This window comes from Rhizobium sp. Leaf341 (assembly GCF_001424325.1).
GTDB lineage: Bacteria > Pseudomonadota > Alphaproteobacteria > Rhizobiales > Rhizobiaceae > Ferranicluibacter.
On sequence record NZ_LMPE01000005.1, the window covers coordinates 207132 to 262046 of the forward strand.

Below are 54915 nucleotides of genomic sequence, written 5' to 3' on the forward strand. Positions count from 1 at the left end.
ACATCGCCACACCGCCGGCCTTACAAGCTCAAACGGCGGACGGCCTTTTCGCGAGCCCGGCGGCAGGGATATGCGTCATCCCCCCATCGCCGGCACCGGCCCCGCTTCGCCGGAACGCCTTCCGGTGCATCCGATAACGGGACGCGGCCAGTATGAAGGCGGAAAAACCGGCGTGGAAAAGAAAGGGCGAAAAAAGTCGAAATAAAAAAACCCTCCGGCCGGAAGCCGAAGGGTTCGATGTCGCACAAGACCGTGCAGATTATTGCGGCTGGGGCTCCAGGCCGCCTTCGGCCTCGCCCTTCGGCGTGGTGCCGTCCTTCTTGGCGCCCGCCGAGGGTACGGCCGAACCGCGATGCGGCGGCGAATCGTCGCCGAGGTCCCGGGCAGGCTTGTCGCCGCGGATCAGCGCCTTGATCTCGTCGCCGGTCAGGGTTTCATACTCGAGCAAGCCTTCGGCCACCGCGACGAACTGCGAATTCATATCGGTGATGATCCGGCGAGCCTCGTCATAGGCTTCGTCGATCAGGCGGCGAACCTCGTTGTCGATCTTCTGCGCGGTGGCTTCCGACACGTTCTTGGACTGCGAGACGGAATGGCCGAGGAAGACCTCCTGCTGGTTCTCGCCGTAGGAAACCTGACCGAGCTGATCGGAAAAGCCCCATTGCGTCACCATGGCGCGGGCCAGCTTGGTCGCCTGCTCGATGTCCGAAGACGCGCCGGAGGTGATGTTCTCCTTGCCGAAGGTGATTTCCTCGGCGACACGACCGCCCATCATGATGGCGAGCCGCGAAACCATCCACTTGTAGCTCATCGAATAGCGATCGCCCTCGGGCAGCTGCATGACCATGCCGAGCGCACGACCACGCGGAATGATGGTCGCCTTGTGCAGCGGATCGGCCGCGGGCACCTTTAGCGCGACGATGGCATGTCCGGCTTCGTGATAGGCCGTCAGCTTCTTTTCGGACTCGGTCATGGCGGAGTTGCGGCGCTCCGCACCCATCATGATCTTGTCCTTCGCATCCTCGAACTCGGCCATGGTGACGACGCGCTTGTTGCGGCGCGCAGCCATGAGGGCGGACTCGTTGACGAGGTTCATCAGGTCGGCACCGGAGAAGCCGGGCGTTCCGCGGGCGAGAACCTTGAGATCGACATTCGGAGCCAGCGGCACGTTGCGGACATGCACTTTGAGGATACGCTCGCGGCCGTTGATGTCGGGATTGGGCACGACGACCTGACGGTCGAAGCGGCCCGGACGCAGAAGCGCGGGATCGAGCACGTCGGGACGGTTGGTCGCGGCGATGAGGATGATGCCCTCGTTCGCCTCGAAGCCGTCCATCTCGACCAGCAGCTGGTTCAGGGTCTGCTCGCGTTCGTCGTTGCCGCCGCCGAGGCCGGCGCCGCGATGACGACCGACCGCATCGATTTCGTCGATGAAGATGATGCAGGGCGCATTCTTCTTAGCCTGCTCGAACATGTCGCGGACGCGGCTGGCGCCGACACCGACGAACATTTCGACGAAGTCCGAACCGGAGATGGTGAAGAAGGGCACATTGGCCTCGCCGGCCACCGAGCGGGCGAGCAGCGTCTTGCCGGTGCCGGGCGGTCCGACGAGCAGGACGCCGCGGGGAATGCGGCCGCCGAGGCGCTGGAACTTCTGCGGATCGCGCAGGAATTCGACGATTTCCTCGAGATCCTGCTTGGCTTCGTCCACACCGGCGACGTCATCGAACGTGATGCGGCCATGCGCCTCGGTGAGAAGCTTCGCCTTGGACTTGCCGAAGCCCATCGCGCCCCGCGATCCGCCCTGCATCTGCCGCATGAAGAACAGCCAGACGCCGAGGATCAGCAGCATGGGCAGCAGCGTGCCGATGAAGCTCAGGAAGCCGTTGGACCCGTCCGTTTCCGGACGCACGGTTACGGTCACGTTTTTGGCCTCGAGGCGTTCGGTCAGAGCCGTGTCGACGGAGGGCGCATAGGTCTGGAAGGTCGCGCCGCTCTCGTTGTAGGTGCCGAGCACCTTGTTGCCGGTGATGACCACGTCCTTGACGCGGCTGCCATCGACATCCTTCAGGAATTGCGAGAACGGTACTTCCCTCGAGCCGCTTCGCTCGGACGGCTGCTGAAACATGCTGAACAGCGCAATCAGCAACAGAGCGATAATGGCCCAGAGGGCAAGATTACGAAAATTAGGGTTCATCGAACTCCCCGGAACCGGTGCAGGCCCCGAAACAGGGCTCATATTTCTTCGCTAACATAGGGTTCGCGACAGGCCTTGCCAAGGCAAACCGCCTTCTGCACGATCATTTCATCGCGATATCGTCAACCGGGCATTCAGGATACGGGGCGCGGCCGAGCTTTGCAGCAATGCTTTGCCCGATCATCAGGTCGAAACGCGGCAAAAAGGTGTCGTAGGGCGCGATCCGCGGATGCCGGGAAAACGCGCCGTCCGGGACCAGGCCACCGTCGGGGCCGAGGATCGCGGGCGCGGCCTGCGCGATGCGCCCGGCGACACCGGCGGGAAGGCCTTGCGCCGCAAGCCGTGCGGCCAGCGCGCGATCCCCGCCCGCCAGGATCGTAATGGGAAGCAGGCCGGTGTTATCGATCGTGAAGCGCCCGTCCCACAGGAGGGATTGCCCGGGCGCGACCGTCGTCGGAACCGGGAGGTTGCGACGCTCCCGATAGACGAACAGGCGCCCGGCCCGACGCTCGAACACGCAGCCGCCGGCTGTTGTGGCGGTGGCGGCGGGATCGCCGAGCGCCGAGACGAGACGGGCGGCGCTGTCCCGACCGATTCCGTGCGGCTTTCCGGCAAGCGTCGCAGCAAGAAGCACGAGCAATCGCCGCCACGCGTCGTCGGCGACATCGAGATCCGCAAGCGCGATCTCGGCGGCCACGCCTTCGGCGATGCGCACGTGGCGGGCAAGGAGGCCGGACAGCAAGGCGCCAGACCGGATGCGACCCGCCGCGGCATCCCCGCACGCAAGGCCGTCGTCCGGATCGCAGGACGACGGCCCTGGTGACGCAGGCGAGGCAGACCCCCGGCGGATGCGGACGCGCTCGAAGCGGGGATCGTCATTGCTCGGATCGTCGATCCACCCTTCGCCGCGCGCGGTCAGAGCATCCCGCACGGCCTGTCGGCCGACACCGAGAAACGGGCGGCAGATCCAGAGCCGGCCGTCGAAAAGAACCGCGTCCGCCATGCCCGCCAGACCGATCGGAGCCCCCCGGCCGGCCGCACGGTCCTCGCGATGGCGCGCGGCCCGCATGGCGATGGTCTCGGCCTGATCGTCGGCCGTATGTGCGGTGACAACGAGATCGGCCCCGAACAGGTGGGCTGCCTCGGACAGCAGCCGGTATCGGGCAAGGCGCGCCTGCGCCTGGAGGCCGGACGTGATGTCCGCATGCGACCAGCGGGCGACATGATGCGGAACGCCGAGCGCCCGGCAGCGCTGCGACACCGCTGCCGCTTCTGCCGCGGACGCGGCGCGCAGGGCATGGTCGACGGTGCAGGCGACGAGCCGATGGGGCGCGCCGCTCAGCGTCAGCGCCTGATGGAGGGAAAAGAGGAGGCCGATGGAATCGCTGCCGCCGGAGACGGCGACGAGAACGGTGGACGGGCGGCGCAGGCGCGACAGGAAATTCGCTGCCGCGGCGATCGGCGCAGCGGCCCCGCCATCGGCGCCCGGCCGGGCCGGCAGGGACGGCCGCATCAGCAGGACAGGCGGCTCTGCTCGCTCGTGACCTTGGCCTTTACCGCGGGCGAGGCCTTGGGATAGCGCTTGCCGACTTCGCGAAGCGTCGCGCAGGCGGTTTCCTTGTTGTCGAGCGCGGCCAGCGACATGCCGAGCTTCAAAAGCATTTCCGGCGCCTTGGGCGACTTCGAAAAGGCCTGGTGCGCATTCAGGAACGTCTTCGCGCTGTCGTTGAACTTGCCTTGGGAATACTGGGCTTCGCCCATCCAGAAGCTGGCATCCGCTGCCTTTTCACCGCTGGGGAAGGCATCGAGATAGCTGCGGAACTCGTTTTCCGCCTGGCTGTAGTCGCCGGAAAGGACATGGCCATAGGCTGACTGGTAGAGATCGCCGGGATTGTCGAGGCTGGCGGTCTGCTGCTCGGTCTCCGGCGTGGCGTTGAGGCCGGGCGCGGCGCGTGTGTTGGGCGAAGTGGAGGCGACGGAGCCGATGTCGGTGCCGGAAGCGCCGCCGGGAACCGCTCCGGGCTCGGGCAGGTTTTCGGCATTGGCGCCGATCGGATTGCCGGCATCGTCGAGGATGATCTGGCCGAGCGTCGTCGGCAGGCTGCCTTGCGCGCCGTTCCCGCCGGTGGACGCGCCCGGAGCGACGCCCGGAAGGGTCCGCGCGGCCGTCTCCGATCCCGTGCTTGCGCCGGGATCGGGAACGGTTGCGGACGGTGCGACACGACCCGTGGTCGCCAGAGCCTCGTTGGAGGTGCGCGGCGTTTCGAGCGCCCCGCTCTTGCGCGGCGCGGCCGCCTTGCCGCCCTCGAGATCCTGGAACCGCAGCTCGTTGTCTTCCTGGAACTTCCGGATCTGCTCCTGCATCTGCAGCAGCTGGAAGCTCATTTCCTCGATACGCCCGTTAAGGGAGCGGATCGTTTCCTCGAGCTGCCCGATGCGCCCGGCCTCGCTGGCCTGCACTTTGAGCAGCGGCGCTTGTTCGCCAAGCTTCGTCTCGTTGCGGTGGAACGCCTTGTCCAACCAGCCGGAAAGCGGCATGGCAGTCACGGGCTGGCTTAGCGACCCGAAGGCGCCAAGACCGATCATGGCTGCCACGACAATGTTCTTCATGTCATGTGTCCCGTTCGATACCGATCATGTCGCAGGCCGGGGCGAAAGAAGCCCGCCCCTACCGCACTGCAACCGCCGCACAGTTTTCCAATTGCCTGCAAAAAGCAACGGAGTTCGGTCAAAGTGTGACGAAAAAGGAAGGCGGCCCTTGCGGACCGCCTTCCTCGACAAAGCAGATCGTCGATGTGTCGGACCGGCAGGCCGTGCGCCCGCCGATCCGACCGTCCAACTTACATGTTGCCGCCGCCGCCGAGCACGGTGACCGCGCGACGGTTCTGCGACCAGCAGGAAATGTCGTCGCAAACGGCGACCGGCTTTTCCTTGCCATAGGAGATGGTGCGCATGCGGCCGGCCGGAACGCCCTGGCTCGCCAGGAATTCCTTGGCGGCGGCGGCGCGACGTGCGCCGAGCGCGAGGTTGTATTCGCGCGTGCCGCGTTCGTCGGCATGGCCTTCGACCGTGATCTGGTAGGTCGGGTACTTGGCCAGCCACTGTGCCTGGCGCGACAGGGTCGCCTGGGCATCGGCGCGGATGGACGAGCTGTCGGTGTCGAAGAAGATGCGGTCGCCGACATTGACCGTGAAGTCCTGCGCCGAGCCGGGCGTTGCCGAGCCGCCGGCGCCGAGGCCGAGGCCGGCAGCGTCGTTCGGCATGCTGTTCTTCTTGGAGGCGCAGCCTGTGATGGCCAGCGACAGGAACAGGGCGATCGCGACAGGGTTGCGTGCGAGGGACTGAAGACGGCCTGTGGCCGGGACGTGAATGCGGCTCATGAGCCGGTCTCCTTGGTAAGCGAAGGTCGGAAAGAAGTGAATATGAGGGTTGCCGAACTGTAACCGGATGCGGTTAACCTTCATGCAACGGAGATGGTTAAAACTCTCTCAACACGCGACCATCGCGCGGTCGTAATCAGTCTTTTGCGGCGAGAAAGCGGCATTTGGCCACATTTCCCGCCGCAATCGCGAGATCTGCCTATTCCAGAAGCGGCGACCAGGCTGGATCCGATGCAAAGCCCTGGGTGGCGACGCGCTGCTCGTTATAGCCCGTGAGGTCGATGGAATAGAGCTGCGGACCGCCGGCACCGGCATCCTGGCGGAAGAACATGAGCACGCGGCCATTGGGCGCCCAGGTCGGACCTTCGTTGTGGAAGCCCGAGGTGAGGATACGCTCGCCCGAGCCGTCCGGCTTCATCACGCCGATCGAGAACTTGCCGCCCGACTGCTTGGTGAAGGCGATGAGATCGCCGCGCGGCGACCAGACGGGGGTCGAGTAGGAGCCGTCGCCGAACGAGATGCGCGTCTGGCCCGAGCCGTCCGCACCCATGACGTAGAGCTGCTGGCGGCCGCCGCGGTCGCTTTCGAACACGATGCGCGCGCCGTCCGGCGAATAGGACGGCGAGGTATCGATGGCCGCGGTCGAGGTCAGGCGCGTCGTGGTGCGCGAGCGCAGATCCATGGTGTAGATATTGGCATTGCCTTCCTGCTGGAGGCTCATGATGACGCGCTGGCCATCCGGCGAGAAGCGCGGCGCAAAGGTCATGCCGGGGAAGTTGCCGACCACCTCGCGCTGTCCGGTTTCCAGCTGCAGCAGGTAGACCCGCGGCTCCTGGCCCTCGAACGACATGTAGGTGATTTCCTGGCGGCTCGGCGAGAAGCGCGGCGTCAGCACGATGTCGTTGGAATTGGTGATGGCGCGCGCATTGGCACCGTCCTGGTCCATGATGGCCAGCTGACGCTTGCGGGCCGTCTTCGGGCCGCTTTCGGCGACATAGACGACGCGCGTGTCGAAATAGCCCTCTTCGCCGGTGATCTCCTTGTAGATCGCATCGGCGATGATGTGGGCGAGACGGCGCCAGTTTTCCGGCTGCGTGAAATACTGCTGGCCGGTGATCTGGTTCTGCGCGGTGGCATCCCACAGGCGGAACTGCGCCTTCAGGCGGCCATCGCCTTCCTGCGTCACGCGGCCGGTGACGAGCGCCTGCACGTTGAGCACGCGCCAGTCTTCAAAGCGCGGCGGCGCATCCGGATTGGTGATCTTCTCGATGAAGGCCTTGCGATCGACGGGCGCAAACAGCCCGGACCGCTTCAGGTCGGCCGCCACCACGTCCGAGATCTTCTGCCCCATCTCCCCTTGCAGGAAGTCGGTGATGGCGATCGGCAGCGGCTCGACATTGCCCCGGTTGATGTTGATCTCGACGCGCGCATACGCCGGGGCGGTCGCAACAGCGACCAGACCCGTCAGTGCGACGAAGAGCCGGAAAAAGGTGCGTCTAAGCATGATTACGGAGCCTCTCAGCAGTCCATTCGGTATGATGACGGCCACCGCGTGAAGCGATGGCCGGTGTGATGTCGTTCGTGATCGCGAAGCCGGCGGTCACAGCAGCATGTCCGACGGGTCGAAATGGATGACGACCTCCTGCCAGGAGTCGTACTTGTCGGCCGGCAGCTTGAACGGTGCGGAGCGGCGCACGGCGCGCGTCGCGCTGCCGATCATCGCCCGCTGCGAGGTAGGCGTGCCGCCCGTCGCCTCGACCTCGGGCTGGCCGACGATCTCGCCCTGGGGATCGAGCTGGATCGTGACCGTGATCACCATGCCCTCGAGATCCGCCATGCCGGGGATGATCGACCAGTTCTTCTGGATCGCGCCCTTCAGCGCGTCCATCTCGCTCAAGGACAGCGTATTGCCGGTCGTCGCCTTCTTGCCGCCGAGTGCGGCCTTGTCCTGCGAGCGCTTGGCGCCGCCGCCGGACGATTCGGTCTTGTTGAGAAGGGCCGCCACCTCGTCGGCGTTGAAGTCGCTTTCCTTCTGCGACGACGTCTTCTTCTGCTCCTTGGGCGCGGCGTCCGTCTTGCGGTCGGGCGTCTTGGCGGTCTGGGCCGCGGCGGTCTGCTCGACCTTCGGGCGCGCGGTCGGGGCCGGCACGTTCTGCGGCAGGGCAGCCGCATCCGGGCTTTCGGCCGGGGTCTGCTCGGCCGGCGTCGGCGTCGGCTCGGGCGTCGGCTCGGCCTTGGCTTCGGGCTGCGGCTTCGGATCGGGCTTGGGGTCCGGCTTGACCTCTTCCTTGGGCTCGGGAAGGGCTGCGACCTCGGTCGCCGGTTCCGCCGGCGGCTTTTCGGACGGCTTGACCTCCTCCTTCACCGGATCGGGCGACGGCGGTGCGTCGTCCGACTTCGGCGGGGCTGCGGAGGCCTGGTTCTCGACGGGCTTGGAAACCGGCTTCGGCGGCGTCTTCATGTCGACGTCGTTGTCGCCGACGTTTTCGGCCTCGGGCTTCGTCTGCGGCTTTTCGGACGGCTTGGGCGCAGATTTCTCGGCCATGGGCGCCTTGAGGTCTCCCTGCTGGATCTGGCTCATTTCGCTGATGATTTCGACGGGCACGGACTCGACGGCCGCAACCTCGAGAGGCTTCGGACTGCCGAGCGAGACCAGCGCCCAGGTGAGCACCAGTCCGTGAAGCACAGCGGAGGTTGCAATGCTGCCCTTCATGTCAAAGGCTCACTTGTCCGTTTCCTGAAGGGTCACGAGACCCAGGTTCTTGAAGCCGGCCGAGGAAATGCGCGCCATGACCTTCATGACCGTTCCATAGTCCGCATTGGTGTCGCCGCGCACATAGATGCGCTCCTCGTAGCCGGTCTTGGCGATGGCCTCGAGCTTCGGCACGACCTCTTCGATGGTGATGGGGCTTTCCTGCAGGAAGATCTCGCCGGCCGGATTGACCGAGATCGTGATCGGCTGCGTATCGGAATTCAGCGCCTTGGCCTGGGTTTCCGGAAGATCGATCGGCACGCCGACGGTCATCATCGGCGCGGCCACCATGAAGATGATGAGCAAGACGAGCATGACGTCCACGAACGGCGTCACGTTGATTTCGCTCATGACGGCCTTGCCGCCGCGTCCACGCCCGCGGCGTCTGCCGCCCGAGCCCTTGGATCCGCCCACTGCCATACCCATCGTCGCGGCCTCCGTCGGTGATTATTGAGCCGCCTGGCGCGGCTGCAGCTTTTCGTCGATCTGGCGCGACAGGATGGCGGAGAATTCGTCGGCAAAACCTTCCATGCGGGAATTGATCTTGCCGGCATCCGCCGTGAACTTGTTGTAGGCGATAACGGCCGGGATGGCGGCGAGCAGGCCGATGGCGGTGGCGAGCAGCGCCTCGGCGATACCCGGCGCCACGACGGCGAGGTTGGTGGACTTCGAGCCGGCGATCGCCTGGAACGAGGTCATGATGCCGATGACGGTGCCGAAGAGACCGACGAACGGGCCGGCCGAGCCGATGGTGGCAAGCGAGCCGAGCCGCGCTTCCAGCGCTTCGGATTCACGCGACAGCGTCACGTCCATGGCCCGGTCGATGCGCATCTGCAGGCCGATCGGGGATCGCGCGCCGCGCTCGAAACTCTTCTTCCACTCGCGCATGGCCGACACAAAGATCGCCCCCATGCCGGAGGTCTGGCGATCGGACAGCGTCCGGTAGAGCTCTTCCAGCGACTGGCCCGACCAGAACACCTGCTCGAAACTGTCGAGCTGGCGGCGGACGCGGGCATAGCGGATGGTCTTGTCGACCACGATGGCCCAGGTCCAGACCGAAGCGGCCATGAGCCCGAGCATGACCAGCTTCACGACGAAGCCGGCTTCCATGAAAAGAGACCACAACGTCACGTCCGTGGTCACCGCGGCCAATCCAGCCTGTTCCATGCTTTCAAATCCCCGAATCCGGACGCCCGGCAAGAGCCATCACATGCTCGACGCCAGGTCGCTCAAACGTCATTGTTTTCAAGTTCGCCCCGGCAGCCCGCCGCCGATCGCACACGTGCAATCCAAGCTTCGGGCAAACCTTTCCCGCGTAATCTTGGTCAAAGGATGACGTGCAGTGCACAAAATCCCGTGGATCGATAAGACATCATTATGGTTAAGGGAGTGTTACCGAAGGCTCGCAGGCGGGCGGGATCGGACGTCGGCGGTCAGAGATCCGCACCGAGCGCGCGAAAGAGCGTGCGATATTGCTCGGCGGCGCCATCCCAGGAGAAATGCCGGGCGCGGACCAGGCCTTCCGCGGCAAGCCGGGTGCGCAAGCCCTCGTCCCGCATGAGCGCGACGATGCCGTCCGCGATCGCAGCGTCCGACGCAGGATCCACGAGCAGTGCCGCACCGCCGGCGATCTCCTCGGTCGCGGTCGCCGCAGCGGTGAGCACCGGCGTGCTGCAGGCCATCGCCTCCACGATCGGCAGGCCGAAGCCTTCGTAGAGCGAGGGAAACAGGAAGGCGTCCGCACCCGCCATCAGCGGCCCCATATGCGCTTCCTCGACATAGCCGACGAAACGCGTGCGCGGCACGTCGGGAAGGGCCGTGACCGCGCCGAAGACATGCGCCCGCCCGAGATTTCCCGAGACGACGAGCAGGATGTCGTCCGGCAGCGCCCGCTGCGCGATGGCCCAGGCCCGCAGCGTTGCGGCCAGGTTCTTGCGCCGGTCGGAGGTCGCCTGCAGCAGCAGATAGCGCGCCGGCAGGTCGAGCGCGGCGCGCGTGACGGCGACATCCTGCGGTGCGTAGGGCCGGAAATGGCCGCTGACGCCGTTTGCAATGACGTCGATCCGGCTTTCGTCGATGTGAAGCGTGGCGGCGATCCGCTTCCGGGAGAAGTCCGACACCGTGACGACGCGGTCGACGCGCTTCACCAGCACCGGCAGCAGCGCCTTGTAGAAGGCGGTGAACGACCGGGAGAAATATTCCGGCACATCCAGGAACGCGACGTCATGAAGGGTAACGACCTGGCGCGCCTTTAACACCGGCCCCGTGGCCGAGGGCGACCAGAGAAGATGGCCGCGCGCACGCACCGGCAGGACGATCTGCTCCCAGGCATGCGCCTTCATGCCGCCGAGCGGACGGTCCGGCACGAGCTCGGTCAGCGATCCCAGACGCGTTGCGATCTCGGCGGCGACGCGTTGCTGGCCGCCCATGGCGAACTGCGTAACCCTGGCATTGACGGCAATCTTCATGGACGTCCCCTCATGGCCCTGCTCTACCACCGTCCCATGAAGCTTGCGTTAGCGTCGCTCGACGCCTGGAGGGCGCGCGCGAAGGTCGAAACGAGGCCGCGGATCATCGAGATCGCCTTACGCCAGGAACCTCTGGGCCAGCGCCTCCGGCAGGCGTCGCGGCCGGCCCGCAGCGTTGATGACAGCGATGATGACCCTGGCGGCGATCAGCAGACGGCCCTCGCAGAGGATCTGCTGGACAAGCACCATCTTCGCGCCGCCTGCTTTTTCCGTCGCGGTCCGGATCTCCAGAATGTCGTCCATGCGGGCCGGCAGGCGGAAGTCGATCTCCATGCGGTGGACGACGAAGACCAGGCCTTCGGCATCGGCCGTCAGAAGCGCCCGCTGCTCGACGCCGAGGCAGCGCAGATAGTCGGTGCGGCCGCGCTCGAGGAAATGCAGATAGCGGGCGTGGTAGACCAGACCGGAAAAATCCGTGTCTTCGTAATAGACCCGCTGCTGGAGAACATGCCCGTTCTCCGTCAGCCTTCCCGCAATCGAAAAATCCACGTGGCGTCGCCTCTTGCTGCCGTCCTCATCTGCGTTTGGCCGTTGTGGCGCAAAGACGGCATTGCGACAAGCATTGAACAACTGTCATAATTTCTAATTACAGCCGGAGAGGCGCAAAATCCGTTCGACCGGCGGGTGGCGACGACCGGGCGATCCGGGACACATTTTCTCCGGCACCGATCTTTCGAGGAGGCGACGTCATGAAGATTGCAGTGATGGGCGGCGACGGTTTCATCGGCTGGCCTACGGCCCTGCACCTGTCCCAGGCGGGCCACGACATCCATATCCTCGACAATCTCTCGCGCCGCTGGATCGACACCGAGCTCGGCGTCCAGTCCCTCACGCCGATGGACTCGATCCAGGAGCGCACGCGCATCTGGCATGCCGAAACCGGGCGACGCATTCATTTCAACCTGATCGACCTTGGCCGCGACTACGAGCTCCTGAAGAACTGGCTCGGCGAGCACCGCCCCGATGCGGTCATCCATTTTGCCGAACAGCGTGCGGCGCCCTATTCGATGAAGAGTGACCGGCACAAGAACTATACGGTCAACAACAACGTCTCGGCGACGCACAATCTCCTGAACGCGCTGGTGGACCTGAACCTGGACGCGCATCTGGTGCATCTCGGCACGATGGGCGTCTACGGCTATTCCACCGTGGGGGCCGCGATCCCGGAAGGCTACCTGCCGGTCGGCATCACCACGCAGAGCGGCGAGACGGTTGCCCAGGAGATCCTCTACCCGGCCAATCCCGGCTCGATCTACCACATGACCAAATGCCTCGATCAGCTGCTCTTCCAGTTCTATGCCAAGAACGACGCGCTGCGGATCACCGACCTGCACCAGGGCATCGTCTGGGGCACGCACACGCAGGAAACCCGCCGGCACGAGCAGCTGGTCAACCGCTTCGACTATGACGGCGATTACGGCACGGTGCTGAACCGCTTCCTCATCCAGGCGGCCATCGGCTATCCCCTGACCGTGCACGGCACCGGCGGGCAGACCCGCGCCTTCATCCACATCCAGGATTCGGTTCGCTGCATCGAGCTGGCGCTGAAGAACCCGCCGGCCCGGGGGTCGCGCGTCGAGATCTTCAACCAGATGACCGAGACGCACCGGGTGCGCGACCTCGCCCGGATGATCTGCGACATGACCGGCGCCGAGATCGCCTGGCTGCCGAACCCGCGCAAGGAAGCGCCAGAGAACGACCTGGTCGTGACGAACGACAAGTTCCTCGATCTCGGCCTCGACCCCACGCGCCTGAAGGACGGGCTCCTGTCGGAGATCGTCGATGTCGCCCGGAAATACGCCTATCGCGTCGATCGCAGCCGCGTGCCCGCGGTTTCCGCCTGGACGAAGGACATCGCCTCCAAGATCGTTCACGATCCGGAAGGCCGGAAGCTGAAATCGGTCTCATGACGGGAAGCACCGTCCACGCTTATGTGACGCTGGTGACCAATGCGGATTACGCGATGGGGGCAAAGGCGCTCTGCCGCTCGATCCGCCGGACGGGAAGCCGCGCGGACATCGTGGTCCTCCACACCCAGGCGGTGACCGCGCCGATGCTGGCGCCGCTCGCGGCGTTCGACGTCCGGCTGGTCCAGACCGACCTTTTGCCGCTGTCGGATGCCTTCAACGCGCGGCATGCCAGGCGCAGCGTCCATGCCGCCGCCCCCTTCACCAAGGGGCGCAAGCCGGCCTTCCATTCGCCGCTCGACAATTTCTGCAAGCTGCGGCTCTGGCAGCTGACGGACTACGAGCGCTGCATCTTCATCGATGCCGACGCGCTCGTGCTGAGAAACATCGACCGGCTCTTCGACTATCCCGAATTCTGCGCCGCACCGAACGTCTACGAAAGCCTGGCCGATTTCCACCGGATGAACTCCGGCGTCTTCGTCGCCCGGCCTGCCGACGAGACCTTCCGGGCCATGCTGGAACGGCTCGACGTTGCCGACGCCTTCTGGCCTCGCACCGACCAGAGCTTTCTGCAGGCCTTCTTCCCGGACTGGCACGGTCTGCCGGTGACGATGAACATGCTGCAATATGTATGGTTCGCGCTGCCTGCTCTCTGGGACTGGCCGTCCATCGGCGTGCTGCACTATCAGTATGAAAAGCCGTGGGAGAGGGATCATCCCAAGGCCGAGGCGCTGAAGCCGCTGATCGACCTCTGGCACGCCTTTCACGACGGCACCGACATTCCGGATATTGCCGGCCTTCCCGGTCCGTTGCGTCCGGACGCGACGAAGGCGGCAGGCTGATGCGGGTTCTCGTTTCGGGCGCAACCGGCTTTGTCGGCCGCTTCATCGTGGAGCATCTGCTGGCGCACGGGCACGAGGCGGTCGCAGGGGTCAGGCCCGATGCAAGCGCCGCTGCGGGAGCCTTGCCGATCCCGATCTCCCGGCCACCGTTCTCGCGGCACGTCGACACCGTGGCGCTGCCGCTCGATCCCGCCGCGCCGCTTCCGGCGCTCGACGGCATCGACGCCTTCGTCCATGCCGCGTTGGAGCACGTGCCCGGACGATATCGCGGCGGCGAAGGCGATGACCCCGAGGGGTTCCGGCGCGCCAATGGCGATGGCTCCCGACGGCTGTTCGAAGCGGCCCGCGCGGCGGGCATCCGGCGCTGCGTCTTCCTGTCGAGCCGCGCCGTCTATGGCCGCCCGCCGGACGGGGCCCTCCTATCGGAGGATCTGGAGCCGGCCCCGGAAAGCCTCTACGGCAGCGTCAAATGGGACGCGGAACGGGCGCTGGCTGCCCTGGACACGGAAAATTTCGTGACGGCAAGCGTCCGCGCCACCGGTGTCTACGGGCTCGCGCCCGATCGGCCGCACAAGTGGGAGAGCCTTGCGCGTGACTATCTTGCGGGCCGGCCGGTGGAAGACCGCGTGGGAACCGAGGTGCATGGCGACGACCTCGCCGCCGCCGTCCTGCTGCTCCTGACCGCCGATGCTTCGCTTGTCGCTGGCCGCGCCTTCAACGCGTCCGACCTGCTGACGAGCCATCACGACGTGCTCGCGGAACTGCAGCAGGCGACGACCTGCCGTCATCCCCTCCCCGCGCCGGCGGACCGGTCCCATTTCGCGCAGATGGACACGACACGCCTGCGGTCGCTCGGCTGGGCCCCGGGCGGTACGGCCCGCTTCCGCGCGGATATCGCAGCCCTCGCCGACCGTCTCGCCGCGACCAGCAAGGAAACCCGTCCTTCCGGCCAATAAGGACCCTGACGCCTGCGACGGGGACCGGCCATCGGTGACGGGGACCCTGAGAGTGGCCGAATGGTGCGCGAGGGGTAAAAGCGATCGGCTACCGATCCTTTTCCAGCTTGGCCTTCTGCTTTTCCACCCAGTCGCGTCCGGCATCGCCGCCCCAGAGGAGCCAGGCGATGTAGCCGGCGGAGGGGTTCTCGTCGTCGCCGAAGTTCTTGGCACGCTTGTCGACCTTGTGGCGGGAGAAATAGCTCGACATGCGCTTGATCGTGTCGGGCGAGAGATGGGCGCGATTCTTCAGATCACGGGCGCGGGCGACGCCGATCTGCGTGCCGCCGCGCTTGAACGTCTCGCGCAGCTTCAGGCCCTTCTCGGCCTCCTTGGCGACGGCGTCCGGAGGAACATGATCGCTCGACATCAGCTTGCACTCAGCTCCGAATGGCTCTTGAGCACATGTGCCCCATCGTCTTGGCTGATGAGGTAGGCCGGCTCGTCGGTCGACGCCTTGCGCTTGATCTTGTGGCCCTTGATGGTGCGCTCGACGTCCTCGGTGAAGCTCTCGTCCACCTTGCCTTCCGCCGTGCCCTGACCCCATTTCCAGGAAACGGTGGTGCCCTTCGTGAATTTCTTCATCTGCGCTCTCCTTGACGCGATTACCGCGGGGGAAATGCATGCGCGCGAAACGGGTTCCGTCAGACGCGGTCGAGATCGCCATCGTGCCAGACGATGTGCCGGCTGGTCTCGGGCAGCGTCTCGATCTGCTCGGCGATGAAATAGGGTGGAATATCGAGCGCCCGCAGCGCGGCGACCGTTGCGGGTACCCATTTGAATTCGAGATCGGCCTTGCCGTCCCGGTTGCGATGCACGATCTCGCTGTGGTGGAAGGGAAAGACCGGAGGCACGGTCATGAGATAATAGAACCCGATCTCGTGGTAATCGCGCGCCTCGTAGCGAAAGAAGTTCTCGACCGTCCACAGCAGACGGCCGACCGTGATCTCGACGCCGAGCTCTTCCTGCATCTCGCGCCGCAGCGTCGCCTCGGATGTCTCGCCAATCTCGGCGCGACCGCCCGGAAAGGTCCAGAATGTCTCGTGCACCGCCCGGTGGACGAGAACATGCCCGTCGCGAAAACCGAGCCCGGCAATGCGGAAATTGAACCGTTTGTCGCCGGCGTCGAGCCGGACCATCTTGCGCTTTGCCATCAACCGAGCTCCACGACGGTGATCTCCGGCGGCGAACCGAGCCGGACGGGAATGACGGACGTGCCGAGACCGCCGGACACGACCAGATGCCGCCCGTTCTCGACGATGTGCCCATAGGCATAGCGGCTGCCGAAACGCGAGGGAACCACGGGCGCAAAGCCGAACAGGCGGATCTGCCCGCCATGGGTATGGCCCGACAGCGTGACGGCGACCCGCGCCGGGACCGTCGGGAAGACGTCTGGCTCGTGCGCCATGAGGATGACGGGTGCATCGTCGGTGATGCGCGCGAGCGTCCCCGCGAGATCGTCGAGGCCGCGCGCCGGCAGCAGCTGATCCGCAAGGCCGGCAAGCCAGAAGGCCTGACCATCCTTTTCGAGGCGCACGGCCCGGTTTTCGTAGAGCGGCACGCCGAGGCTGTCGAGCACGTCCTTGACGACCCCGGGGCGGCCGCTTTCCATGGCCTGGCGATCGTCGAGCCAATCATGATTGCCGAGAATGGCGTGAACGCCGAGCGGCGCCTGCAAGGGCCGCAGCGCCGCGCCCCAGGCGTCCGGCGGCACCTGCGTTCCCAACATCATGCCGGAGAGAAAGTCCCCGAGAAGCAGGATCATGTCACCGCCCAGGCGATTGGCCTGGTCGGCAATCTCGGCAATGCGGGACGCCGGCATATAGGGATCGCAGGCATGGAGATCGCTGATCAGCACGAGCCGCAGCCGCAGCGCCCGAGGCCAGCCGGGCGGCACGATCCGATGGGTGACGACGCGCGGCCGCCGACGCGGCTCGATGCCGATGCCGTAGGCGGCGGTGGACAGAGCCGCCAGGACGAGCGCCCCGGCAGTGCGGAGAAACCCGCGCCGGGACAGCACTCACTCGTCCTCCTGGAACAGGCGGAACTGCGAGGCCTCGAGATCCTTCGGCGGCACGAGACCGAGATGTTTCCAGGCATTGACCGTGAGCACCCGCCCGCGCGGCGTGCGCTGGATGAAGCCCTGCTGGATCATGTAGGGCTCGATGATATCCTCGATCGCATCGCGCGGCTCCGACAGGCCCGCCGCGATCGTCTCGATGCCGACGGGGCCGCCGCCGAAATTGAGCGCGATCATGTGGAGATACCGCTTGTCGAGCTGGTCGAGGCCCATATTGTCGACCAGCAGCCGCGTCAGGGCTTCGTCGGCGATCTGCCGCGTCACGGCCTCGGCCCGCGCGACCTGGGCGAAATCCCGCACCCGGCGCAGGAGCCGTCCGGCAATGCGCGGCGTTCCCCGCGCCCGCCGGGCAATCTCGCGCGCGCCCTCGTCGGTGATGGCGAGCCCCATCAGCCGGGCCCCGCGCCGCACGATCAGTTCCAGTTCCTCGACGGTGTAGAAGCTGAGACGCACGGGAATGCCGAACCGGTCGCGCAGCGGCGTCGTCAGCAGCCCGAGCCGGGTGGTGGCGGCAACGAGCGTGAATTTCGAGAGGTCGATCTTGACCGACCGGGCGGCCGGCCCCTCCCCGATGATGAGATCGAGCTGAAAATCCTCCATGGCCGGATAGAGAATTTCCTCCACGGCCGGATTGAGACGGTGGATTTCGTCGATGAAGAGCACGTCGCGTTCTTCGAGATTGGTCAGGAGCGCCGCGAGATCGCCGGCCTTGGCGATGACCGGGCCCGAGGTCGAGCGGAAATTGACGCCGAGCTCCTTCGCCATGATCTGCGCGAGCGTCGTCTTGCCGAGACCGGGCGGACCGACGAACAGCACGTGATCCAGCGCCTCGCCGCGGTGCTTGGCCGCCTCGATGAAGACCTTCAGATTGGCGCGCGCCTCCGCCTGGCCGGTAAATTCGTCCAGTGACTGCGGCCGAAGCGCGGTGTCGAGATCCTCGCCGCGCTTTTCGGGAGAGATCAGGCGGTCATCGTCGTCCGTCATGCAAGGAGTTCCATTCCCGGGGTGAGGCGCGCAGCCTTCCGGTCAAACGTACCGATTTTCTGGCAGCCGGCCCGCAGGCCCGACCGCGCGACGAGAGAATCAGCCGGAACCCTAGACGGGACGTCCGGCTGGAGAAACACGATATCGAGGTCCCCGGCATGCGCGCCGACGATCTCCGCCGAGGACTGCCGGAGCAGACGCATCGGCATGATCTGCGATGGCGGAATATTGCGTTCCCCGCGTCAGATCGAGCCGGCCGCGACGGTCTTTCGGGATCGGACGCTGGCCTTCGGATGTTGGGATCGTCAGAGCGCCCATCTGTAGCAGCCTTTCCTCGTTGCTGTGCCAATCTTACCGGGAAACCGGGGCCCGAACAATCACTGCGACAGTTCGCGCAGTCCGAGACGGATGAGCTTGGCGCTATCGCCGCCCTCGCCGCCATTGCGCAAGGCGGCGGCGATCGCATTGGCCGCCTGGTCGCGGGAGTAGCCGAGATTGGTGAGAGCCGAGACGGCGTCGGCCACCGGCGCAGGCACGGCGCCTTCGCCGAGTTCCTGCTTGAAGCCGATGCCGGCCGCGGCCTCGCCCGCAAAGGCGGGCGCCTTGTTCTTCAGCTCGGTCACGATGCGCACCGCGACCTTCGGGCCGACGCCGGGCGCGCGCGAGATCGAGGTCTTGTCCTGCAACGCGATGGCATTGGCAAGTTCGCCAGGCGTGAGAACGGAGAGCACGGCGAGCGCCACCTTGGCGCCGACGCCCTGGACGCTCTGCAGCAGCCGGAACCATTCGCGCTCGAGCGCCGACAGGAATCCGAACAGGCGCAGCTGGTCTTCCCGCACATAGGTTTCGATGAAGAGCACGGCAGCCTCGCCGGCCGAGCCGAGCTTGCCGAGCGTGCGCGCCGAACAATAGGCGACATAGCCGACGCCATGGACGTCGATCACCACATGGTCGTCGGCGATCTCGTCAATCGTGCCTTTCAACTTGCCAATCATCCGCGTCGGTCCCAAAGAAAAAGAAAGAAGCTGGCCGGCGATCCATCACGCCGGATGGTTCACGCCGTGGCGGCCGCGATGCGATGGGCGAGGCTGCCGGCGAAACTCTGCCGATTGTGCGCATGGCAGATGGCGATGGCCAGCGCATCGGCGGCATCATTGCCCTTGAAGGTCGCTTTCGGCATCAAAACCTTGATCATCATATGGATCTGCTGCTTTTCGCCGTGCCCGACGCCGATCACCGATTTCTTGACGGCATTCGGCGCGTATTCCGCCACCTTCAGGCCGGCGCGGGCGGGAACCAGCATGGCAATGCCGCGCGCCTGTCCGAGCTTCAGCGTCGCGACAGCATCCTTGTTGACGAAGGTCTGCTCCACGGCGGCTTCGTCCGGCTTGTGGAGATGCAGAATGTCGGCCAGGCCGTCATGCAGCTGGCAGAGACGCGAGGCCAGATCCGCATCGCCGTCCGACAGGATCGTGCCCGACGCCACGAAGCGCAAGGTGTTGCCGAGCGTGTCGATCACGCCCCATCCCATGCGCCGGAGCCCGGGATCGATACCGATGATGCGAATCGTGGATTGCATGAAAATATCCTAGTCTTTGCCCCCGGACGCTGCCAGCAAAATGTGAACAAAACAAAAACATCCGGAAGGCTTGAATATGCCATGCCCTTTAACTCGCGAAGAAGGGCGCTTACATGACAAGGACATTCATCAATTGAAGGCCGCTTGCCATGGTCCCCTTTTCCATTCTCGACCTGTCGCCCATCACGCAGGGCAGCACTGTTTCGCAGGCGCTCGACAACTCGCGGCGCCTCGCGCAGGAGGCGGAGCGCGCCGGCTATGAGCGCTTCTGGCTGGCGGAACACCATGGCATGAGCGGCATCGCCAGCGCCGCAACGGCCATCGTGATTTCGCACGTGGCCGCGGGAACGAAAACGATCCGCGTCGGCTCGGGCGGAATCATGCTCCCCAACCATTCGCCCCTCGTCATCGCCGAACAGTTCGGCACGCTTGCGGCTCTCTACCCGGGCCGGATCGATCTCGGTCTCGGTCGCGCGCCGGGCACGGATATGCGCACGGCGGCCGCGCTCCGGCGTCACATGGAGGGCAGCGCCAATGCCTTCCCGAACGACGTCGTGGAACTGCAAGGCCTGCTCGGCACCCCGCAAGAGGGACATGTGATCGCCACGCCCGGTTCTGGCACGAACGTGCCGATCTGGCTTCTCGGGTCCAGCCATTACAGCGCCCAGCTGGCCGGCATGCTCGGCCTGCCCTTCGCCTTCGCGTCGCATTTTGCGCCCGACATGCTGTTTTCGGCGCTTGAGATCTACCGCGAGCGCTTCGAACCCTCGGCGATCCTCGACAAGCCCTACGCCATGGTCGGCATCATGGGCGTGGCGGCGGATACCGATGCGGAGGCGCGCCACCTCTTTACCTCGATGCAGCAATCCTTCGTGGCGCTCCGGCGCAATGCGCGCGGGCAGTTCCCGCCGCCGGTCGACAGCATGGACGGTCTGTGGAACGCCTCGGAAAAGGCTTTCGTCGATCATGCGATGAGCTATGCGATCGTCGGCGGACCCGAGACGGTGCGCCGCAAGACGCAGACGTTCCTCGCCGACACGCGCGCCGACGAGCTGATCATCTCCATGCCGATCTTCGACATGGACGCGAGGCTGACGTCGGTGCGCCGCTTCGCCGAGGCGCGTCAGGAGCTTGCGGCCGCAGCCTGACGTGGCTCAGCCGCGCAGGCTGGCGGCCATGCGGCGAAGCTCGCCCGTGGCCGCGCCCGGTGCGCCGGCGTCCAGCCCCTGCCCGACCACCACCCGGCCCCGTCCGAGCGATTTCGCCGTGTAGAGCGCGTCGTCCGCTGCGCGAAACGCAGCATCGCAGGTGGTCGCCCTGTCCGTGACATGGCAGAGCCCGAACGAGGCGGCAATCTCGATCCGATGCCCCGGCGGATAGGCGCCCGACAGGTAGAACGGCGCCGACAGCGCCTCGCCGAGCTTCCAGCAGGCCGCTTCGGCATCTGCAAGGGTGACGGCCGGCATCAGGATGGCAAATTCGTCGCCGCCGAGGCGGAAGAGCCTGTCCTCCGTTCGCGCATCGGCGCGAAGCCGTGACGCAACCGCGCGCAGGAGGTCGTCGCCGACCGCGTGGCCATAGGTGTCGTTCACACCCTTGAACCCATCGAGATCGAGGCAGGCGACGACAAGCGCCCCCATGGCCGCTTCCTCGTCGTAGACGCTGTCCAGCAAAGCCCGGTTGGCAAGGCCGGTGAGAACGTCATGCGTCGCGGCGTGCGCCATCTGGCGCTCGCGGGCGACCAGCATCTGGGCGGTCGTCTGCGCGATGCGCAAGAGCAGGACGCCCCCCGCCATCAGCACGAAGAAGATCGTCAGGATCAGCGGCATCGCCTGGTAGAGCATGTCGCGCGCCGGCGTCGGCGGACGCCAGGAAAGGACCTGAAACTTGCCGTTCGGACTGACGGCGATCTCTGTGCGGGCCCGCTCGGGCGCAACGTCTGTCAAAGGACTGACGCGGGCGTCATCGAGCAGAAACCGCGTTCCGAAAAAATCCTTCAGGCTGCCGCCGATCGGCATGGCCGTGATCAGCACCGGCGCGCGATCCCCCTTCAGCCGCGCCGTGCCGAAATCCGGCTGGAACAGGCTGGCCGACAGCAGCACGGCCTCCTGTCCGATAACCTCGATCCGACTGGCGGCGATGGGCTTGGGAATGCCCGGACTTTTGGGTGCCGTCTCGCGGCGGCGCACATCGGCAACGAGCATCTTCGCATCCGCGACGATCCGGTCGGCGCCACGGGAAAAGAAAGGCCGGGTGGCGACCGTCTCTTCCGTCCGGGAATAGAGGATGCTGTCGTCCGGATTGAGAACGGCGGTAAAGCGGGTGCGCGACGTTCCGATCAGGGACGCGCCGATGTTGCGGTCCGCCCAGTCGAAGTCGAACGTGGTGTCGAGCTTGGCGATCGCCTCGTCCCAGATGGTCCAGGAGGTCAGCGTGAATTCGATATCGGCGATCCACAGAGCGAGGTTGCGCTTGACCAGCGTCTCCTGCTGGATCCGCGCCTCGCCATCGATCCGGGCCGCGCCGAAATAGGGTACGGTCGCCATGGCGGCGATGAAAAGGGCGACGCCGCCAATGGCGGGTCCCACGAGTTTCAGGTGAACGAAGCGCAATCCCGGCCCGCTTTCCAATCCAGCATTCAGGTTGGACCCGCACGCAATCCCGCGCGCCGGACGCCCGTGAAGCGTCCGCCGATCCATCGACCGATGCGAAAGAGGCCTCGATCTCGACGAGGCGTCGGCAGCAGCAGACAGGCCGCATGCTGATCGACAGGCGTTACGATAAGGTTAGCGCAGACGCAGCAATACACCGAAAAGCATAGGATAGAGCCGTGATCTGCAACCTGTAATCAGGCCGACAGCTTGGCCATCACCTCGTCGGACACTTCGAAATTGGCGTAGACGTTCTGAACGTCGTCGTCGTCTTCCAGCGTGTCGATCAGCTTCATCAGGGATTCCGCCCGCTCCTCGTCGACCGGAACGCTGTTCTGCGCCTTCCAGATCGCCTTGACGGTCTCGGCTTCGCCGAGCGTCGCCTCGAGCGCCTTGGACACCTCGCCGATATCCTCGAAGCCGCAGATGATCGTGTGGCCATCCTCGTCGCTGGTGACATCCTCGGCACCGGCCTCGATGGCCGCTTCCATGACGGCGTCCGCGGTGCCGACATCCGGCTTGTAGGTGATTTCGCCGACACGGTCGAAGGAGAAGGAGACCGAGCCGGTTTCGCCCAGCGCCCCGCCGGCCTTGGTAAAGGTCGAGCGGACGTTGGAAGCGGTGCGGTTGCGGTTGTCGGTCAGGGCCTCGACGATCACGGCAACGCCGCCCGGGCCGTAGCCTTCGTAGCGGATTTCGTCATAGTTCTCGCTGTCGGCGCCGGACGCCTTCTTGATGGCGCGCTCGATATTGTCGCGCGGCATCGACTGCGCCTTGGCGTTCTGGATAGCGAGGCGCAGGCGGGCATTCATCGAGGGATCGGGAAGGCCGGCCTTGGCCGCGACGGTGATTTCGCGGGCAAGCTTGGAAAACATCTTGGATCGCACGGCGTCCTGGCGGCCCTTGCGATGCATGATGTTCTTGAACTGTGAATGGCCGGCCATGGCGCCCTCTTGGATAAACTCTGCCGATGATGGGATCGGGCCGCCTTATAATTTCATCCGGCCGGTTCGTCCAGCCTGTTGTCCGGCGCAATGTCGCCGGTCTCCTCACAACCCCTGGAGAAGCAGGATCAGCGGTTTTTTCGGCAAGGTTGCGAGAGACACGGTGACCGTGGCGCTGCCCGCCGTCGCCCGGTCGAAACCGGGGCCGAAGAGGCCGAGGAAGCTTTCGACCGGCGGCCCGCGCCGATGCATCGGAAGGATCAGCGCCGAGCGCAGCCGGCTGACGACACGCACCATGCTCTCCGCCCCCATGGTCAGCCCGCCATCCACCGGCACCATCACGACGTCGAGCCGGCCGATCTCGGCATAATCCGTCTCGGAGAGTTCGTGGTGGAGATGGCCGAGATGACCGATGCAGAGGCCCGCGACCTCGAAGATGAAGATCGAGTTGCCGTCCGGCTCCATGGCGCCGCCATAGCCGGCACGGATATCGGTCGGCACGTTGCGGATATAGGCGTCGCCGACGACGAGGTCGTGATCGGCCGCACGGCCGTTGTCGCCCCAGCCGTGCAGCACATGGGCGATCTCGGGTCCCGGCGTCAGCGTGTAGTGGGTGGAATGCGCCTTGTTCATCGTCGCCACCTGGGGTGGCCGCGCCGGGCGGTGAAACCCGGAATAATCGGTCGCGATCGTCACGCCCTCCGGCGTTTCCAAGAGAAAGGTGGAGTGCCCTAGAAAGGTGATGGCGACATTTGGATCGCGCGCGGCCGCCGGCTGCAGGTCGGGGACAAAGCCGCCGGCGCTCGCCAGCTGGACAAACCCGGCGTCCGGCAGGGTCTGCGCGATGGCCTGGCACTGGCTGACCGCCGGCCGTTGCTGGGCGAAAGCGGGGGTCTGCGGACAGGCAGCGAACATGACCGCGAGCACACACGAGGCAAGAACGGCAGATCGCAGCATGAGAAACCCCTGACCCTGTTTCAGCCCGGTTCGGCGACAGGGTCAGGATATGCGCCGGAGGCGCGCGGTAAAGAGGCGGCGCGTCACAATCACGTCATTGCCGGGAGGCGGATCTCGTCGACGATCCTCGGTGCGTATCACCTGCTCCAGAGGAACGACGGCAAACCACCCTCACGCCCAGAATGCCGGCACGGTCTCCGAAAGGCGCGGGCCGATGCGCAAGGGGGCGATGGCTTCGGCGAGGCCGGTGCGGTCGGAGATCTCGACGCCGACGCCGCACAGGGTCGCAGGACCGGACGCCGCCTCGAAGCGACCCTTGGGCATCTTGGAGATGAAGCGGTTGAGCGGCTCCTCCTTTTCCATGCCAAGGGAGGAGTCGTAGTCGCCGCACATCCCGGCATCCGACAGATAGGCGGTTCCGCCATTGAGGATCTGATGGTCGGCGGTGGGAACGTGCGTGTGGGTGCCGACGACGAAGCTGGCACGGCCATCGACGAAATGGCCGAAACACTGCTTCTCGCTGGTCGCCTCGGCATGGAAGTCGAAGACGATCGCATCCGCCTGCTCCTTCAGCGGGCAGGCAGCCAAGATGGCCTCGGCCGACTTGAAGGGGTCGTCGAGCTCGGGATGCATGAAGACGCGGCCCATGATGTTGGCGACGAGCACGCGCGCGCCATTGCGGGCGAAATAGAGCCCGGAACCGCGTCCGGGCGTCCCTTGCGGATAGTTGGCCGGCCGCAGGAACTGATCGTGTCGCTGACAGAAGGTCACCGCCTCCTTCTGGTCCCAGACATGATTGCCGGTGGTGACGACGTCGGCCCCGGCATTGATGGTCTCCAGAAAGATGTCCTCGGTGATCCCGAAGCCGCCGGCCGCGTTTTCGCCGTTGACGATGACGAAGTCGAGCTTGAGGTCGGAAACCAGCCCCGGAAGCTTTTCCCAGACGGTCGTCCGGCCCGTCTTGCCCACCATGTCGCCAAGGAACAGAAGTCTCATGTCAGATCGATCTCGCTTACGCTTGCTGCATCTCGACCAGGCCTTCCTCTGTCAGAATGGCATCGAGCGGGATGTCGTGCGGCTCAAAAGGCACTGATGCCACTTCCTGGCAGGCGAAAGCAATCCCGATCAGGCGCGGTCGGCGGTCGCGCGCCGCCAGGCGGGCGATCGCACGGTCGTAGTGACCGGCGCCATAGCCGATCCGGTGGCCGCGGCGATCGAACGCCGAGAGCGGCACCAGCATGACATCGGGATCGACCACCGGCGCGGTCTCGTCCGGCCCCGCGGTGCCGAAGCCGCTCTTCACGATCGGCGCACCGGGGCGGAACGCGCGAAAGACGATGGTCTGACGGTCGAGGACGACGGGCAGGCAGAGGCCGGCGCCCATGGCGCGCAGCCGTTCCATCAGCGGACGGATATCGGGTTCGGAGCGGATCGGCCAGAAGCCGGAGACCATGGCGCCGTCCAGGTGAAACATTTCGCCAAACGCCGGCGTCGCGACATGGTCGAGCATGGCCGCGGCACCGGCCGCCCGAACCTCCGCAGACAGCGCATCGCGCAGAGCCAGCCGCTCGGCGCGCAAAACCGCCTTCTGGTCTCTCGCCATATGTTCGCTTGCGGTCTGTTCGCTGGATGTCGGCATCATAACCCTCTCCCGTCCGTCATCCGGTTTTGGACCCGGCGCCGAAGGAGATCAAGGTGGAAGGCGCGGACAAGCATCGGACGACGCACGATGCGGCCCGTCACCTCTGCGTGACGCGTGGACAAGACGGGAAGGGAGAAAGTGCGATCCACACGACCGATGGATGTTTACGATCCTGGGTGCCTACAAACGTAGGTGGGCGCCATATGCCCAGGCCCACGAGCCTGGACAGGGACAGCTCCCGTTGGATCGAGTATGGCCCCAGGGATTGTGGTTCCTGTCGTGAAGCGCAGACCGCAAGATCGAATATAGAGCGCTTCGCCGCGGCATGCCAGAGGCGATTGTGAAATCGGCCTTCAAGGGCGCTAGCAATAGGGCTTGGTAAAAAGCGCTTGGGGGCACGGAGCGCGGCCGGGCCTGCGCAAACCGCAGCTTGCTGGGATATGGCCCGGAATGGGGACGCGGATGTTACCGGGGATGCGCCGGCGGGTGGGCGGGCTGGGCTGGCGGTGCGGGGCGGTTGGCGATGCGGGCGGCCAGCCCCTGGATCTGCGTGGTGACCTCGCCGAGCGCGGTTGCCAGGCCCTCCTCGGCTTCGGCCTGTTGGGCGACCGCGATGTCCCGCGCGCGCTTCAGCCCCTCGACTTCGGTTTCCAGCGCCTTGAGCCGGCGATCGACTTCGGAAAGTTCGTCGGTCACCATGATGGCGGCCATCACCGTCAGTCGGAGATCACCGATTTCGCCGAACTGGCTCTTGAGATGACTGACATACTGGTCGAAGCGCGCGGCGAGATCGGTCAGGTGATCCTCCTGCCCCTCTTCGCAGGCCATGCGATAGGCCTTGCCGTCGATCGTCACGGTGACTTGCGCCATTGGCTAACTCCCGGCCCGAGGCCCGTTGACGGATGGCAGGGGGATTGTCGGCGTGTTCGCAGGCCGCATCATCGATCGAGAACCGCGCGGATCGTTTCCATCGCGGTCACCAGACGGCGCGAAACCTCCCGGTTGACCTCTTCGAGGCGATTGGCCCGAAACTGGGACTGGTCGAGTTCCTGCGCGAGCCGCGCCCTGTCGGTATTGACGCGGCGAACCTCGCCTTCGATCTCCACCCGGTCGCGCTCGCGGTCCAGCCGGCCGTCGATCACGCTTTCCAGACCGGCCACAGCCCCCTTCAGATCGTCGATCGCTGCCCTGACTGTCTTTCCCACCGCCATCGTGTCTGCTTCCAATCCATGGCCGGGGCACCGAATCGGCAAGCTGCGCCCTCGTCAAAGCCAATCGCATTATTAGACTCAATCCACCGGACGATACAACGCCGCGCTCTCAGCTTCAGGCTGGAAGCTGTGGATCACGCACGATTTTTCGTGCTTCGACAGCCCCCGCACGCCTGCCGTCTTTGTTGACTCCACCGGGCGAGGTGCTATGTCTCACCCGCTTCCGATGCGGTCTTTGGAGGATAGAGACCGTTCCCTGATCATCAAGCTTAAGCGGAACAGTCATGATCTCGAATGAACAACACGACCGGATGGCGAATGCGATCCGTTTTCTGGCCATGGATGCGGTGGAGAAGGCCAATTCCGGCCACCCCGGCCTTCCCATGGGAGCGGCCGACATCGCGACCGTCCTTTTCACCAAATACCTGAAGTTCGACCCGAAAACCCCGCACTGGCCCGACCGCGACCGTTTCGTCCTGTCGGCCGGCCACGGCTCGATGCTGCTCTATGCCCTGCTCTATCTCACGGGCTACCCCGACATGACGATCGAGGACATCAAGCAGTTCCGCCAGCTCGGCTCCAAGACCGCCGGACATCCGGAATTCGGTCATGCCACGGGCATCGAGACGACGACCGGCCCGCTTGGCCAGGGCATTGCCAATGCCGTCGGCATGGCGATCGCCGAACGTAAGCTCGAGCAGGAATTCGGCTCCGACCTGCAGGACCATTACACGTACGCGCTCTGCGGTGACGGCTGCCTTATGGAAGGCATCAGTCACGAAGCGATCGCGCTGGCCGGGCACCTGAAGCTGAACAAGCTCGTGCTCTTCTGGGACAACAACTCGATCACCATCGACGGTGCCGTCTCGCTTTCCGACTCGACCGACCAGATCGCCCGCTTCAAGGCGGTGCACTGGAACACGATCGAGGTCGACGGCCACGACCAGAAGGCGATCTCCGACGCCATCGAAGCCGCGCACAAGTCCGACCGTCCGACCTTCATCGCCTGCAAGACCGTCATCGGCTTCGGCGCACCGAACAAGGCCGGCACCCACAAGGTTCACGGTTCCCCGCTCGGTGCGGAAGAAATCGCCGCGACCCGCAAGGCCCTGAACTGGGAGTCGGAAGCCTTCGATACACCGGCCGACGTGCTGGACGCCTGGCGCAGTGCCGGCGAGCGCTCGGTCCAGGCCCGCAAGGCCTGGGAAGCGCGCCTGTCGTCCGCCGACGAAACGAAGAAGGCCGAGTTCACCCGCCGCTTCGCGGGCCAGCTGCCGGCCGGCTTCGACAAGGCCATCGACGACTACAAGAAGAAGCTCGCCGAGAAGCCTCCGACGATTGCAACCCGCAAGGCCTCCGAGGATGCGCTGGAAGTCATCAACGGCTTCCTGCCGGAAACGCTGGGCGGCTCTGCCGACCTGACGCCCTCCAACAACACCAAGACCAGCCAGATGACGTCGATCACCCCGACGGATTTCGGCGGTCGCTACATGCACTGGGGCATCCGCGAACACGGCATGGCTGCGGCCATGAACGGCGTCGCGCTGCATGGCGGCCTGATCCCCTACTCCGGCGGCTTCATGATCTTCTCGGACTATTGCCGTCCGTCGATCCGCCTGGCCGCGCTGATGGGCATCCGCGTCATCCACGTGCTGACGCATGACAGCATCGGCGTCGGCGAAGACGGCCCGACGCACGAGCCGGTCGAGCATATGGCCGCGCTCCGGGCGATCCCCAACCTGTTGATGTTCCGCCCGGCCGATGCCGTGGAAACCGCGGAATGCTGGCAGCTGGCGCTCGAAGACGGCAAGCGGCCTTCCGGCCTGGCGCTGACCCGCCAGAACCTGGCCCCGGCCCGCACCACCTACTCGGCGGAAAATCTCTGCGCCAAGGGTGCCTACGAGCTGATCGCCGCCGACGACGCCAAGGTGTCGATCTTCGCCTCCGGCTCCGAAGTCGAGATCGCCGTCAAGGCGGCCGCCGACCTCAAGGCCAAGGGCATTGCTGCCCGCGTGGTTTCCGTACCGTGCTTCGAGCTCTTCGAAGACCAGCCGGAAGACTACCAGACGGCGGTTATCGGCACGGCACCGGTCAAGATCGCGGCGGAAGCCGCCGTCCGCCAGGGCTGGGATCGCTTCATCGGCTCCGACGGCGCCTTCGTCGGCATGCACTCGTTTGGTGCATCCGGCCCCGCCAAGGAGCTGTTCAAGCATTTCGGCATAACGTCGGACGCGATCGTCGCGGCTGCCGAAGCCAAGCTTTCCTGATCACGTCCCGGAAGGGCATGCGCGAACGTGCATGCCCTCGGACACCCGCCTGAACCAGACACTCATCAAGACACGCCTTCTCAAAGGAGAGAGCCTCCATGACAGTGAAAGTCGCCATCAACGGCTTCGGCCGCATCGGCCGCAACGTGCTCCGCGCCATCGTCGAGTCCGGCCGCACCGACATCGAAGTCGTCGCGATCAACGACCTCGGCCCGGTGGAAACCAATGCGCATCTGCTGCGCTACGACTCGATCCACGGCAAGTTCCCCGCGACCGTCGAAGTCCAGGGTGACTCGATCGTCGTCAACGGCGGCAAGCCGATCAAGGTGACGGCTGTGCGCAACCCGGCCGAACTGCCGCACAAGGATCTCGGCGTCGATATCGCGCTCGAGTGCACCGGCATCTTCACCGCACGTGACAAGGCCGCTGCCCACCTGCAGGCCGGCGCAAAGAGCGTCATCATCTCAGCGCCTGCCGATGGTGCCGACCTGACCGTTGTCTACGGCGTCAACCACGACCAGCTGACCAAGGAACACACGGTCATCTCGAACGCGTCGTGCACCACCAACTGCCTCGTGCCGGTGGTCAAGGTTCTGAACGACGCGATCGGCATCGATCACGGCTTCATGACCACGATCCACTCCTACACGGGCGACCAGCCGACGCTCGACACCATGCACAAGGACCTGTACCGCGCCCGCGCCGCAGCCCTGTCCATGATCCCGACCTCGACCGGCGCCGCAAAGGCCGTCGGCCTCGTGCTGCCGGAGCTGAAGGGCAAGCTGGACGGCACGTCCATCCGCGTCCCCACGCCGAACGTCTCGGTCGTCGACTTCAAGTTCGTCGCCAAGCGCGACACGAGCGTTGCCGAAATCAACGACGCCATCAAGGCCGCCTCCAACGGCGCGCTCAAGGGCATTCTCGGCTACACCGAGGAGCCGCTGGTCTCGCGCGACTTCAACCATGACAGCCATTCCTCGATCTTCGCCATCGACCAGACCAAGGTTCTGGAGGGCAATTTCGTCCGCATCCTGTCCTGGTACGACAATGAATGGGGCTTCTCCAACCGCATGTGCGACACGGCCGTCGCCATGGGCAAGCTGCTCTAAGACGACCAAGAGCCCCGGGCGCCTCAGGCGGCCCGGGGCTTTTTCCATCTGCGCTTGTCGTGACCGCGCCTGTCGCCACGGCTCTTCGCCGTGACCCGCATGATGACCCTGTCGCCATGACCGCCGGTCCGGCACGCATGCCGCCTGCACCGCCACCCGCCTGCACCGCCACCCGCTTGGACCGCCACGACGAGGAAGGCAAGGATCTCCCGATGTTTCGCCCGCTGCAGCCAACGACCGTGCGCTGGCGTCCGCTTGACGGCGAAGGCCTGGAGCATGTGACGCTGATGCCGCGCGCCGGGCCCGAGCCCGGTATCCGGATCACCTCCGTCGTCATCGGCGCACGTGCGGGCACCCCGTACGGCGTCCGTTACACGATCGACTGCGACCCGCACTGGACGACGACGGCGCTCTCGCTTTCGACCACGACCGGCATCCACTTTTCGCTCGTCTCGGATGGCCTTGGCCACTGGCAGGACGGCGACGGACAGGCCCTGCCGGCCTTCGACGGCTGCATCGATGTCGATCTCGCCGGCACGCCCGTCACCAACACGCTGCCGATCCGAAGGCTCGCGCTGCGCCCCGAGGACGGCACCCGCAGCCTCGACATGCTCTACATCCCCTTCGACACGTTCGAGCCCCTGCGCGACGGCCAGCATTATACCTGCCTGGCAGAGGACCGGCTCTATCGCTACGAGGCTGCCGACCGCAGCTTTACGGCCGATCTTCCGGTCGACGCGGACGGCCTCGTTCTCGATTACCCCACGCTTTTCATCCGTACCTGACCCGATCAGACGCAACTGGAGACGACCTATGACCTTCAAGACCCTCGACGACCTGACCGACATCGCCGGCAAGCGCGTGCTCGTGCGCGTCGACCTGAACGTGCCGACGAAGGACGGACAGGTGACGGACGCGACCCGCATCGAGCGCGTCGTTCCGACGATCCGCGAACTGTCCGAAAAGGGCGCCAAGGTCATCCTGCTCGCCCATTTCGGCCGCCCCAAGGGCGAACCGGTCGCGGACATGTCGCTGAAGCCGATCGCCGCGGCGGTCGAGGACATAATCGACCAGCGCGTCCATTTCGCAACCGATTGCATTGGCGAGACGGCGGCAGCCGCCGTGGCCGGCCTCGGAAACGGCGACATCCTGCTGCTTGAAAACACCCGTTTCCACAAAGGCGAGGAAAAGAACGACGCCGAGTTCACCAAGGCGCTTGCCGCCAACGGCGACATCTACGTCAACGACGCCTTCTCCGCCGCGCACCGCGCCCATGCCTCGACCGAAGGCCTGGCGCATCTCCTGCCCGCTTATGCCGGCCGGACGATGCAGGCCGAGCTCGAGGCGCTGGAGGCCGGCCTCGGCAATCCGAAGCGTCCGGTCGTTGCCATTGTCGGCGGCGCCAAGGTGTCCACCAAGATCGACCTGCTGACCAACCTCGTGAAGAAGGTCGATGCCCTGGTCATCGGCGGCGGCATGGCCAATACCTTCCTTGCTGCCCAGGGCATCGACGTCGGCAAGTCGCTCTGCGAGCATGATCTTGCCGACACCGCGCGCAGCATTCTGGCGGAAGCGGAAACCTCGGGCTGCGCCATCGTGCTGCCGGTGGATGGCGTGATAGCCCGCGAGTTCAAGGCCGGCGCCGCCAACGAGGTCGTCGATATCGCCGCGATTCCCGCCGACGCCATGGTTCTCGACGTCGGCGCAAAGTCGATCTCAGCCGTCAACGACTGGGTCAGCAAGGCGGAGACGCTCGTCTGGAACGGCCCGCTCGGCGCCTTCGAGATCGCCCCGTTCGACAAGGCGACGGTCGCCGTGGCCCGGCATGCAGCGTCGCGCACCAAGAGCGGCGCACTGGTTTCGGTCGCCGGCGGCGGCGACACGGTCTCGGCCATGAACCATGCCGGCGTTGCCGACGACCTGACCTATGTGTCGACGGCCGGCGGCGCGTTCCTCGAATGGATGGAAGGCAAGCCGCTTCCGGGCGTGGATGTCCTGCATCAGCAGAAGTAAGGCTTAACGCACAATCAGAGGCGCGGAGGGTTCCCCCCACGCCTCTGATCCTCCGGCGCATCAGCGCTCGTCGTCTCCACGGACTCTGTGGAAATCGCAGACTTTTCAAACGATTAAATTTTTTTCAATCGTTTTAGGTATTTTAAGTCGATTTGCATCGCCTGTTTCATCTGTTATCCGAAGAGCACAAACACGGATCGGAGAGGACGGATCATGACCGAGAGACTGGAAGAGATTGCCGCGGCGATGATGGCAAAGGGCCAGGGTCTCCTGGCTGCCGACGAATCGACCGCAACGATCGGCAAGCGCTTCGATACGATCGGCCTTGCCTCCTCCGAAACCTCGCGCCGCGATTATCGCGAGATGCTGTTCCGCGCTGACGACGCCATGTCGACGCACATCTCCGGCGTCATCCTCTACGAGGAAACCCTGTTTCAGAAGGCGGCCGACGGCACGCCCTTCGTCGATATCATCCGCGCCGCCGGCGCTGTTCCCGGCATCAAGGTCGACACTGGCGCCAAGCCGATGGCGAAGTTTCCGGGCGAAACGATCACTGAAGGCCTCGACGGCCTCGCGGACCGGCTGAAGACCTATTACGACGCCGGCGCCCGTTTCGCCAAATGGCGCGGCGTCATCGCCATTTCCGACACGCTGCCGACCTTCGGCGCTGTGAAGGCCAATGCCCAGGCGCTCGCCCGTTACGCCGCTCTCTGCCAGGAAGCGGGAATCGTGCCGATCGTCGAGCCGGAAGTGCTGATGGACGGCGTCCCCGGCGACCACGGGATCGCGCGCTCGGCCGACGTGACCGAGGAAACGCTGCGCATCGTGTTTGCCGAGCTCGCCGACGCCCGCGTCTCGCTCGAGGGCATGATCCTGAAGCCGAGCATGGTGATCGACGGCAGGAAAGCCCGCAAGGCCAGCGTCGAGGAAGTGGCCGAACGCACGGTGGCCGTCCTGAAGCGCACCGTCCCCTCGGCCGTGCCCGGCATCGCCTTCCTGTCCGGCGGCCAGACGACCGAGGAAGCCACCGCACACCTCTCCGCCATGATCGCTGGCTTCGACCTGCCCTGGACCATGACCTTCTCCTATGGCCGTGCGCTGCAGACCGAGGCGTTGAACGCCTGGCAGGGCAAGGCCGAAAACGTGGCGGCCGGCCAGCGCGCCTTTGCCCATCGGGCCCGCATGTGTGGCCTGGCGGCGCTCGGCGGCTGGAAGAAGGATCTGGAAAAGGCGGCCTGACCGCCGTCCGGCAGACGACACCCCACCGGTTTCCGTCCGGAGACCGCAAATGCCTTCTGGGAGGAAGGAGACCTGGCCGCCTCGTGCGGCCGGGTTTTTTTGTGCCGGTCGGAGGGCGGCGCAAATATTGTCATGGTCACAAGTCTGCAATTCCAAAGCCTGCGGCATCCGGGTAGCTCTTCCGGCAGCATCACCGGAGTGGGCGCCATGACGCAGATCGACTACATCACCCTCGACGTCTTCACCCGGGAACGCTTCCGCGGCAATCCGCTGGCGGTGATCGCCGATGCGCGCGGGCTCGACGCGGAGACGATGCAGGCGATCGCCCGTGAATTCCAGTATTCCGAGATCACCTTCGTGCTGCCGCCGGCGGACGCTGACAACACGGCCGAGGTGCGGATCTTCACGCCGACGATGGAGCTGCCCTTTGCCGGCCACCCGAACGTCGGCACCGCCTTTGCCCTCGCCCGCGCCGGCCATGTCTTCGGCAAGCCCGTGGGCGACAGCCTGCGCTTCGAGGAAACGGCCGGCATCGTCGCGGTCACCGTCGAGCGTGACGCGGATGGCGCGGTCACCGGCGCCAGCATCGAGGCGCCGCAGAGGCTGACGGTCGCAGACGGCCTGCCCGTCGAGACGCTCGGTCCCATGATCGGGCTTGCCCCCTCCGCGATCGCGATCGGCCATCATGCGCCGCTGTTCCTCTCCGTCGCCCTGCCCTTTCTCGTGGCGGAACTGCCCGATCTCGAGACGCTGGGCGCGGCCCGACCGGACATGAGCCTCTTTGCGGCTGCCGAGGCCGGGCTCGATCCGGTCGACGGACGCCTCTCGGTGTTTGTCTATGTGCGCAGCGGCGCGGAGCCGACGCGCCTGCGGGCGCGCATGTTCGCGCCGCTCGACACGATTCCCGAAGACCCGGCAACCGGCAGCGCCTCGGCCGCTCTCGCGGCGTTTCTGGCCCCCGGCATGGTCCCGGGTGCGGAAACGGTGGAGCTGACGATCGTGCAGGGGGTGGAAATGGGCCGGGAGAGCCGGATCCACCTGCGGGTCGCCATGGTGGACTGCCGGGCGGCCAGTGTCCGCATCAGGGGAGACTGCGTGGAGATGATGCGCGGCGCCCTCACCGTGTGACACGCACGGCCGAGACGTTCAGGGCCTGATCAACACCGTCAGCATCATCACGCCGATGGCGGCGACCGCGACCTTCCAGAAATCCCGCCGATAGCGAAGACCCGGCCACCCCAGAGGCTTGACCAGCTGAACCGTCATCAGGGCGAGAAGCAGGAGGGAGAGCGCTTTGGACATCGCCGCGACCATAGAGCAAATCGCGCAGCCAGGCGACGCGCTTTCGCGCCCGCATCCGGCAGGGCAACACCAGGCCGCAACGGACGGAACCCGCAGCACCGCGTCGCGGATGGCATGGCGGGACTGGGGGCGAACATTGTAGGAAATGGCTGCGCAAACCGATTCCGGTTTCGGAAAAACTGCAGTAGGTTCGCGCCCACGTCCGGAACAAGCGGAGTCTCATGACCAGAAACCTCCTCCCCGTCGCGGCCCTTCTCCTTGGAACGCTTTTCCTGTTTCTCGGCAACGGCCTTCACAGCTTGCTCCTGCCGATGCGCGGCACCACGGAGGGCTACTCGGCCACGCTGCTCGGCCTGCTCGGCACGTCCTGGGCAAGCGGCTTCGTGCTCGGTTGCCTGACGGCCCCGACGATCGTGCGCCGCGCGGGGCATGTCCGGGCCTTCAGCATCTTCGCCGCCATTCTCGCGATCGTCGCACTGATGACGGGCATTCATATCGATCCCATCTGGTGGGTCGGCCTGCGCGCCTTCACCGGTTTCTGCACCGCCGGCACGTCGATGATCATCGAGAGCTGGCTGAACGAGCGCGCCACCAATGAGAGCCGCGGCGCGATCTTCTCGCTTTACATTGCCATCACCCTCTTCGGCGTGGTCGTGGGCCAGATGCTCGTCCCGTTCGGGGATACCAACACCACCGTCCTCTTTATGGTCTGCGGCATCGTTTACTGCGTGGCCATGCTGCCGACCCTGATGTCGACGGCCGTGTCTCCCCAACCGCTGAAGCAGGTGCGTCTCGACCTCGGGGGCCTCTACCGCAATTCCCCGGTGTCGTTTCTCGGCATTCTCATGATCGGCATCGCCAATGGCGCCTACGGCACGCTTGCCGCTGTCTTCGGCCGGCAGGCGGGCCTGCCGAATGCAGATGTGGCCCTGATGGTCAGCACCGTGATCTTTCTCGGCGCCATCATGCAGTTTCCGGCCGGTCGCCTCTCCGACCGCATGGACCGCCGCTTCGTGCTGGCCGGCATTGCCGCCGTCGCCGCGCTGGCCGGGATCCTGATCTTCCTGTTCGAGCCGGCCGGCAAGGTGTCCCTGCTGATCATGGTGGGCCTCTACGGCGCAATGTCGAATGCGCTCTATCCGATTGCCGTTTCCCACGCGAACGACTTCGCCGCGCCGGAAGATTTCGTGAAGGTCTCGGGCGGCCTTTTGCTGCTCTACGGCATCGGCACGATCATCGGTCCGACGGTCGGCGGCCCCGTGATGACGATGATGGGCCCCTATGCGCTCTTCATGATCACCGCCTGCGCCCACGTCATCGTGGCGGGCTATGCCCTCTTCCGCAGCCGCATGCGGGCCGCGGTGCCGGTCTCCGAACGCGACCCCTTCCCGGCGACCATGTCGAACGGACCGCTGATGGCAACGCCGGAGAGCCTGCAGATGTCGCCCCGCGCCGTCCAGGCTGCTGCTGCCGATCCCACGTCCGAGCCGACGTCGGGTGAGGCTGCGCAGGATCCCCTCGACGACGCGCCGCGGACGCTCTGATGCGGCCGGGCGCGGTCGATGGCCCTTCCGCGCCCCGACATGGGTGCAGAGATGAAGAAAGGCTTAACGACACAAGGATTGTTGCGGATCAGGACGGAAAAGAACACCGGATTAACCGTCTGTTAGGCATTTCGGTTTATACATCATGACATCCAGTTCGCTCTGGACTCAGACATTTCACCCCAGGGCGAATGGTCTGATTTTCTCCCTGTTTTACCTTGAGAGCCGCTTCGCGCGGCTCTTTTTTTTGCCTTAATTCTGCCGTCACCGCAGCGCATTCATCAAATTGTGGATGTTAACCCTTTCTTAAGAATAGACTTGCGCGTTTTACGCTATGGGATCATTCTTGGTCTCAAGAAGAACGGCGTTAGAAACTTTTTATCGATCCGTCCGTTACCTGACCGAGCCAAGCGTCCAACCAGGGAATGAACCATGTCCGAACGCGGATTGAACACCGTCAGTTTTGCAGGCCATGCCGCAGCATCCGCTCAGTTCAAGGCGCTCTACGCTGAGGGCATGGGACTGGTCGAGGAAACGGCGAGCTACCTGGATGGTCACGGCCGCGCAGCCTCGAAGGTTCTGCCGCGCATGGCATCGGTTCTCTATGCCGCCGAGTCGATGCGCCTGACGACGCGCCTGATGCAGATGGCCTCGTGGCTGCTTCTTCAGCGCGCTGTCAACAATGGCGAAATGACCCGCGATCAGGTTCTGTCCGAAAAGAACAAGGTTCGTCTCGACAGCTTCAACGTCGACCGCACCGCGCCCGGCTGGTCCGACCTTCCCGAAGGCTTCCGCGATCTGATCGACCGTTCGCTGCGCCTGCAGAATCGCGTCGCCCTTCTCGACCGCGAAATCTACCGTCCGCAGGAAGCCGGCAGCTTCGTACCCGACAATCAGAACGGCGTAAAAGCCCAGCTGAACCTCTTGCAGACAGCGTTCGGCGCGAACTGACGCTGACCCCCAATGATGGATATGAAACGAGCCCGGCATGCCGGGCTTTTTCGTGTCCGGGGCCTGGTTTGATCGTGGTCGGCATCGAGCCCGTGGCTGCGCTCCATCCGTTTGCCGGCATCGTCTTCCCCTCTGCGGGACGAAGGGAATGCGCCGTACCGCACGACCCTACCCGGCCTGCGGGGAAAGGTGCGGGCAGGCGGATGAAGGGCGAAACGGCACAGGCCGAGGCAAACCCCGCTCCGACACACACGCTCACACACAGACCGCACCCCTCTCGCCAAACGCAAAAAAGCCCGGCGAACCGGGCTTTTGCTACATATCCATGTCGCCCGCGAAGACGTGCGGCGCGAAAACGGGATCTTAGAGGCCGAGGCCTTCGAAGCGCTTCTTGAACTTGGAAACGCGGCCGCCGCGGTCCATGAGCTGCTGGTTGCCGCCGGTCCAGGCCGGGTGCGACTTGGGGTCGATCTCAAGGTTCATGGTCTGGCCTTCGGAGCCCCAGGTCGAGCGGGTCTCGTACTCGGTGCCGTCGGTCATGACCACCTTGATCATGTGGTAAGCGGGATGGATATCAGCCTTCATAACACTCTTCCTGCAGTTCCCGGGTCCATTTGTCGCAGCCACTTGCGGCTACCGGACCGAACACGATAATGAAGCCGCAGACCGCGTTTCGGCCAACGTCTTTTCAATTGGATGCGGTGCCTATACATGAAGGCCTCGGGGATAACAAGGGCCGACGATGTGGCCGGTTCGATGATCTGACGGCAAGACAGTGATGCGTTCGTCCAGATGCTGGACGCGGGGAGGACAGTGTGGCGATCGAGACTGACAAGGCGGCGGGACGCACGCGAGACGTCCGCCCGCTGACCGCGCTGCTTCCCTATGTGAAGCGCTATCGCGGCCTGGTGACCGGCGCAGCTATCTGTCTCGTCGCCGCCGCACTCACCACGCTGACCCTGCCGCTTGCCGTGCGCCGCATGATCGACCACGGCTTCACCAAGTCCGACAGCGCCTTCATCAACACCTATTTCGCCATGCTGATGGTGCTTGCGATCGTGCTCGCTCTTGCCAGCGCCGGCCGGTACTTCTTCGTCATCACGCTCGGCGAGCGGGTTGTGGCCGACATGCGCCGCGAGGTGTTCGACCATATCACGCGGCTGTCGCCCGCCTTCTTCGACGTCAACCAGTCCGGCGAGATCGTCTCGCGGCTGACGGCGGATACGACGCAGATCAAGTCTGCCGTCGGTGCCACGGCCTCCGTCGCGCTGCGCAACATGATCCTCTGTCTCGGCGCCATCGCCATGATGGTCTATACCAGTCCCAAGCTTTCCAGCCTCGTGCTGATGGCGATCCCCGTCATCGTCTTTCCGCTCGTCGCCTTCGGCCGCAATGTCCGCCGCCGCTCGCGCGACGCGCAGGACCGGCTGGCCGGGGCGTCCGCCTATGCCAGCGAGGCGATCGGCGCGATCCGCACCGTCCAGGCCTTCAACGGCGAGGCCACGGCCATGGCGCGTTACGGCCGCACGGTGGAGGACGCCTACCTGGCCGCACGCGGCGCGATTACCGCGCGCTCGGCGCTGACGGCCTTTGCCATCACCATGATCTTCGGCAGCGTCGTTGCCGTGCTCTGGTTCGGCGCGCAGGACGTCCTGGCCGGCACCATCTCGCCCGGCACGCTCGGCCAGTTCCTGCTCTATTCCGTCTTTGCCGCCGGCAGCCTCGGCGCTCTTTCCGAAGTTTGGGGCGAGCTGTCTCAGGCGGCGGGTGCCGCAGAGCGCCTGAACGAACTCCTGCAGGAGCAGCCCGCGATCACCGAGCCCGCGCAGGCCAAGGCGCTGCCGCAGCCGGCTGCGGGACGCGTGACCTTCGACGCGATCCACTTCGCCTACCCAACGCGCCCGCTGGAAAAGAGCCTCAAAGGCCTGACCTTCGAAGTAGAGCCCGGCCAGACCGTGGCGATCGTCGGACCGTCGGGCGCCGGCAAAAGTACGCTGTTTTCGCTCCTGCTGCGGTTTTACGATCCCGACAGCGGCGCCATTCGCGTCGATGGGGTCGATATCCGCGATCTCGCACCGCACGACCTGCGCGCGCGGCTGGCGATCGTCCCCCAGGATGTCACCATCTTCGCCGCCACCATCCATGAAAACATCGCCTTCGGCACGCCGGGCGCCACCCGGGCGGCGGTGGAAGCCGCGGCCGTCGCGGCGCAGGCCGACATGTTCATCCGCGCGATGCCGGATGCCTACGACACGCCGGTCGGCGAGCGCGGCATCACCCTGTCGGGCGGCCAGCGCCAGCGGATCGCCCTCGCCCGCGCCATCCTGAAGGATGCTCCGGTGCTGCTGCTCGACGAAGCGACCTCGGCGCTGGACGCCGAAAGTGAGACGCTTGTCCAGACCGCGCTCGACGGGCTGATGCGCAGCCGCACGACGCTCGTCATCGCCCACCGGCTGGCGACGGTGCTGAAAGCCGATCGTATCCTCGTGATGGACCAGGGACGCATCGTCGAAGACGGCACCCATGCCTCGCTGGTGCGGCAGGGCGGTCTCTATGCGCGGCTTGCAAGACTGCAGTTCGACCACGGATCGCAGGCGCTGAACGTCGCCAGCCTCTAAGGTCTTGGGCAGTTTTCCACCCATATCCCCTGCGGACGGGTGGAAGATCACCCAACGCCGAGCGATGACACCGTAAAAGCCACGTCCACGATCGCGCCTGCGATTGTCTGTCGCGCGTCCCGAATGTCACTCTCCCGTTTCGGCCGGCGCTGCGGAGGTTGCGCGGGTCGCATCTCAGACAGTAACGGGAGGAACGCGATGTCTGTCTTCAAATCCTTTTTGGCCGGAACGCTGCCGGCCTTGGCGCTGGCACTGACGGTCGGCGCCCATGCCGCGCGGGCGCAGACATTTCCCGAGCGCGTCGTCACCATGGTCGTGCCCTTCGCAGCCGGCGGTTCGACGGACGTGGTGGCCCGCATCGTCGCGCAGAAGATGTCGGACGATCTCGGCCAGCAGGTCCTCGTCCAGAACGTCGCGGGCGCCGGCGGCAATCTCGGTGCGACCAATGTCGCCCGCGCCGAAGCCGACGGCTACACGATCCTGATGGGCACGGTTGCGACGCACGCACTGAACCCGCTGATCCTCAAGACGAAGCCCTACGACCCGGAAACGGATTTTGCGCCTGTTTCGCTTCTCGTGCTGGTGCCGAACGTGCTCGTCGTCAATCCGGAGCTGCCGGCCAAGACGGTGGCGGAACTGATCGCGCTTCTGAAGGCCGATCCGGACAAATACGCCTATGCCTCGTCCGGCAACGGCACGCCGCTGCATCTCTCGGGCGAGCTCTTCAAGAAGATGGCCGGCGTCAGCATGCAGCACATCCCCTACAAGGGATCCGGGCCGGCGCTGAACGACGTCATCGGCAATCAGGTGCCGATCATGTTCGACAACCTTCCCTCGTCCTCCGGCCACATCAAGGCCGGCACACTGCGGGCACTGGGCGTGACGACCGCCGAACGCGCGGCCTCCTTCCCGGACTTGCCGACGATCGCCGAAACCGTGCCGGGATACGAAACCTACACCTGGAATGCGCTGTTTGCACCCGCCGGCACGCCGGCGCCCGTGATCGACCGCCTGAACGCAGCCGCAAAGAAGGCCATGGCCGACCCCGCCGTCGTCGCCCGCATGAAGGACTTCAGTGCCACCATCGTCGCCTCGACGCCGGACGAGCTGAAGGCCCACGTGAAAGCCGAGATCGAGAAATGGACGCCGGTCGTGAAGGACGCGAATGTGACGCTGGACTGAGACATCCTCAAGCCGGGCGGGAGCCCCTCGCCCGGTCGTCACCACCGGATGCCCCCTCTTTGAGGAAATGCGCCGGAGGCACGACCCCGGTCTCATGGGAACCGGCCGAGCAGCCCTGTCCCCCTCTCCCCGCATGCCAAGAGAGCGGCAACGCCAACAAGAGAAGAGAAACGTCGCGCAGCGCCCTCTCATGCCTGTCGCCCCAAAGGGTGTAGCGGTTTCGGGAACGACACGCATCAAAAGAAGACGCTTTAACGCAGAGATTGGCGTGAACCCATGGCGTGAGCTCGGGGCGTGACCCGGGGACTGGAAGCCCGGGCCGGAACGCACGTCGCCGGCCCTATTTCTCGGTGAGCTTCAGCTCGATGCGACGGTTCTGGTCGCGGGCTTCCTTGGTGTCGCCCTCGGCGATCGGCTGGAACTCGCCGAAGCCGGCAGCCACCAGCCGCCCGGGCGGCACGCCCTTGGAGATGAGGAACTTGACGACCGAGGTGGCGCGGGCGGAAGAAAGCTCCCAGTTGTCGACATAGCGGCCCGAACCCGACAGCGGCACATTGTCCGTATGGCCGTCGACCCGCAGCACCCAGTCGATCTCGGCAGGAATTTCCTTGGCGAGGTCGAGCAGCGCCATGGCCAGTTTGGCCATTTCCTCCTGCCCCGCGGGATTGAGCTCGTTGCCGCCGGAGGGGAACAGCACTTCCGACTGGAAGACGAAGCGGTCGCCGACGATGCGGATGTTTTCGCGGTCCGACAGAATTTCGCGAAGCCGCCCGAAGAAATCGGACCGGTACCGGTTGAGCTCCTGGACGCGCTGTGCGAGCGCCACGTTGAGACGCCGGCCGAGATCCGCGATTTTGGTCTGGGAGGTCGCATCGCGGGCCTCGGAGGCCTGCAGCGCGCTCTCGATCGCCGCGATCTGGTTGCGCAAGGCGGCGATCTGCTGGTTGAGGAGATCGATCTGGCTCATGGCCCGACCGCTCGCCTGCTGTTCGGCCTCCAGCCGTCCGGTCAGATCGCCAATGCGCTGGTCGGCATCCGCGGAACTGCCGCTCCCCTGATCGAGCAGGGACTGCAGCCGCGAACGTTCGCCTTCCGATGTTGCGAGGGAGGCCTGCAGGTTGGCGAGCGAATCCTCCAGATCCTGCTTTCCGCTCTTTTCCAGGGCTAGAAGCTGGGTCAATTCGTTGATCTGGCTGTTCAGCCGCGTCAGCACCTCGTCCTTGCCGCTGATTTCGCGGCTGAGCAGGAACTGGGCGAGAACGAAGACCGAGAGCAGGAACATGATGGCCAGCAGCAGCGTCGACAAAGCATCGACGAAGCCCGGCCAGTAATCCACGGTGCGCTGGTGGCGACCCCTGCGTCCGAGCGCCATCTCAATCCTGTCCTGTCTCTTCGCTGGCCCGGCGCGGCGTCGGCAGGGTCTTCCTGTCGTTCTCAGAGAGGCGCGCGGCCAGCTTGTCGAGCGTGCGGCGCATGGAGCGCGCTTCTTCCTGCTGGGCCTCGATCCAGTCCCGCAGCATCTGCTGCTCGCCGCGCATGTTTTTCACCAGACCCTGGATGCCCTCCGCAAGGCTCGCCATGGCGGCGGTCGTGCGCTGCCCGGTGCCGCCTTCCTGCGCCATGCGGCTCAATTCCTCGGCCAGATGGCGCAGGTCTTCGGAGCGGCTGCCGGCGCCATCCGAACGCACGTTCACGTCGGAGCTGACGTCGGTGACGGACGAGAGCCAGTTTTCGAGCTCGGTATAGAAACGGCTTTGCGCCCGCCCGGCCTGCAGATCGAGAAAGCCGAGCACCAGCGAACTCGAAAGGCCGAACAGCGAGGTGGAGAAGGCGGTGCCCATGCCGGTCAAGGGTGCGGAAAGACCTGTTTTCAGGGCCGAAAGGACATCGTTCGTGCTGCCGCTGCCCGCGTCCAGCGACTGGATGACGGTGTTGATCGAGCCGATGGTGCCGAGCAGGCCCCAGAAGGTGCCGAGCAGGCCGAGGAAAACGAGAAGCCCGATGAGATAGCGCGACGTGTCGCGTGATTCGTCCAGCCGGGTCGCGATGCTGTCGAGGATCGACCGGAGCGCGGCGGTGGAAATCGCCATCGAGTGGCGCTTGCCGATCAGCGCCCGCATCGGCGCGAGCAGCACCGGATCGCGGCCGACCTTGTCGGCGCTGCCCGCGGCGCGGAAGCTGTTGAACCAGCGAACCTCCGGGCGCAGCGCAAGGACATGGGTGAAGACGAGGAGAATGCCGATCAGCAGAACGCTGAGGATGAGCCCGTTGAGCCCCGGATTGCTGAGAAAGGCCGTCTGGGCCTGCCGGAACAGGATGGCGCCGACGAAGCCGACGATGATCAGGAAGATCACCATGGTCCAGAAGAACACCATGGGGCTCGTCAGCTTGTTCGGATTGTAGTCCTCGCCCTGCTCCGCATCCCAGCCAGACAATGTCAGTTTCGCCATGCCGCTTCTCTCGATTCCCAGCCGCCCGCCCGGTCATCTATCGGCCGGGTCCGGCCATATGGCGCAGACCCTACTGCATAAAGCGGAAAACCGGAACGGTTCACCCCGCATATTCCTGCGCGTCCTCGACCCTGCGTGCGGGCCGCCCAAAAGGGCAATCAAGGCGGGACCGGAGCGTCCGCATCCGCCGCCTTGCCGCCTCTGTTGACACGGCATCGGGCGATTTCGACCTGCCCGGCAAGGGGCGATTGCTACTTGCCTGGCATCGGGCGATGCAGAACCTCGTGCAGCGCCTTGCGGATATATTCGTTGCCCGCGACGATCGAGCCGTCTTCCATCGGCTTGTTGCCGCCGTCGATATCGGCGATCCAGCCGCCGGCCTCCCGCACCATCAGCATGCCGGCCGCCGTATCCCATGGCATCAGCCCGCGCTCCCAGTAGCCGTCGAACCGGCCCGCCGCCACATAGGCGAGCGCCAAAGACGGCGCGCCGAGGCTGCGGACGCCGGCGACCTCGCCCATCACATGGCGCAGCTCGATGAGATAGTTGCCGTGATGCCCGCGACCGAGAAAGGGTGTGCCGGTGGAGATGACCGCATCCGCAAGGCTGCGACGCGCCGCCACGCGCAGGCGGCGGTCATTGAGAAACGCCCCGCCACCACGCTCGGCGGTGTAGAGCTCGTCGGTCGCCGGATTGAGGATCACGGCCGTGACAATTTCGCCCTGACGTTCGAGCGCAATGGTGATGGAGAAATGGGGAATGCCGTGCAGGAAGTTGGCGGCGCCGTCGAGCGTATCGACGATCCAGCGATGCGCGCCGTCGGTCCCCTCGACCTCGTCGCCGTCCTCGCCGAGATAGCCATAGGTCGGGCGGGCCTTCATCAGCTCTTCGCGGACGATCTTTTCGGCCTTGCGATCGGCCTGCGAGACGTAGTCGCCCGGCCCCTTCATGGAAACCTGCAGGTTCTGCACCTCGCCGAAATCGCGAGACAACGACTTGCCGGCCTTGAAGGCGGCCTGGACCATGACGTTGAGAAGGGCGGAACGGGCCATTTCGGGCTTCCTCTGAAAAAGGCGCCGGAACGAGGACCGGCAGATCGCGGGGCTGTCACAGAACGGTCGGCGACGACGGCGCTGGTAAGAGCAGACCGGGATCAAGCCGACAAAGCGGCGGATCGTCCTGACGATCCACCGGGCGGCGTCTCAAGACCATAGATCCCCGTGGATTTCAAGTCCCCGCGCAGGAACGGGCCATCGCGATGACCGATGCCGGGCGAAAGACACGCCCGAAATGCGCGCGGATCAGCCGCGCGCGGCGCGGAACCGGTTCGCAGCCTCGCGCGCCGCCTTTTGCTGGTCTTCGCCGATCCCGAGGTAGAAATCCTCGAGGTCGTCATCCTTCAGGCCGGCGCGGCGCGACAGGACGTACCATTTGGCGGCCTCCACCGGATTGGGCCGGGTGCCGATGGCATTGATATAGAGATGGGCGAGCTTGTTCTGCGCGACGACGTTGCCGGCATTGGCCGCGCGCAACATCCAGCCAAACCCCTTTTCGAGATCCCGACCGCCGCCGATGCCGTCCACCAGCCAGATGCCGGCATCGAGCTGGGCCGTATCGACCCCGGCCGCAGCCGCGCGCAGCAGCCATTCGCGTGCCCGCTCCCGCTTGTCGTCGGGAATGCCGTCGACGTTCAGATAGATCTGGGACAGCGCATATTGCGCGTCCGCGATCCCCTGCTGGGCGGATTTCTCATAGAACGGCAAGGCGGCCTTCAATCCGGCCTGCCCCGGCTGATCGGCCACGAGCAGCTGGGCGTGGTTGAACTGGGCGGACGGGTTGCCCCGCTCGGCCGCCTTCTTCATCAGCTCCTCGGAGCGCGCCTTGTCGCGCGGCACGTCCCGCCCCTCCATCAGAAGGATGGCGTATTTGAACATGGCCGTGGGATCGCCGGAGGCGGCGGCCTGCCCGTACCAAAAGGCGGCATCCTTGGGTTTGCGGGGAACGCCGAGCCCCTGCGAAAAGATTTCCGCCACCAGCGTCTGCGCCGCAGCGTCGCCCAGCTGCGCCCGCGGCAAGGCGAGCTCCATGGCCGTGAGATAATAGCCGCGCTGGAACGCGCCATAGGCATCGTCGGCCTTGCCCTCGAACGGCTTTTCGGCCGGCAGGGCGGGAAGCGCCGCGCCCATGCGTTCCAGCACGTTGACCCCGCCCGACGGCGCGATCTTTCCGTCGGCAGGCTTGACGTCCCCGCCCGGCGGCCGCAGCGCCGGTATCTCGTTGTCCGGAAGAACCGCACCGTTGAACGGCGTGATGCGGCCACGCTTGGCGGTCCTGCCCGGTTCGTTCGCTGTGCCCATCGGGTTTGCCGAATCCGGGTCCACCCCACCGGGCTCCGTCGGGGCTTCCGCCGGCGCAATGGTGACCCTATCGGGATCGACGCCGGGAAGAGCGTCCTGCGCACGCGCGGGCAGACCGGCGAGACCTGCCGAGAGCAGGGCGACGGACAAGAGGCAGAGACGGGGCGAACGATCGAGCATGACGGGTCTTAAGCGCCAAACCGTGGCGCTTTTTCGTCCAGCAGCGCATTCACCTCGGCAATGACGGCGGCGGCGCGCTCGGGCACCTCGAAAACGGCGCGATGCAGGGCCACGAATTCGGCACCGCTTTCCGCCACCACCAGCGCGGAGGCCGGATCGGCGCCGCCCATGACGATGCAGGGGATCTCGATCATCGAAGACCACCATTCCCCGAGCGCAATGTTCTTGCTGTGCGCCTCGGGCTTGATGTCGCCGTTCAGCTTGCCGAAGAAGATATAGTCCGGCTTCGCCTCGCCGATCTCCAGCGCATGATGCCGGTCGGCTGCATTGCCGCCGCCCACGATGAGCTTCGGCGAAAACTTTTCCATCGCCTCGCGCATGGCCTCGGCGTTGCCCTCGACATGCAACCCGTCGGCACGGGCACGGCCGGCCACCCGGGTATCGCCCGAAACGAGCGCCGCGGCGCCGGCCTCCTGGATGATCGGCACCAGGACTTCGGCATGCTTCTGGAAGGTCTGATCGTCCAGATCATATTGCGGCAGGATGACGGAGGCGACGTCGCCGCCCTTCAGGGCGTCGCCGACGATGCGGGCGCGCTCCGCGGGATCTGCGATCTCCGGGACGATGAGGACGAGGCGGCAGCGGTTGTCGGTCAGGCTCATGAAGGGTGCTCCGGCAGGTCGCAAGGGACGTGCATCTGTGCGGGGTCTGCGTGTTGTCTGTGCGTTGAGCGATACCCGCTCGCGCCCTGGGGATCAACCGTGCCGGATGCGATGGGGCCGAAGACTCTACCTTTAAGAGAGGGCCCGCCATCACGCTCGCGTCACGCGAATATTAGAAATGTACGAAAAATACGTTACGGCAATGCACAAATCACTTGAAGGCAATGTGCATTTCTAATAACCTTCTAATATGTCAAACCTGTCGCCCTTCAGTGCCATCGCAGATCCGAATCGTCGCTACCTGTTGGAGGAGCTTCGGCGTGCGCCGAAGACCGTCAACGAACTTGCCGAGGGCTTACCAATTAGTCGCCCGGCGGTTTCGCAGCACCTTAAGGCTCTGCTTGATTCCAACCTCGTTTCGGTCTCGCCCAACGGGACGAAACGCATCTACCAGATCAACAAGCCGGGATTCGACGCCGTCAATCTCTGGCTGGACCAGTTCTGGGCCTAGATGCCGCTGTCGAACGCGGTTATCAGCGCATAAGCCGGCCAGGGGGTTCGGCTTGCGCCTGGAGATAACCGAGCAGAAGGCAAAAGCCCTCACGCCGGTCCCGTTCAGCGCGCACGGCAGTCGGCCGGGCCCCATGTCCTGCCGGAACATCATGTCCTGCCGGAACATGACGCCTTCGTGAGCGAAGGCTGACCTTCGGCAGCGGCCGGCACAGGCGCGGTGGCCATGCCACGCGACCAATCGACGATGCTGCGCGCAGTCTCCTCCGGCGAGCGGGCAACAATGGCGACCGGCGGTCGATGCTGGCGCCGCAGTGCCCTGTCGCGATGCGCGGACCAGCAAGCCGAGAGCGCGTGATTCGACCGCGCGTGATTCGGGACCGACGCCAGCGCCCTTTTGAAAGCCGATGACGTGAAGACGCGCGGGTCTTGCGGCCGGCGCTAAGCGCGTCGCGTGAAACAGGATTCACCCAGCGCGCTTTAAGGTTTTGTTTTGGTACATGCCGTTTCCCGAAACCGCCGCACACTTCTAGGCGACATGCATGAACCGTACGCTTTGAGGGATGGATCGCGGCGGCCACGGGCGGCCACGTCAGGGGCACGGCAGTCGACGTTGCCCCAGACGGATTGACGCGCCGCGCGGAAAGAAAAGCCGCAGACCGACCCGGTGCGGCCAAACGTATCCTGAAAAAACCGACGCCCCGCAGAGGGCGTCGGCCGGTCTGCGGGGCGTCTGGCTTTTAAAGCAGGGAACCTGTGCCGTCAGTCTCGGCGCGGCTCCGTTGTGATGCAGATGTCCCTTTGGACATGTCCCTGGAAGGTCTCCCGGACAGATGTCCCTGGAGGGGATGCTTTACCTCATCAATGAGTTGTCGAACGGATCTTGGCGATTTCGTCCTTCAAACGCAACTTCCGACGCTTGAGCGTGGCAATATACTCGTCCTCGACCGACGGTCTTGTCAGAGCAGAATGCAGTTCTTCTTCGAGAACACCGTGTTTTTTCTCAAGCGTTGCAAGATGAGCCTCAATGTTCATGTGGCAGTCCCTTCCTTGTGCTTGCATCCGGTCGCCAGGCGCCGGATGTTCAGGTTCTAACCCGGGAAGTGTGCCATGCGTTGCCCGATTTGTCGAAGGCGAATTCGCAGAAACGGATAACTTCCCGTGAACGATCGATCTATGCTAGAGGATCGCGCCTTGGATGAATCGCGCACCGGGCCGGAAGGTTCCGGCCTTGTCGCGAGGGTCCGAACCGGCGCGCTCCGACCGTGCGGCCACGCACCACTTTTCTTACCCGACGACAGTTCTGCCGCCGGATGCCGACAGGGAAATCTTCATGCCCGATCAGGACCAGGCCGAACTCAGACTGAGCGTTGCGCGTCTGCGGCAGGAGCACGAGGATTATGATGTCGCCATCAACGCCATGATCCAGACCGGCTGCGATGCGCTGCGCATTCAGCGCATGAAGAAGAAAAAGCTGGCCATCAAGGACAAGATCACGAAAATCGAGGATGTGATCATCCCCGACATCATCGCCTGACGCGGCCTGATGCCGGGGCAGGCCACGACCGACGGAACCCATTCTCGAGCGCAGACGTCGAAAGAGGCCGGTGCAAACCTCTTCTTCGAACCTTAACCCCGAACCTCTTCCCGATCCTCATCAAGGAGTGCGAGACGTGACGAACCCCGGCCCGCCCCCCGTCGCCATCATCATGGGCAGCCAGTCCGACTGGGAGACCATGAAGAATGCGGCCGACATGCTTGAGTCGCTCGATATTCCCTATGAAGCCCGCATCATCTCGGCCCATCGCACGCCGGACCGGCTGGTGACCTTCGCCACCACCGCGCGCGAGGAAGGCTTCAAGGTCATCATCGCCGGCGCCGGCGGTGCCGCGCATCTTCCCGGCATGACCGCCGCCATGACGGCCCTGCCCGTCTTCGGCGTGCCGGTGCAGTCGAAAACCATGTCCGGGCAGGACAGCCTGCTCTCGATCGTGCAGATGCCGGCCGGCATTCCCGTGGGCACGCTGGCCATCGGCCGGGCCGGCGCCATCAACGCCGCGCTGCTTGCGGCCGCCGTGCTCGCTTTGTCCGATCCGGATCTCGCCGACAGGCTGGACATCTGGCGCGCGGAGCAGAGCGCCGCCGTCGCCGAATTTCCGGTCGATCCCGCATGATCACGCTTGGCATCATCGGAGGCGGGCAGCTCGGCCGGATGCTCGCCATGGCGGCCGCGCGTCTCAATGTGCGCACCGTCATTCTCGAGCCGCAGGTCGATTGTCCGGCGGCGCAGGTCGCCAACCGACAGATCGCAGCGCCTTACGACGATGAAGCGGCCCTCGACGCCCTGGCGGACGCGTGCGACGTCGTCACCTACGAATTCGAGAACGTGCCCGTGGGAAGCGCGGCGCGTCTTGCGCGCAGCCTCCCGGTCTATCCCCCGCCGAAAGCCCTTGAGGTGTCGCAGGATCGGGTCACCGAAAAGCGTTTTCTCAACGCCTGCGGCCTGGAGACGGCCCGCTTCCACGCCATCGACAGCGCCGCCGACCTGACGGCGGCCCTCGCCGATTTTGGCGGCAAAGGCGTCCTGAAAACCCGCCGCCTCGGCTATGACGGCAAGGGGCAGCATGTGTTTCGCGATGGCAGCGACGACATCGCGGCGGTCTATGACAGCCTCGGTGGCGTGCCGCTCATTCTCGAAAGCTTCATCGCCTTCGACCGCGAGATCTCCATCCTCGCCGCCCGTGGAACCGACGGCGCGTTTGCCGCCTTCGATCCGGCCGAAAACGTCCACCGCAACGGCATTCTTCACACCTCCACCGTTCCCGCGACGATCGACAAGGCTGCCACCGAGGCCGCCATCGCCGCGGCCCGGGCGATTCTGGAGACGCTCGACTATGTCGGCGTGATCGGGGTCGAGTTCTTCGTGCGGCCCGATGGCGGGCTGGTGGTCAACGAGATCGCCCCGCGTGTCCACAATTCCGGCCACTGGACAGAGGCCGCCTGCGTCGTCTCGCAGTTCGAGCAGCATATCCGCGCCGTTTGCGGCCTGCCGCTCGGCGACAGCGTCCGCCATTCGGATGCGGTCATGCAAAATCTCATCGGGGATGATGTCGACGACCTGGCGCGCTGGCTGCAGACGCCGCGCACGCTGGTGCATCTCTATGGCAAGGCGGAGGCGCGGCCGGGCCGGAAGATGGGGCACATCACGACGCTTACCTGAGGGTGTTGCCGGATGCCCCGAGCCGCCTACAAAACCTGCGTTCCCGGCCAAAATCCCCGCCCTTGATGTTGACAGCGGCCCGGGCTCGGGGTATTTGCCAGCCACCGTAAAGAGCGCGCTCAGCCCTGACAGGCTCGCAGGCGCGCTTTTTGATTGTTTAGACCCTGTGCGAATGTGCATTCGCCGCAACCTGCGGATCAGAAAGATGAAGATCAAAAATTCGCTTAAGTCGCTGAAGGCCCGTCATCGCGAAAACCGTCTGGTTCGCCGCAAGGGTCGCGTCTACATCATCAACAAGCTGAACCCGCGCTTCAAGGCCCGCCAGGGCTGAGGCCTTCGGCCACACGGGACGGCAATGGCTTCGCTTCGACCTTTGGTCGGAGTATGTCATAAAATTGATTTGATCTGAGGCCATGGCGGGATACCTTCCCACCATGGCCTTTTTCATGTCTTCTCCGCTGATTCCCGCGACATCCCGACATCTCTCGCTTGTGGTGGCCCTTCTCGCCATGTCGTCGATCGCGCCCGTGCAGGCGGCGGAGACGGCGCAGGCCGGCGAAGCTCTGCCGCCTGTCACCGCGCCGGCGCAGCCGCCGGCAGAGCCCGAAAAACTGCCGACGCGCGCGGAGAAGCTCGACACGCTCTTTGCCGCGCTGAAGCGCGAGCGCGACGTCGAGAAGGCGCGCGGCATTGCCGACCAGATCCGGGCCGAATGGCAGGATTCCGGCAGCGCCACCGTCAATCTCCTGATGCAGTGGGCGGCCAAGGCGGTGGCCGACAACAAGCAGCCGAGCGCCCTCGATCTCTACGACCAGGTCATCGCGCTGGCACCGGATTACGTCGAAGGCTGGAACCAGCGGGCAACGCTGCACTACCAGATGAGCAACTACCGCAAGTCAATGTCGGACATCAACCGCGTGCTGGCGCTGGAGCCACGGCATTTTGGTGCACTGGCCGGCATGGCCGCGATCCTCGAAGCGTCGGGCAAGGACGAGCTGGCGCTGCGCGCCTGGGAGCAGTTCCTTGCCGTCTATCCGGCCGAACGCAAGGCGCAGGAGCAGCTGGGCGAGCTGGAAGAGAAGCTGGCCGGCAACCGCACCTGACAGCGCAGCCCATCCGCCCTCTTTCCCCTCATGCATGTCGCCCGAACGTGTGCAGCGGTTTCGGGAAACGACATGCATCACAACAAGACCGTAAAGCGCGTTGCGTGATCCTTTTTCACGCGCCGCGCATTGAAGCCTCGCAGCGCGTGCAGGAAAAGCTTCGGCTGCGCCGGTGAACCGCCCCGCTTGCGCTTTCGTAAAGGCCCGACATGCAGACGCCGCCCGAAACCCGGCACCCGCTCTTGCCGCCGGCTGCGGCAGCGCAGACGGTGCAACGACGATAGATCCATGCCTCGCATCCCACGCCTCAGGACCATCATGCTTTCGACGCTTGCCACCTTCCTCATCCTGATTGCCGTGGGGGTCGGCGCCGGAACCTACCAGGCCTCGGCCTTCGAGCGCGACAACGGCAATCGCGGCGAGCTGATCGATGTCGGCGGCTTCCGGATGAACAGCGTGCACGTGCCCCGGCCGCCCGGCGCCGACCTGCCGCCCATCGTCTTCATCCACGGCGCCAGCGCGAACCTCAACGATCCCATGGCGGCCTTCCGCCAGACGCTCGAGGGTCGGGCGGAAATGCTGTTTCTCGATCGTCCGGGCTTTGGCTATTCGGAGCGGGGCGGGCCGCGCAATGCCTATCCCGATGGTCAGGCCGATGCTGTGGCGGCCCTCATGAAGAAGCGCGGCATCGGCAAGGCGATCATCGTCGCCCACTCGTTCGGCGGGGCGATTGCCGCAACCTTTGCGCTTCATCATCCGGATATGGTGGCGGGTCTCGTCTTCCTCTCGCCCGCGACGCACCCCTGGCCGGGCGGCATCGACTGGTACTACGACGTGGCCAAGAAACCCCTGCTCGGCGATCTCTTCGCGACCATCGTTGCGCCCACCGTCGGCCGGCTGCTCGTGGACAAGGCGACGCGCGGCGTCTTTGCGCCCAACCACCGCCCGGACAACTATGTTGCCGAGAGCAGGACCTACCTGGCGCTGCGTCCGGCCACCTTCCGCAACAATGCCATCGATATCGCCAACCTGCTCGCCTATGTCACCCGGGTTGCGCCGCGCTATCGGGAGATCAAGGCGCCGACCGTGATCATCACCGGCGACCGGGACAAGGTGGTCCTGCCGGACATCCACTCCCGTCAGCTGCATGAAGCCATCGCGGGGTCGCGGCTCGTCACCATCCACAATCTCGGCCACAAGCCGGACTACATCGTCACCGACGTCGCCATCGCCGCCATCGAAACCGTTGCCGGAAAGAAAGCGGACCTCGACGGCCTTGCCCGCGCCGCCGAGGAACGCATCGCCGGCGACAACGAGAACTGACCATCTACGTCTTGTCGTCTCGACTGAAGCCGACGACCATCATGCAAAACGCCGCACCCCAAAGGGCGCGGCGTTTTGCATGTCAGGCTCTTGCGCGTGGGATCAGACGCCGCCGGCGCCGTCTTCGCTGATATAGGCGATGCGCAGCATGTTGGTCGCGCCCGGCGTGCCGAGCGGAACACCGGCCGAAATGATGATGCGGTCGCCCGGTGCGGCAAGGCCTTCGGAGGCGACGATGCGGCAGGCGCGGTTCACCATGTCGTCAAGATCCGTCGCGTCGCTAGTGACGACGCAGTGCATGCCCCAGACGACCGAGAGCCGGCGCGCGGTCTGGATGACAGGCGAAAGCGCCAGGATCGGCACCTGCGGACGCTCGCGCGCCGTGCGCAGGCCGGTATTGCCCGACGACGTGTAGCAGACGATGGCCGAAAGCTTCAGCGTTTCGGCGATCTGGTGCGCGGCGAGCGAAATCGCATCCGCACCCGTTGCTTCCGGCGGCGTGCGCTGTGCGTAGATGATGCCGGAATAATGCGGGTCGGTCTCGACCTTCCCTGCGATCGACGACATGGTGGCGACAGCCTCGACCGGGTAATCGCCAGAGGCGGACTCGGCCGACAGCATGACCGCATCCGCGCCTTCGAAGACGGCGGTGGCGACGTCGGACACCTCGGCGCGGGTCGGAACGGGCGCCGAAATCATCGATTCCAGCATCTGCGTGGCGACGACGACGGGCTTGCCGGCACGGCGGCAGGCGCGAATGAGCTGCTTCTGAAGGCCGGGAACCGCTTCGAGCGGCATCTCGACACCGAGATCGCCACGGGCGACCATCAGCGCATCCGACAGCTCGATGATCTCGTCGATCCGCTCGATCGCCTGCGGCTTCTCGATCTTCGACATCAGTCCGACGCGACCGCCCGAGATCTTGCGGACCTCGATCAGGTCCTCGGGACGCTGGACGAAGGACAGCGCAACCCAGTCCACCTCGTTCGTGGCCAGGACGGCATCGAGGTCGGCCCGATCCTTGTCGGTGAGGACGCCGACGCCGAGCAGCGTGTCGGGCAGGCTCACGCCCTTGCGGTCGGAAATCTTGGTGCCGGACACCACGGTGCAGACGATGCTCTTGCCATTGGCGCTTTCGGCCCGCAAATGCAGCTTGCCGTCATCGATCAGCAACCGATCGCCGGCCTTGACCGATTCGAGAATTTCGGGATGCGGCAGGAAGACGCGGGTCTTGTCGCCGAGCGCCTCGTTGTCGTCGAGCGTGAAGGTCTGACCGGGCACGAGGTCGACCTTGCCGTCGGTGAACTTGCCGACGCGCAGCTTCGGCCCCTGAAGGTCGGCGAGGATGCCGATCGGGCGGCCGCAGCGCTCCTCGACGGTGCGGATGCGCTGGATCAGCGTGCGCATCATGTCGTGGCTGGCATGGCTCATGTTGATGCGGAAAAGATCCGCACCTGCCTCGTGCAGCTTCTGGATCATCGCCTCTTCGTTCGACGCCGGTCCCAGCGTCGCGAGGATCTTGGCTTTTCTATTCCGTCTCATCAATTCTGGCCTTCTTGAGTCCCGGGCGTATCGGAGAGCTGAACCATCCAGCTGCCTTGGCGTCCCGTGTCATATTCCTTGAAGCCCATGCGCTGGAAACCGCGCGCGAAACAGTCCTGCACGCCGACGATCTTGAACTCGTTCTCGGCGACACACATGTTGACATTGCCTGTCCAGCGTCCTCCACGTGCCGCATCCTCGGCATAGAGATAATAATAGCGGGACTGCAATTCGCCTTCGATGAGCGTCGCGCAGGTGGTGGCAGGTACCTGCCACCAGCCTTCGGTGATCCAGCCTTCCTTGGCGCGGTAGCCGATCGCGACCCCGACCAGGTTCTGCGTGCCGTTGCAGACGCGAAATTCGGCGCGGGCCTCCGTTGCCAGGAGGGGCGAGGCGAGCGCGAGCGCGAAGACAGTCAATCCACCGAGAGACAAGCGACGCATGTTCGACGAGGAGAGAAGATGTCGAGACACGGTTTCCAATGGTGCTCCATTGCATTTTGTCGAGGCACTTTCTTGCGACGGTGCGGGGCGAAAGTCAACGGACGTGTCGACGCTCATTTCCGGCTTTTTCCCGGCGGATGCGACCGCGGCCCGATGCCTGTGCCTTGCGATCGCCTTTTCGTCGTGTCATCCAAATTGTAAAGGCATGCAAAGAGGTTGAAGCCATGGCCGACGAGGCGCCGTTCGAGATC

The 54915-nt window shown here is 65.1% G+C and carries 57 protein-coding genes and 1 other RNA gene (1 of these 58 cut by a window edge); 22 read left to right on the forward strand and 36 right to left on the reverse strand.

The window, feature by feature from the left end:
- Positions 1-259: 259 nt before the first annotated feature.
- From ftsH to ybgC, 10 genes are all read right to left on the reverse strand, one after another.
- Positions 260-2197 carry an ATP-dependent zinc metalloprotease FtsH gene (gene ftsH / locus ASG03_RS08205; protein ID WP_062475057.1) on the reverse strand — a complete coding sequence of 646 codons (1938 nt, stop codon included), beginning with the start codon at positions 2195-2197 and terminating at the stop codon, positions 260-262.
- Between the two features lie 103 nt (positions 2198-2300).
- Positions 2301-3710 carry a tRNA lysidine(34) synthetase TilS gene (tilS, locus tag ASG03_RS08210; RefSeq protein WP_062693232.1) on the reverse strand — a complete coding sequence of 470 codons (1410 nt, stop codon included), beginning with the start codon at positions 3708-3710 and terminating at the stop codon, positions 2301-2303.
- Positions 3710-4807, reverse strand: coding sequence for a tol-pal system protein YbgF (gene ybgF / locus ASG03_RS08215; protein ID WP_062693233.1), 1098 nt, complete (start codon positions 4805-4807; stop codon positions 3710-3712). The genes tilS and ybgF overlap by 1 nt, the downstream gene beginning before the upstream one ends.
- Positions 4808-5037: 230 nt before the next feature.
- Positions 5038-5577, reverse strand: coding sequence for a peptidoglycan-associated lipoprotein Pal (gene pal / locus ASG03_RS08220; RefSeq protein ID WP_062475066.1), 540 nt, complete (start codon positions 5575-5577; stop codon positions 5038-5040).
- Between the two features lie 199 nt (positions 5578-5776).
- Positions 5777-7081 (reverse strand): Tol-Pal system beta propeller repeat protein TolB, encoded by a 1305-nt coding sequence (gene tolB / locus ASG03_RS08225; protein WP_062693234.1) that lies wholly within the window; start codon positions 7079-7081, stop codon positions 5777-5779.
- A 96-nt stretch (positions 7082-7177) separates the two neighbouring features.
- Entirely contained in the window at positions 7178-8290 is a 1113-nt protein-coding gene (locus ASG03_RS08230; RefSeq protein WP_062693235.1) for a cell envelope integrity protein TolA, read from the reverse strand.
- Between the two features lie 9 nt (positions 8291-8299).
- Positions 8300-8755, reverse strand: coding sequence for a protein TolR (gene tolR, locus ASG03_RS08235; RefSeq protein ID WP_062475073.1), 456 nt, complete (start codon positions 8753-8755; stop codon positions 8300-8302).
- Between the two features lie 21 nt (positions 8756-8776).
- On the reverse strand, positions 8777-9496 hold the full coding sequence (gene tolQ / locus ASG03_RS08240; RefSeq protein WP_062475077.1) for a protein TolQ: 720 nt from the start codon (positions 9494-9496) through the stop codon (positions 8777-8779).
- Positions 9497-9762: 266 nt separating this feature from the next.
- Entirely contained in the window at positions 9763-10797 is a 1035-nt protein-coding gene (locus ASG03_RS08245; RefSeq protein ID WP_062693236.1) for a glycosyltransferase family 4 protein, read from the reverse strand.
- 117 nt (positions 10798-10914) lie between these two features.
- On the reverse strand, positions 10915-11346 hold the full coding sequence (ybgC, locus tag ASG03_RS08250) for a tol-pal system-associated acyl-CoA thioesterase (protein ID WP_062693237.1): 432 nt from the start codon (positions 11344-11346) through the stop codon (positions 10915-10917).
- Positions 11347-11546: 200 nt separating this feature from the next.
- On the opposite strand from ybgC, the gene ASG03_RS08255 reads away from it, so the two are divergent.
- Genes ASG03_RS08255 through ASG03_RS08265 form a run of 3 tightly spaced genes read left to right on the forward strand, consistent with a single transcriptional unit; the run spans position 11547 to position 14562 of the window.
- Positions 11547-12767 (forward strand): NAD-dependent epimerase/dehydratase family protein, encoded by a 1221-nt coding sequence (locus tag ASG03_RS08255; RefSeq protein ID WP_062693238.1) that lies wholly within the window; start codon positions 11547-11549, stop codon positions 12765-12767.
- On the forward strand, positions 12764-13606 hold the full coding sequence (locus ASG03_RS08260) for a glycosyltransferase (protein WP_062693239.1): 843 nt from the start codon (positions 12764-12766) through the stop codon (positions 13604-13606). The genes ASG03_RS08255 and ASG03_RS08260 overlap by 4 nt, the downstream gene beginning before the upstream one ends.
- The gene (locus tag ASG03_RS08265; protein ID WP_156381788.1) at positions 13603-14562 is read left to right on the forward strand and encodes an NAD-dependent epimerase/dehydratase family protein; all 960 of its coding nucleotides are present in this window, start codon (positions 13603-13605) and stop codon (positions 14560-14562) included. The genes ASG03_RS08260 and ASG03_RS08265 overlap by 4 nt, the downstream gene beginning before the upstream one ends.
- Positions 14563-14650: 88 nt before the next feature.
- Here ASG03_RS08265 and ASG03_RS08270 read toward each other — a convergent pair whose 3' ends face one another.
- The 7 genes from ASG03_RS08270 to ruvC all read right to left on the reverse strand — a co-directional run bounded on the left by ASG03_RS08270 (position 14651) and on the right by ruvC (position 19244).
- Positions 14651-14971: a hypothetical protein gene (locus tag ASG03_RS08270; protein WP_062475093.1), complete on the reverse strand. Its 321-nt coding sequence runs from the start codon at positions 14969-14971 to the stop codon at positions 14651-14653.
- Positions 14971-15186: a DUF2945 domain-containing protein gene (locus ASG03_RS08275; protein WP_062475096.1), complete on the reverse strand. Its 216-nt coding sequence runs from the start codon at positions 15184-15186 to the stop codon at positions 14971-14973. Before ASG03_RS08275 ends, ASG03_RS08270 begins: the two co-directional genes overlap by 1 nt.
- Before the next feature lie 59 nt (positions 15187-15245).
- Complete coding sequence (locus ASG03_RS08280) at positions 15246-15755, reverse strand: NUDIX hydrolase (protein WP_062693241.1); 510 nt, start codon at positions 15753-15755, stop codon at positions 15246-15248.
- The gene (locus tag ASG03_RS08285; RefSeq protein ID WP_062693242.1) at positions 15755-16621 is read right to left on the reverse strand and encodes a metallophosphoesterase; all 867 of its coding nucleotides are present in this window, start codon (positions 16619-16621) and stop codon (positions 15755-15757) included. Before ASG03_RS08285 ends, ASG03_RS08280 begins: the two co-directional genes overlap by 1 nt.
- Complete coding sequence (gene ruvB / locus ASG03_RS08290; RefSeq protein ID WP_062693243.1) at positions 16622-17665, reverse strand: Holliday junction branch migration DNA helicase RuvB; 1044 nt, start codon at positions 17663-17665, stop codon at positions 16622-16624.
- 377 nt (positions 17666-18042) lie between these two features.
- A complete protein-coding gene (gene ruvA, locus ASG03_RS08300; protein ID WP_062475112.1) occupies positions 18043-18660 on the reverse strand; it encodes a Holliday junction branch migration protein RuvA in 618 nt (205 codons plus the stop codon).
- 59 nt (positions 18661-18719) lie between these two features.
- A complete protein-coding gene (gene ruvC, locus ASG03_RS08305; RefSeq protein ID WP_062475115.1) occupies positions 18720-19244 on the reverse strand; it encodes a crossover junction endodeoxyribonuclease RuvC in 525 nt (174 codons plus the stop codon).
- A 149-nt stretch (positions 19245-19393) separates the two neighbouring features.
- Between ruvC and ASG03_RS08310 the strand changes: the two genes are divergently transcribed.
- Positions 19394-20392: an LLM class flavin-dependent oxidoreductase gene (locus ASG03_RS08310; RefSeq protein ID WP_062475118.1), complete on the forward strand. Its 999-nt coding sequence runs from the start codon at positions 19394-19396 to the stop codon at positions 20390-20392.
- A gap of 6 nt (positions 20393-20398) precedes the next feature.
- Here the strand turns inward: ASG03_RS08310 and ASG03_RS08315 are convergent, their stop codons facing one another.
- The 8 genes from ASG03_RS08315 to ASG03_RS08350 all read right to left on the reverse strand — a co-directional run bounded on the left by ASG03_RS08315 (position 20399) and on the right by ASG03_RS08350 (position 26649).
- Complete coding sequence (locus tag ASG03_RS08315; RefSeq protein WP_062693245.1) at positions 20399-21856, reverse strand: sensor domain-containing diguanylate cyclase; 1458 nt, start codon at positions 21854-21856, stop codon at positions 20399-20401.
- 236 nt (positions 21857-22092) lie between these two features.
- Positions 22093-22839, reverse strand: coding sequence for a YebC/PmpR family DNA-binding transcriptional regulator (locus ASG03_RS08320; RefSeq protein WP_062475123.1), 747 nt, complete (start codon positions 22837-22839; stop codon positions 22093-22095).
- Positions 22840-22944: 105 nt separating this feature from the next.
- A complete protein-coding gene (locus ASG03_RS08325) occupies positions 22945-23796 on the reverse strand; it encodes an MBL fold metallo-hydrolase (RefSeq protein ID WP_062693246.1) in 852 nt (283 codons plus the stop codon).
- Positions 23797-23967: 171 nt separating this feature from the next.
- Positions 23968-24792 carry a TIGR00282 family metallophosphoesterase gene (locus tag ASG03_RS08330; RefSeq protein WP_062693247.1) on the reverse strand — a complete coding sequence of 275 codons (825 nt, stop codon included), beginning with the start codon at positions 24790-24792 and terminating at the stop codon, positions 23968-23970.
- A gap of 16 nt (positions 24793-24808) precedes the next feature.
- Complete coding sequence (locus tag ASG03_RS08335; protein WP_244475214.1) at positions 24809-25435, reverse strand: 5-formyltetrahydrofolate cyclo-ligase; 627 nt, start codon at positions 25433-25435, stop codon at positions 24809-24811.
- 141 nt (positions 25436-25576) lie between these two features.
- Positions 25577-25734: non-coding RNA, 6S RNA (ssrS, locus tag ASG03_RS08340), on the reverse strand.
- 169 nt (positions 25735-25903) lie between these two features.
- Positions 25904-26308, reverse strand: coding sequence for a cell division protein ZapA (locus tag ASG03_RS08345; RefSeq protein ID WP_062475131.1), 405 nt, complete (start codon positions 26306-26308; stop codon positions 25904-25906).
- Between the two features lie 68 nt (positions 26309-26376).
- Positions 26377-26649: a DUF4164 domain-containing protein gene (locus ASG03_RS08350; protein WP_062475134.1), complete on the reverse strand. Its 273-nt coding sequence runs from the start codon at positions 26647-26649 to the stop codon at positions 26377-26379.
- A 284-nt stretch (positions 26650-26933) separates the two neighbouring features.
- On the opposite strand from ASG03_RS08350, the gene tkt reads away from it, so the two are divergent.
- The 6 genes from tkt to ASG03_RS08380 all read left to right on the forward strand — a co-directional run bounded on the left by tkt (position 26934) and on the right by ASG03_RS08380 (position 34405).
- A complete protein-coding gene (gene tkt / locus ASG03_RS08355) occupies positions 26934-28916 on the forward strand; it encodes a transketolase (protein WP_062475137.1) in 1983 nt (660 codons plus the stop codon).
- Positions 28917-29014: 98 nt separating this feature from the next.
- The gene (gene gap / locus ASG03_RS08360) at positions 29015-30025 is read left to right on the forward strand and encodes a type I glyceraldehyde-3-phosphate dehydrogenase (RefSeq protein WP_062475140.1); all 1011 of its coding nucleotides are present in this window, start codon (positions 29015-29017) and stop codon (positions 30023-30025) included.
- Positions 30026-30237: 212 nt separating this feature from the next.
- Entirely contained in the window at positions 30238-30810 is a 573-nt protein-coding gene (locus ASG03_RS08365) for a putative glycolipid-binding domain-containing protein (protein ID WP_062475782.1), read from the forward strand.
- Positions 30811-30838: 28 nt separating this feature from the next.
- Entirely contained in the window at positions 30839-32038 is a 1200-nt protein-coding gene (locus ASG03_RS08370) for a phosphoglycerate kinase (RefSeq protein ID WP_062475143.1), read from the forward strand.
- Positions 32039-32251: 213 nt separating this feature from the next.
- A complete protein-coding gene (locus tag ASG03_RS08375; RefSeq protein WP_062475146.1) occupies positions 32252-33277 on the forward strand; it encodes a class I fructose-bisphosphate aldolase in 1026 nt (341 codons plus the stop codon).
- Between the two features lie 207 nt (positions 33278-33484).
- Complete coding sequence (locus ASG03_RS08380) at positions 33485-34405, forward strand: PhzF family phenazine biosynthesis protein (RefSeq protein ID WP_062475149.1); 921 nt, start codon at positions 33485-33487, stop codon at positions 34403-34405.
- An 18-nt stretch (positions 34406-34423) separates the two neighbouring features.
- Here the strand turns inward: ASG03_RS08380 and ASG03_RS21780 are convergent, their stop codons facing one another.
- Positions 34424-34579, reverse strand: a complete 156-nt coding sequence (locus tag ASG03_RS21780) for a hypothetical protein (protein ID WP_156379863.1) — start codon at positions 34577-34579, stop codon at positions 34424-34426.
- A gap of 221 nt (positions 34580-34800) precedes the next feature.
- On the opposite strand from ASG03_RS21780, the gene ASG03_RS08385 reads away from it, so the two are divergent.
- Both ASG03_RS08385 and rcdA read left to right on the forward strand, forming a co-directional pair.
- Entirely contained in the window at positions 34801-36123 is a 1323-nt protein-coding gene (locus ASG03_RS08385) for an MFS transporter (RefSeq protein ID WP_062693248.1), read from the forward strand.
- A gap of 432 nt (positions 36124-36555) precedes the next feature.
- Positions 36556-37074: a protease adaptor protein RcdA gene (gene rcdA / locus ASG03_RS08390; protein WP_062475155.1), complete on the forward strand. Its 519-nt coding sequence runs from the start codon at positions 36556-36558 to the stop codon at positions 37072-37074.
- A 363-nt stretch (positions 37075-37437) separates the two neighbouring features.
- Here the strand turns inward: rcdA and rpmE are convergent, their stop codons facing one another.
- Positions 37438-37659 (reverse strand): 50S ribosomal protein L31, encoded by a 222-nt coding sequence (rpmE, locus tag ASG03_RS08395; protein ID WP_018327882.1) that lies wholly within the window; start codon positions 37657-37659, stop codon positions 37438-37440.
- Between the two features lie 230 nt (positions 37660-37889).
- On the opposite strand from rpmE, the gene ASG03_RS08400 reads away from it, so the two are divergent.
- Both ASG03_RS08400 and ASG03_RS08405 read left to right on the forward strand, forming a co-directional pair.
- Positions 37890-39692 carry an ABC transporter transmembrane domain-containing protein gene (locus ASG03_RS08400; RefSeq protein WP_443216587.1) on the forward strand — a complete coding sequence of 601 codons (1803 nt, stop codon included), beginning with the start codon at positions 37890-37892 and terminating at the stop codon, positions 39690-39692.
- Positions 39693-39890: 198 nt separating this feature from the next.
- On the forward strand, positions 39891-40874 hold the full coding sequence (locus ASG03_RS08405; protein ID WP_062693249.1) for a Bug family tripartite tricarboxylate transporter substrate binding protein: 984 nt from the start codon (positions 39891-39893) through the stop codon (positions 40872-40874).
- A gap of 340 nt (positions 40875-41214) precedes the next feature.
- Here the strand turns inward: ASG03_RS08405 and ASG03_RS08410 are convergent, their stop codons facing one another.
- The 5 genes from ASG03_RS08410 to ASG03_RS08430 form a co-directional block, all read right to left on the reverse strand.
- Positions 41215-42246 (reverse strand): peptidoglycan -binding protein, encoded by a 1032-nt coding sequence (locus ASG03_RS08410; RefSeq protein WP_062475162.1) that lies wholly within the window; start codon positions 42244-42246, stop codon positions 41215-41217.
- Position 42247: 1 nt separating this feature from the next.
- Positions 42248-43324 carry a MotA/TolQ/ExbB proton channel family protein gene (locus tag ASG03_RS08415; protein ID WP_062475165.1) on the reverse strand — a complete coding sequence of 359 codons (1077 nt, stop codon included), beginning with the start codon at positions 43322-43324 and terminating at the stop codon, positions 42248-42250.
- Between the two features lie 251 nt (positions 43325-43575).
- A complete protein-coding gene (locus ASG03_RS08420) occupies positions 43576-44376 on the reverse strand; it encodes an inositol monophosphatase family protein (protein ID WP_062693250.1) in 801 nt (266 codons plus the stop codon).
- Between the two features lie 249 nt (positions 44377-44625).
- Entirely contained in the window at positions 44626-45861 is a 1236-nt protein-coding gene (locus ASG03_RS08425; RefSeq protein ID WP_062693251.1) for a tetratricopeptide repeat protein, read from the reverse strand.
- Between the two features lie 8 nt (positions 45862-45869).
- On the reverse strand, positions 45870-46523 hold the full coding sequence (locus ASG03_RS08430) for a thiamine phosphate synthase (RefSeq protein WP_062693252.1): 654 nt from the start codon (positions 46521-46523) through the stop codon (positions 45870-45872).
- Between the two features lie 250 nt (positions 46524-46773).
- Here ASG03_RS08430 and ASG03_RS08435 point away from each other — a divergent pair, with 250 nt between their 5' ends.
- Complete coding sequence (locus tag ASG03_RS08435; RefSeq protein ID WP_062475184.1) at positions 46774-47034, forward strand: ArsR/SmtB family transcription factor; 261 nt, start codon at positions 46774-46776, stop codon at positions 47032-47034.
- Between the two features lie 860 nt (positions 47035-47894).
- On the opposite strand, the gene ASG03_RS21010 is transcribed toward ASG03_RS08435, so the two are convergent.
- Entirely contained in the window at positions 47895-48068 is a 174-nt protein-coding gene (locus ASG03_RS21010) for a YdcH family protein (protein WP_082475624.1), read from the reverse strand.
- Between the two features lie 298 nt (positions 48069-48366).
- On the opposite strand from ASG03_RS21010, the gene ASG03_RS08440 reads away from it, so the two are divergent.
- The 5 genes from ASG03_RS08440 (at position 48367) to ASG03_RS08460 (ending at position 51356) form a co-directional block, all read left to right on the forward strand.
- Complete coding sequence (locus ASG03_RS08440; protein ID WP_062475794.1) at positions 48367-48570, forward strand: YdcH family protein; 204 nt, start codon at positions 48367-48369, stop codon at positions 48568-48570.
- Positions 48571-48742: 172 nt separating this feature from the next.
- Positions 48743-49207: a 5-(carboxyamino)imidazole ribonucleotide mutase gene (purE, locus tag ASG03_RS08445; RefSeq protein ID WP_062475797.1), complete on the forward strand. Its 465-nt coding sequence runs from the start codon at positions 48743-48745 to the stop codon at positions 49205-49207.
- The gene (locus ASG03_RS08450; RefSeq protein WP_062693253.1) at positions 49204-50253 is read left to right on the forward strand and encodes a 5-(carboxyamino)imidazole ribonucleotide synthase; all 1050 of its coding nucleotides are present in this window, start codon (positions 49204-49206) and stop codon (positions 50251-50253) included. Before purE ends, ASG03_RS08450 begins: the two co-directional genes overlap by 4 nt.
- 205 nt (positions 50254-50458) lie before the next feature.
- The gene (ykgO, locus tag ASG03_RS08455; RefSeq protein WP_034855034.1) at positions 50459-50584 is read left to right on the forward strand and encodes a type B 50S ribosomal protein L36; all 126 of its coding nucleotides are present in this window, start codon (positions 50459-50461) and stop codon (positions 50582-50584) included.
- A gap of 130 nt (positions 50585-50714) precedes the next feature.
- Entirely contained in the window at positions 50715-51356 is a 642-nt protein-coding gene (locus ASG03_RS08460) for a hypothetical protein (RefSeq protein WP_443216592.1), read from the forward strand.
- 77 nt (positions 51357-51433) lie between these two features.
- Here ASG03_RS08460 and ASG03_RS21410 read toward each other — a convergent pair whose 3' ends face one another.
- Positions 51434-51646, reverse strand: a complete 213-nt coding sequence (locus tag ASG03_RS21410; RefSeq protein ID WP_156381769.1) for a hypothetical protein — start codon at positions 51644-51646, stop codon at positions 51434-51436.
- On the opposite strand from ASG03_RS21410, the gene ASG03_RS08465 reads away from it, so the two are divergent.
- The gene (locus ASG03_RS08465) at positions 51645-52679 is read left to right on the forward strand and encodes an alpha/beta fold hydrolase (protein WP_244475202.1); all 1035 of its coding nucleotides are present in this window, start codon (positions 51645-51647) and stop codon (positions 52677-52679) included. The genes ASG03_RS21410 and ASG03_RS08465 overlap by 2 nt on opposite strands.
- A gap of 102 nt (positions 52680-52781) precedes the next feature.
- Here ASG03_RS08465 and pyk read toward each other — a convergent pair whose 3' ends face one another.
- Both pyk and ASG03_RS08475 read right to left on the reverse strand, forming a co-directional pair.
- The gene (gene pyk, locus ASG03_RS08470) at positions 52782-54221 is read right to left on the reverse strand and encodes a pyruvate kinase (RefSeq protein WP_062693256.1); all 1440 of its coding nucleotides are present in this window, start codon (positions 54219-54221) and stop codon (positions 52782-52784) included.
- Positions 54221-54664 carry a DUF1036 domain-containing protein gene (locus ASG03_RS08475; protein WP_062475196.1) on the reverse strand — a complete coding sequence of 148 codons (444 nt, stop codon included), beginning with the start codon at positions 54662-54664 and terminating at the stop codon, positions 54221-54223. Before ASG03_RS08475 ends, pyk begins: the two co-directional genes overlap by 1 nt.
- Before the next feature lie 224 nt (positions 54665-54888).
- Here ASG03_RS08475 and ASG03_RS08480 point away from each other — a divergent pair, with 224 nt between their 5' ends.
- Positions 54889-54915: the 5' end (the start) of an N-formylglutamate amidohydrolase gene (locus tag ASG03_RS08480; RefSeq protein ID WP_062693257.1), read on the forward strand. 768 nt of this gene lie beyond the right edge of the window; the window shows 27 of its 795 coding nt (coding positions 1-27); its start codon is at positions 54889-54891; the stop codon falls past the right edge of the window.

What these genes read in the sequence shown, in the direction of transcription:
- ftsH (WP_062475057.1), bottom strand. Translation starts at nt 2,197, where the DNA reads ATGAACCCTAATTTTCGTAATCTTGCCCTCTGGGCCATTATCGCTCTG.
- tilS (WP_062693232.1), bottom strand. Translation starts at nt 3,710, where the DNA reads ATGCGGCCGTCCCTGCCGGCCCGGCCGGGCGCCGATGGCGGGGCCGCT.
- ybgF (WP_062693233.1), bottom strand. Translation starts at nt 4,807, where the DNA reads ATGAAGAACATTGTCGTGGCAGCCATGATCGGTCTTGGCGCCTTCGGG.
- pal (WP_062475066.1), bottom strand. Translation starts at nt 5,577, where the DNA reads ATGAGCCGCATTCACGTCCCGGCCACAGGCCGTCTTCAGTCCCTCGCA.
- tolB (WP_062693234.1), bottom strand. Translation starts at nt 7,081, where the DNA reads ATGCTTAGACGCACCTTTTTCCGGCTCTTCGTCGCACTGACGGGTCTG.
- ASG03_RS08230 (WP_062693235.1), bottom strand. Translation starts at nt 8,290, where the DNA reads ATGAAGGGCAGCATTGCAACCTCCGCTGTGCTTCACGGACTGGTGCTC.
- tolR (WP_062475073.1), bottom strand. Translation starts at nt 8,755, where the DNA reads ATGGGTATGGCAGTGGGCGGATCCAAGGGCTCGGGCGGCAGACGCCGC.
- tolQ (WP_062475077.1), bottom strand. Translation starts at nt 9,496, where the DNA reads ATGGAACAGGCTGGATTGGCCGCGGTGACCACGGACGTGACGTTGTGG.
- ASG03_RS08245 (WP_062693236.1), bottom strand. Translation starts at nt 10,797, where the DNA reads ATGAAGATTGCCGTCAATGCCAGGGTTACGCAGTTCGCCATGGGCGGC.
- ASG03_RS08255 (WP_062693238.1), top strand. Translation starts at nt 11,547, where the DNA reads ATGAAGATTGCAGTGATGGGCGGCGACGGTTTCATCGGCTGGCCTACG.
- ASG03_RS08260 (WP_062693239.1), top strand. Translation starts at nt 12,764, where the DNA reads ATGACGGGAAGCACCGTCCACGCTTATGTGACGCTGGTGACCAATGCG.
- ASG03_RS08270 (WP_062475093.1), bottom strand. Translation starts at nt 14,971, where the DNA reads ATGTCGAGCGATCATGTTCCTCCGGACGCCGTCGCCAAGGAGGCCGAG.
- ASG03_RS08275 (WP_062475096.1), bottom strand. Translation starts at nt 15,186, where the DNA reads ATGAAGAAATTCACGAAGGGCACCACCGTTTCCTGGAAATGGGGTCAG.
- ASG03_RS08280 (WP_062693241.1), bottom strand. Translation starts at nt 15,755, where the DNA reads ATGGCAAAGCGCAAGATGGTCCGGCTCGACGCCGGCGACAAACGGTTC.
- ruvB (WP_062693243.1), bottom strand. Translation starts at nt 17,665, where the DNA reads ATGACGGACGACGATGACCGCCTGATCTCTCCCGAAAAGCGCGGCGAG.
- ruvA (WP_062475112.1), bottom strand. Translation starts at nt 18,660, where the DNA reads ATGATTGGCAAGTTGAAAGGCACGATTGACGAGATCGCCGACGACCAT.
- ruvC (WP_062475115.1), bottom strand. Translation starts at nt 19,244, where the DNA reads ATGCAATCCACGATTCGCATCATCGGTATCGATCCCGGGCTCCGGCGC.
- ASG03_RS08310 (WP_062475118.1), top strand. Translation starts at nt 19,394, where the DNA reads ATGGTCCCCTTTTCCATTCTCGACCTGTCGCCCATCACGCAGGGCAGC.
- ASG03_RS08320 (WP_062475123.1), bottom strand. Translation starts at nt 22,839, where the DNA reads ATGGCCGGCCATTCACAGTTCAAGAACATCATGCATCGCAAGGGCCGC.
- ASG03_RS08325 (WP_062693246.1), bottom strand. Translation starts at nt 23,796, where the DNA reads ATGCTGCGATCTGCCGTTCTTGCCTCGTGTGTGCTCGCGGTCATGTTC.
- ASG03_RS08330 (WP_062693247.1), bottom strand. Translation starts at nt 24,792, where the DNA reads ATGAGACTTCTGTTCCTTGGCGACATGGTGGGCAAGACGGGCCGGACG.
- ASG03_RS08335 (WP_244475214.1), bottom strand. Translation starts at nt 25,435, where the DNA reads ATGCCGACATCCAGCGAACAGACCGCAAGCGAACATATGGCGAGAGAC.
- ASG03_RS08345 (WP_062475131.1), bottom strand. Translation starts at nt 26,308, where the DNA reads ATGGCGCAAGTCACCGTGACGATCGACGGCAAGGCCTATCGCATGGCC.
- ASG03_RS08350 (WP_062475134.1), bottom strand. Translation starts at nt 26,649, where the DNA reads ATGGCGGTGGGAAAGACAGTCAGGGCAGCGATCGACGATCTGAAGGGG.
- tkt (WP_062475137.1), top strand. Translation starts at nt 26,934, where the DNA reads ATGATCTCGAATGAACAACACGACCGGATGGCGAATGCGATCCGTTTT.
- gap (WP_062475140.1), top strand. Translation starts at nt 29,015, where the DNA reads ATGACAGTGAAAGTCGCCATCAACGGCTTCGGCCGCATCGGCCGCAAC.
- ASG03_RS08365 (WP_062475782.1), top strand. Translation starts at nt 30,238, where the DNA reads ATGTTTCGCCCGCTGCAGCCAACGACCGTGCGCTGGCGTCCGCTTGAC.
- ASG03_RS08370 (WP_062475143.1), top strand. Translation starts at nt 30,839, where the DNA reads ATGACCTTCAAGACCCTCGACGACCTGACCGACATCGCCGGCAAGCGC.
- ASG03_RS08375 (WP_062475146.1), top strand. Translation starts at nt 32,252, where the DNA reads ATGACCGAGAGACTGGAAGAGATTGCCGCGGCGATGATGGCAAAGGGC.
- ASG03_RS08380 (WP_062475149.1), top strand. Translation starts at nt 33,485, where the DNA reads ATGACGCAGATCGACTACATCACCCTCGACGTCTTCACCCGGGAACGC.
- ASG03_RS21780 (WP_156379863.1), bottom strand. Translation starts at nt 34,579, where the DNA reads ATGTCCAAAGCGCTCTCCCTCCTGCTTCTCGCCCTGATGACGGTTCAG.
- ASG03_RS08385 (WP_062693248.1), top strand. Translation starts at nt 34,801, where the DNA reads ATGACCAGAAACCTCCTCCCCGTCGCGGCCCTTCTCCTTGGAACGCTT.
- rcdA (WP_062475155.1), top strand. Translation starts at nt 36,556, where the DNA reads ATGTCCGAACGCGGATTGAACACCGTCAGTTTTGCAGGCCATGCCGCA.
- rpmE (WP_018327882.1), bottom strand. Translation starts at nt 37,659, where the DNA reads ATGAAGGCTGATATCCATCCCGCTTACCACATGATCAAGGTGGTCATG.
- ASG03_RS08405 (WP_062693249.1), top strand. Translation starts at nt 39,891, where the DNA reads ATGTCTGTCTTCAAATCCTTTTTGGCCGGAACGCTGCCGGCCTTGGCG.
- ASG03_RS08410 (WP_062475162.1), bottom strand. Translation starts at nt 42,246, where the DNA reads ATGGCGCTCGGACGCAGGGGTCGCCACCAGCGCACCGTGGATTACTGG.
- ASG03_RS08415 (WP_062475165.1), bottom strand. Translation starts at nt 43,324, where the DNA reads ATGGCGAAACTGACATTGTCTGGCTGGGATGCGGAGCAGGGCGAGGAC.
- ASG03_RS08420 (WP_062693250.1), bottom strand. Translation starts at nt 44,376, where the DNA reads ATGGCCCGTTCCGCCCTTCTCAACGTCATGGTCCAGGCCGCCTTCAAG.
- ASG03_RS08425 (WP_062693251.1), bottom strand. Translation starts at nt 45,861, where the DNA reads ATGCTCGATCGTTCGCCCCGTCTCTGCCTCTTGTCCGTCGCCCTGCTC.
- ASG03_RS08430 (WP_062693252.1), bottom strand. Translation starts at nt 46,523, where the DNA reads ATGAGCCTGACCGACAACCGCTGCCGCCTCGTCCTCATCGTCCCGGAG.
- ASG03_RS08435 (WP_062475184.1), top strand. Translation starts at nt 46,774, where the DNA reads ATGTCAAACCTGTCGCCCTTCAGTGCCATCGCAGATCCGAATCGTCGC.
- ASG03_RS21010 (WP_082475624.1), bottom strand. Translation starts at nt 48,068, where the DNA reads ATGAACATTGAGGCTCATCTTGCAACGCTTGAGAAAAAACACGGTGTT.
- ASG03_RS08440 (WP_062475794.1), top strand. Translation starts at nt 48,367, where the DNA reads ATGCCCGATCAGGACCAGGCCGAACTCAGACTGAGCGTTGCGCGTCTG.
- purE (WP_062475797.1), top strand. Translation starts at nt 48,743, where the DNA reads ATGGGCAGCCAGTCCGACTGGGAGACCATGAAGAATGCGGCCGACATG.
- ASG03_RS08450 (WP_062693253.1), top strand. Translation starts at nt 49,204, where the DNA reads ATGATCACGCTTGGCATCATCGGAGGCGGGCAGCTCGGCCGGATGCTC.
- ykgO (WP_034855034.1), top strand. Translation starts at nt 50,459, where the DNA reads ATGAAGATCAAAAATTCGCTTAAGTCGCTGAAGGCCCGTCATCGCGAA.
- ASG03_RS08465 (WP_244475202.1), top strand. Translation starts at nt 51,645, where the DNA reads ATGCCTCGCATCCCACGCCTCAGGACCATCATGCTTTCGACGCTTGCC.
- ASG03_RS21410 (WP_156381769.1), bottom strand. Translation starts at nt 51,646, where the DNA reads ATGGATCTATCGTCGTTGCACCGTCTGCGCTGCCGCAGCCGGCGGCAA.
- pyk (WP_062693256.1), bottom strand. Translation starts at nt 54,221, where the DNA reads ATGAGACGGAATAGAAAAGCCAAGATCCTCGCGACGCTGGGACCGGCG.
- ASG03_RS08475 (WP_062475196.1), bottom strand. Translation starts at nt 54,664, where the DNA reads ATGCGTCGCTTGTCTCTCGGTGGATTGACTGTCTTCGCGCTCGCGCTC.